This window comes from Bradyrhizobium sp. SSBR45G (assembly GCF_030159255.1).
Lineage (GTDB): Bacteria > Pseudomonadota > Alphaproteobacteria > Rhizobiales > Xanthobacteraceae > Bradyrhizobium.
In genome coordinates, this window is the sequence record NZ_BSCT01000011.1 from 1 (window position 1) to 56746 (window position 56746).

At 66.2% G+C, this 56746-nt stretch carries 52 protein-coding genes and 1 riboswitch; of the genes, 30 read left to right on the top strand and 22 right to left on the bottom strand.

The window, feature by feature from the left end; all coding sequences use genetic code 11:
* Positions 1 to 327: 327 nt before the first annotated feature.
* The 3 genes from QQL87_RS15340 to lpxD all read left to right on the top strand — a co-directional run bounded on the left by QQL87_RS15340 (position 328) and on the right by lpxD (position 3807).
* On the top strand, positions 328 to 918 hold the full coding sequence (locus tag QQL87_RS15340) for an SMI1/KNR4 family protein (RefSeq protein WP_284419884.1): 591 nt from the start codon (positions 328 to 330) through the stop codon (positions 916 to 918).
* 161 nt (positions 919 to 1079) lie between these two features.
* The gene (locus QQL87_RS15345; protein WP_284419883.1) at positions 1080 to 2471 is read left to right on the top strand and encodes a serine hydrolase domain-containing protein; all 1392 of its coding nucleotides are present in this window, start codon (positions 1080 to 1082) and stop codon (positions 2469 to 2471) included.
* A gap of 268 nt (positions 2472 to 2739) precedes the next feature.
* Positions 2740 to 3807 carry a UDP-3-O-(3-hydroxymyristoyl)glucosamine N-acyltransferase gene (gene lpxD / locus QQL87_RS15350; protein WP_502871177.1) on the top strand — a complete coding sequence of 356 codons (1068 nt, stop codon included), beginning with the start codon at positions 2740 to 2742 and terminating at the stop codon, positions 3805 to 3807.
* A gap of 182 nt (positions 3808 to 3989) precedes the next feature.
* Here lpxD and nikR read toward each other — a convergent pair whose 3' ends face one another.
* Complete coding sequence (nikR, locus tag QQL87_RS15355) at positions 3990 to 4487, bottom strand: nickel-responsive transcriptional regulator NikR (RefSeq protein ID WP_284419881.1); 498 nt, start codon at positions 4485 to 4487, stop codon at positions 3990 to 3992.
* 190 nt (positions 4488 to 4677) lie between these two features.
* On the opposite strand from nikR, the gene QQL87_RS15360 reads away from it, so the two are divergent.
* Positions 4678 to 7011 (top strand): TonB-dependent receptor, encoded by a 2334-nt coding sequence (locus QQL87_RS15360; protein WP_284419878.1) that lies wholly within the window; start codon positions 4678 to 4680, stop codon positions 7009 to 7011.
* A gap of 334 nt (positions 7012 to 7345) precedes the next feature.
* Here the strand turns inward: QQL87_RS15360 and QQL87_RS15365 are convergent, their stop codons facing one another.
* Together QQL87_RS15365 and QQL87_RS15370 are read right to left on the bottom strand one after the other, a co-directional pair.
* The gene (locus QQL87_RS15365; RefSeq protein ID WP_284419877.1) at positions 7346 to 7603 is read right to left on the bottom strand and encodes a hypothetical protein; all 258 of its coding nucleotides are present in this window, start codon (positions 7601 to 7603) and stop codon (positions 7346 to 7348) included.
* A gap of 326 nt (positions 7604 to 7929) precedes the next feature.
* Positions 7930 to 9099, bottom strand: coding sequence for an extensin-like domain-containing protein (locus tag QQL87_RS15370; protein ID WP_284419876.1), 1170 nt, complete (start codon positions 9097 to 9099; stop codon positions 7930 to 7932).
* A 93-nt stretch (positions 9100 to 9192) separates the two neighbouring features.
* Here QQL87_RS15370 and QQL87_RS15375 point away from each other — a divergent pair, with 93 nt between their 5' ends.
* Positions 9193 to 9372, top strand: a complete 180-nt coding sequence (locus QQL87_RS15375; RefSeq protein ID WP_284419875.1) for a hypothetical protein — start codon at positions 9193 to 9195, stop codon at positions 9370 to 9372.
* Between the two features lie 169 nt (positions 9373 to 9541).
* Positions 9542 to 10321, top strand: a complete 780-nt coding sequence (locus QQL87_RS15380; protein ID WP_284419873.1) for a DUF2147 domain-containing protein — start codon at positions 9542 to 9544, stop codon at positions 10319 to 10321.
* 81 nt (positions 10322 to 10402) lie between these two features.
* Here the strand turns inward: QQL87_RS15380 and QQL87_RS15385 are convergent, their stop codons facing one another.
* Positions 10403 to 11773 carry an ATP-binding protein gene (locus QQL87_RS15385; protein WP_284419872.1) on the bottom strand — a complete coding sequence of 457 codons (1371 nt, stop codon included), beginning with the start codon at positions 11771 to 11773 and terminating at the stop codon, positions 10403 to 10405.
* Complete coding sequence (locus QQL87_RS15390) at positions 11763 to 12530, bottom strand: response regulator (protein ID WP_284419871.1); 768 nt, start codon at positions 12528 to 12530, stop codon at positions 11763 to 11765. Before QQL87_RS15390 ends, QQL87_RS15385 begins: the two co-directional genes overlap by 11 nt.
* A 230-nt stretch (positions 12531 to 12760) precedes the next feature.
* Between QQL87_RS15390 and QQL87_RS15395 the strand changes: the two genes are divergently transcribed.
* Genes QQL87_RS15395 through QQL87_RS15405 form a run of 3 tightly spaced genes read left to right on the top strand, consistent with a single transcriptional unit; the run spans position 12761 to position 17513 of the window.
* A complete protein-coding gene (locus QQL87_RS15395; protein WP_284419870.1) occupies positions 12761 to 14236 on the top strand; it encodes an efflux transporter outer membrane subunit in 1476 nt (491 codons plus the stop codon).
* Between the two features lie 26 nt (positions 14237 to 14262).
* The gene (locus QQL87_RS15400; protein ID WP_284419869.1) at positions 14263 to 15552 is read left to right on the top strand and encodes an efflux RND transporter periplasmic adaptor subunit; all 1290 of its coding nucleotides are present in this window, start codon (positions 14263 to 14265) and stop codon (positions 15550 to 15552) included.
* Positions 15552 to 17513: a MacB family efflux pump subunit gene (locus QQL87_RS15405; RefSeq protein ID WP_284419868.1), complete on the top strand. Its 1962-nt coding sequence runs from the start codon at positions 15552 to 15554 to the stop codon at positions 17511 to 17513. Before QQL87_RS15400 ends, QQL87_RS15405 begins: the two co-directional genes overlap by 1 nt.
* Before the next feature lie 329 nt (positions 17514 to 17842).
* On the opposite strand, the gene QQL87_RS15410 is transcribed toward QQL87_RS15405, so the two are convergent.
* The 7 genes from QQL87_RS15410 to asd all read right to left on the bottom strand — a co-directional run bounded on the left by QQL87_RS15410 (position 17843) and on the right by asd (position 25722).
* Positions 17843 to 18673, bottom strand: coding sequence for a DUF3313 domain-containing protein (locus QQL87_RS15410; RefSeq protein WP_284419892.1), 831 nt, complete (start codon positions 18671 to 18673; stop codon positions 17843 to 17845).
* A gap of 240 nt (positions 18674 to 18913) precedes the next feature.
* On the bottom strand, positions 18914 to 19792 hold the full coding sequence (locus tag QQL87_RS15415; RefSeq protein WP_284419867.1) for a DMT family transporter: 879 nt from the start codon (positions 19790 to 19792) through the stop codon (positions 18914 to 18916).
* Between the two features lie 80 nt (positions 19793 to 19872).
* Positions 19873 to 22077 (bottom strand): xanthine dehydrogenase family protein molybdopterin-binding subunit, encoded by a 2205-nt coding sequence (locus QQL87_RS15420; RefSeq protein ID WP_284419866.1) that lies wholly within the window; start codon positions 22075 to 22077, stop codon positions 19873 to 19875.
* A gap of 4 nt (positions 22078 to 22081) precedes the next feature.
* Positions 22082 to 23098 (bottom strand): FAD binding domain-containing protein, encoded by a 1017-nt coding sequence (locus QQL87_RS15425; RefSeq protein ID WP_284419865.1) that lies wholly within the window; start codon positions 23096 to 23098, stop codon positions 22082 to 22084.
* Positions 23095 to 23607: a (2Fe-2S)-binding protein gene (locus tag QQL87_RS15430; RefSeq protein ID WP_284419864.1), complete on the bottom strand. Its 513-nt coding sequence runs from the start codon at positions 23605 to 23607 to the stop codon at positions 23095 to 23097. The genes QQL87_RS15425 and QQL87_RS15430 overlap by 4 nt, the downstream gene beginning before the upstream one ends.
* A 151-nt stretch (positions 23608 to 23758) precedes the next feature.
* Positions 23759 to 24739, bottom strand: coding sequence for an NUDIX hydrolase (locus QQL87_RS15435; protein ID WP_284419863.1), 981 nt, complete (start codon positions 24737 to 24739; stop codon positions 23759 to 23761).
* Positions 24740 to 24840: 101 nt separating this feature from the next.
* Complete coding sequence (gene asd / locus QQL87_RS15440; protein WP_284419861.1) at positions 24841 to 25722, bottom strand: archaetidylserine decarboxylase; 882 nt, start codon at positions 25720 to 25722, stop codon at positions 24841 to 24843.
* A 35-nt stretch (positions 25723 to 25757) separates the two neighbouring features.
* On the opposite strand from asd, the gene QQL87_RS15445 reads away from it, so the two are divergent.
* Positions 25758 to 27422: an aminotransferase class III-fold pyridoxal phosphate-dependent enzyme gene (locus QQL87_RS15445; RefSeq protein ID WP_502871178.1), complete on the top strand. Its 1665-nt coding sequence runs from the start codon at positions 25758 to 25760 to the stop codon at positions 27420 to 27422.
* A 352-nt stretch (positions 27423 to 27774) separates the two neighbouring features.
* Here QQL87_RS15445 and QQL87_RS15450 read toward each other — a convergent pair whose 3' ends face one another.
* The 3 genes from QQL87_RS15450 to QQL87_RS15460 form a co-directional block, all read right to left on the bottom strand.
* Positions 27775 to 28407, bottom strand: coding sequence for a hypothetical protein (locus QQL87_RS15450; protein WP_284419860.1), 633 nt, complete (start codon positions 28405 to 28407; stop codon positions 27775 to 27777).
* A gap of 128 nt (positions 28408 to 28535) precedes the next feature.
* Positions 28536 to 29225, bottom strand: coding sequence for a class I SAM-dependent methyltransferase (locus QQL87_RS15455; protein ID WP_284419859.1), 690 nt, complete (start codon positions 29223 to 29225; stop codon positions 28536 to 28538).
* A 51-nt stretch (positions 29226 to 29276) separates the two neighbouring features.
* Positions 29277 to 30332 carry a glycosyltransferase family 4 protein gene (locus QQL87_RS15460; protein WP_284419858.1) on the bottom strand — a complete coding sequence of 352 codons (1056 nt, stop codon included), beginning with the start codon at positions 30330 to 30332 and terminating at the stop codon, positions 29277 to 29279.
* Between the two features lie 346 nt (positions 30333 to 30678).
* On the opposite strand from QQL87_RS15460, the gene QQL87_RS15465 reads away from it, so the two are divergent.
* From QQL87_RS15465 to QQL87_RS15485, 5 genes are all read left to right on the top strand, one after another.
* Positions 30679 to 31377, top strand: a complete 699-nt coding sequence (locus tag QQL87_RS15465) for a L,D-transpeptidase (RefSeq protein WP_284419857.1) — start codon at positions 30679 to 30681, stop codon at positions 31375 to 31377.
* A 256-nt stretch (positions 31378 to 31633) separates the two neighbouring features.
* Positions 31634 to 33268: a DUF4403 family protein gene (locus QQL87_RS15470; protein ID WP_284419856.1), complete on the top strand. Its 1635-nt coding sequence runs from the start codon at positions 31634 to 31636 to the stop codon at positions 33266 to 33268.
* Between the two features lie 102 nt (positions 33269 to 33370).
* Positions 33371 to 34582, top strand: a complete 1212-nt coding sequence (locus tag QQL87_RS15475; RefSeq protein ID WP_284419855.1) for an ABC transporter substrate-binding protein — start codon at positions 33371 to 33373, stop codon at positions 34580 to 34582.
* A 338-nt stretch (positions 34583 to 34920) separates the two neighbouring features.
* Entirely contained in the window at positions 34921 to 35661 is a 741-nt protein-coding gene (locus tag QQL87_RS15480; RefSeq protein ID WP_009025786.1) for a response regulator, read from the top strand.
* A 24-nt stretch (positions 35662 to 35685) separates the two neighbouring features.
* The gene (locus QQL87_RS15485) at positions 35686 to 37101 is read left to right on the top strand and encodes an ATP-binding protein (protein ID WP_284419854.1); all 1416 of its coding nucleotides are present in this window, start codon (positions 35686 to 35688) and stop codon (positions 37099 to 37101) included.
* Between the two features lie 68 nt (positions 37102 to 37169).
* Here the strand turns inward: QQL87_RS15485 and QQL87_RS15490 are convergent, their stop codons facing one another.
* The 3 genes from QQL87_RS15490 to QQL87_RS15500 form a co-directional block, all read right to left on the bottom strand.
* Complete coding sequence (locus tag QQL87_RS15490; RefSeq protein WP_284419853.1) at positions 37170 to 37712, bottom strand: PRC-barrel domain-containing protein; 543 nt, start codon at positions 37710 to 37712, stop codon at positions 37170 to 37172.
* A gap of 528 nt (positions 37713 to 38240) precedes the next feature.
* Entirely contained in the window at positions 38241 to 38489 is a 249-nt protein-coding gene (locus tag QQL87_RS15495; RefSeq protein WP_284419852.1) for a hypothetical protein, read from the bottom strand.
* Positions 38490 to 38650: 161 nt separating this feature from the next.
* Complete coding sequence (locus tag QQL87_RS15500) at positions 38651 to 40132, bottom strand: hypothetical protein (protein ID WP_284419851.1); 1482 nt, start codon at positions 40130 to 40132, stop codon at positions 38651 to 38653.
* Positions 40133 to 40342: 210 nt separating this feature from the next.
* On the opposite strand from QQL87_RS15500, the gene QQL87_RS15505 reads away from it, so the two are divergent.
* The 6 genes from QQL87_RS15505 to thiC all read left to right on the top strand — a co-directional run bounded on the left by QQL87_RS15505 (position 40343) and on the right by thiC (position 46454).
* Positions 40343 to 41140 (top strand): transglycosylase SLT domain-containing protein, encoded by a 798-nt coding sequence (locus QQL87_RS15505; protein ID WP_284419850.1) that lies wholly within the window; start codon positions 40343 to 40345, stop codon positions 41138 to 41140.
* Positions 41141 to 41218: 78 nt separating this feature from the next.
* A riboswitch (TPP riboswitch) is annotated at positions 41219 to 41329 on the top strand.
* Positions 41317 to 42330 carry an FAD-dependent oxidoreductase gene (locus QQL87_RS15510; protein WP_284419848.1) on the top strand — a complete coding sequence of 338 codons (1014 nt, stop codon included), beginning with the start codon at positions 41317 to 41319 and terminating at the stop codon, positions 42328 to 42330. It overlaps the preceding riboswitch by 13 nt.
* The gene (gene thiS, locus QQL87_RS15515) at positions 42321 to 42518 is read left to right on the top strand and encodes a sulfur carrier protein ThiS (protein ID WP_284419846.1); all 198 of its coding nucleotides are present in this window, start codon (positions 42321 to 42323) and stop codon (positions 42516 to 42518) included. Before QQL87_RS15510 ends, thiS begins: the two co-directional genes overlap by 10 nt.
* Positions 42519 to 42849: 331 nt before the next feature.
* Positions 42850 to 43632 carry a thiazole synthase gene (locus QQL87_RS15520; RefSeq protein ID WP_284419845.1) on the top strand — a complete coding sequence of 261 codons (783 nt, stop codon included), beginning with the start codon at positions 42850 to 42852 and terminating at the stop codon, positions 43630 to 43632.
* Positions 43619 to 44227: a thiamine phosphate synthase gene (locus tag QQL87_RS15525; protein WP_284419844.1), complete on the top strand. Its 609-nt coding sequence runs from the start codon at positions 43619 to 43621 to the stop codon at positions 44225 to 44227. Before QQL87_RS15520 ends, QQL87_RS15525 begins: the two co-directional genes overlap by 14 nt.
* A 325-nt stretch (positions 44228 to 44552) precedes the next feature.
* A complete protein-coding gene (thiC, locus tag QQL87_RS15530) occupies positions 44553 to 46454 on the top strand; it encodes a phosphomethylpyrimidine synthase ThiC (protein WP_284419842.1) in 1902 nt (633 codons plus the stop codon).
* A gap of 178 nt (positions 46455 to 46632) precedes the next feature.
* Here the strand turns inward: thiC and QQL87_RS15535 are convergent, their stop codons facing one another.
* Positions 46633 to 47895, bottom strand: coding sequence for a GTP pyrophosphokinase (locus QQL87_RS15535; RefSeq protein ID WP_284419841.1), 1263 nt, complete (start codon positions 47893 to 47895; stop codon positions 46633 to 46635).
* 212 nt (positions 47896 to 48107) lie between these two features.
* On the opposite strand from QQL87_RS15535, the gene QQL87_RS15540 reads away from it, so the two are divergent.
* The 5 genes from QQL87_RS15540 to QQL87_RS15560 all read left to right on the top strand — a co-directional run bounded on the left by QQL87_RS15540 (position 48108) and on the right by QQL87_RS15560 (position 50755).
* Positions 48108 to 48494: a RidA family protein gene (locus QQL87_RS15540; RefSeq protein ID WP_284419890.1), complete on the top strand. Its 387-nt coding sequence runs from the start codon at positions 48108 to 48110 to the stop codon at positions 48492 to 48494.
* Between the two features lie 185 nt (positions 48495 to 48679).
* A complete protein-coding gene (locus QQL87_RS15545) occupies positions 48680 to 49255 on the top strand; it encodes a hypothetical protein (protein ID WP_284419840.1) in 576 nt (191 codons plus the stop codon).
* A 27-nt stretch (positions 49256 to 49282) separates the two neighbouring features.
* Positions 49283 to 49981, top strand: coding sequence for a hypothetical protein (locus QQL87_RS15550; RefSeq protein WP_284419839.1), 699 nt, complete (start codon positions 49283 to 49285; stop codon positions 49979 to 49981).
* 64 nt (positions 49982 to 50045) lie between these two features.
* On the top strand, positions 50046 to 50297 hold the full coding sequence (locus QQL87_RS15555) for a hypothetical protein (protein WP_284419838.1): 252 nt from the start codon (positions 50046 to 50048) through the stop codon (positions 50295 to 50297).
* Positions 50298 to 50485: 188 nt separating this feature from the next.
* Complete coding sequence (locus QQL87_RS15560; RefSeq protein WP_284419837.1) at positions 50486 to 50755, top strand: hypothetical protein; 270 nt, start codon at positions 50486 to 50488, stop codon at positions 50753 to 50755.
* 236 nt (positions 50756 to 50991) lie between these two features.
* On the opposite strand, the gene QQL87_RS15565 is transcribed toward QQL87_RS15560, so the two are convergent.
* Positions 50992 to 51615 carry a glutathione S-transferase family protein gene (locus QQL87_RS15565; RefSeq protein ID WP_284419836.1) on the bottom strand — a complete coding sequence of 208 codons (624 nt, stop codon included), beginning with the start codon at positions 51613 to 51615 and terminating at the stop codon, positions 50992 to 50994.
* A 111-nt stretch (positions 51616 to 51726) separates the two neighbouring features.
* On the opposite strand from QQL87_RS15565, the gene QQL87_RS15570 reads away from it, so the two are divergent.
* On the top strand, positions 51727 to 52227 hold the full coding sequence (locus QQL87_RS15570) for a mismatch-specific DNA-glycosylase (RefSeq protein ID WP_284419835.1): 501 nt from the start codon (positions 51727 to 51729) through the stop codon (positions 52225 to 52227).
* 1212 nt (positions 52228 to 53439) lie between these two features.
* Here the strand turns inward: QQL87_RS15570 and QQL87_RS15575 are convergent.
* A complete protein-coding gene (locus QQL87_RS15575) occupies positions 53440 to 53880 on the bottom strand; it encodes a hypothetical protein (protein WP_284419834.1) in 441 nt (146 codons plus the stop codon).
* A gap of 450 nt (positions 53881 to 54330) precedes the next feature.
* Between QQL87_RS15575 and QQL87_RS15580 the strand changes: the two genes are divergently transcribed.
* Positions 54331 to 54600, top strand: a complete 270-nt coding sequence (locus QQL87_RS15580) for a helix-turn-helix domain-containing protein (protein ID WP_284419833.1) — start codon at positions 54331 to 54333, stop codon at positions 54598 to 54600.
* Between the two features lie 161 nt (positions 54601 to 54761).
* Complete coding sequence (locus tag QQL87_RS15585; protein ID WP_284419832.1) at positions 54762 to 55268, top strand: collagen-like protein; 507 nt, start codon at positions 54762 to 54764, stop codon at positions 55266 to 55268.
* Positions 55269 to 55307: 39 nt separating this feature from the next.
* Here QQL87_RS15585 and QQL87_RS15590 read toward each other — a convergent pair whose 3' ends face one another.
* Entirely contained in the window at positions 55308 to 55580 is a 273-nt protein-coding gene (locus QQL87_RS15590) for a DUF2277 domain-containing protein (protein WP_284419831.1), read from the bottom strand.
* A gap of 92 nt (positions 55581 to 55672) precedes the next feature.
* Here QQL87_RS15590 and QQL87_RS15595 point away from each other — a divergent pair, with 92 nt between their 5' ends.
* Positions 55673 to 56734, top strand: coding sequence for an alpha/beta fold hydrolase (locus QQL87_RS15595; RefSeq protein WP_284419830.1), 1062 nt, complete (start codon positions 55673 to 55675; stop codon positions 56732 to 56734).
* Positions 56735 to 56746: the final 12 nt, after the last annotated feature.

A 56746-nucleotide genomic window follows, 5' to 3' on the forward strand; every position in this document is an offset into this window, starting at 1 on the left:
GAGCCCGGGCATGACGATGTGGAAACGGTTTCGCGAAAAACTCAGATTGGCCATATGCGATAGCCCCGCCTTTCCCAGCGATGCACCGCAGTAGGCACCGCGTGCGATGGACAACGTCCTATCAACGGCATCGCGGGCGCGCCTTGGCCCACTCGACCGCCTCGTCATCGCGAGCGAAGCGACGCGATCCGGGGCCTGCTGCGGCCGAATGCCGATGCCGCGGCGTGGTGCGCGCGTCGGCAGCGTCTGGAGTTCGGGAAGGCAATTGCGGACTTCCGTTTTCGGAGGTCACCATCGATAATCCCTGCCGCAAATCGCGAGGCAACCATGGCTGCTGATATTGATCCGAAGAGACTCGAGAGGGCTTGGGCGCGCTACACGGCCAAGGCCACCGAGGCGCATAACCCATTCATGAGCTATCTCAACGATGGTGCCACGACGGACCAGATCGATGCAGCGGAGCGAGCCGTGAACTGCCCGTTTCCCGCGGACCTCCGCCAATTGTTGAGCCTCCACAACGGAAGCCTGGATCATCACGTCCTGCCCGGATGGGAGCTGTTCTCTGCCGAGCGCATCGTCGACGAGTGGAGCATCTGGGAGGACCTGTATCGCACGCAGTTCAAGCCGGACAACTACACCTGCGAGCCTTGCGGTCCCATCAGGGGTGACGAATGGTGGCGCCTGCGCTGGATTCCCTTCTGCGGGGATGGTGGAGGCAATCATCTATGCGTCGACATGGAGCCGGCTGAAGGCGGCATCAGTGGCCAGATCATCACGATGTGGCACGACGACGCGCGCCGTGACGTCATCGCAAGCTCGCTGACCGAATTCATCGAACTGATCGCCAGCGACTTTGAAAACGGAGCGCTGACTTGGAATGAAGAATGGGGCGGAGTGTACGAGCCGGGGGAGGCGTGAACACAAACGGTCACCCGACCGGACCAAATCCGGATTGGGTCAAGAGACGTCACGATGAGAGCGCATCGGCGGGACGCCAAACAAAAATACTTCAATAGGCGTTCTGCCCAGCTCCGTTAGTGAGTATGGTGCCGCGATCAGGTCGCAGCGCGTGGGATCCAATGTCTATTCGCCAGATCGTTTTCGCCGTCATGCTGCTCGGCGCTTTGGATCGGTTCGGGGCTGCCACCGCTGAAGATGGCGTCCCGGCAGCGGAGTGGGAGCGCGTCACTCCTGCAGAATTGGGCTGGTCAGAGACCGAATTGGCCCAGGCACGATCCTTTTCGGATCAGATTCGCTCGAGCGCGGTCGTGATCGTTCAGCACGGAAAGGTCGTGGCCGAGTGGGGCAATACGACGAAGCCCATGGAGCTCGCTTCGATCCGCAAGAGCCTGCTCAGCGCCCTGACCGGCATCGCCGTGTCGGATCACCTGATCAACCTCGACAGCACGCTTGGCGAACTCGGCATCGACGATCATCCGCCTGGCTTGACCGAGATCGAAAAGGGCGCGACGGTGCGCGAACTCCTCGAAGCGCGTTCCGGGGTCTACCATTCGGCGCTCTATGAGACGCCGGACATGGCCAGGATGAGACCGCCGCGCGGCAGCCACCCGCCTGGCACCTTCTGGTATTACAACAATTGGGACTTCAACGCGCTCGGCACGATCTACGAGCACGCAACCGGCAGCGGCATCTTCGAGGCGCTCGACCAGAAGATCGCAAAGCCGATCGGCATGCAGGACTACCGGTCACAGGACGGCAGCTACGTCCGCGGCGAGGCGTCCATCCACCCCGCCTATGAGATCCGCATGAGCGCACGGGACCTGGCGCGTTTTGCACTTCTCTATCTGCACAAAGGCAATTGGGCCGGGCACGAGATCGTGCCGCGAGAGTGGGTGGAAGAGAGCACGCGCAGCTATTCGAGAGCGACGTTCGGGTTTGGCTATGGCTATCTCTGGTGGATCGGCTTCATGGGCGGTGCCGTTGCGCCGACGGTGACTTTACCTGAGGGCAGCTTTTTGGCCCAAGGTGCCGGCGGCCAATTCGCCTTAGTCGTGCCCGCACTCGACCTCGTCGTGGTGCATCGTGTCGACCGCGACACGCCCGTCACCGAACCTTCCATGCGTAGCATTGGCAGGCTCTTCTGGCTGATCCTGAAGGCCGCGGGCCATGATCCCGGGCCCGATGCCTCGCTCACCGCAGCGAGCGGCGACCGGCCGACAGGTGAGACCCTGGCCGCCAAATTCCGGGGTAGGACGATCAGCTTCGGTGCCAAGCTCAAGGATGGTCCGTTCACGATGCGATTCGAGCCCGACGGCCGGATGACCTATCCGCACTGGGACGAGGCCCTTGGTCCTGCAGCCGGGACATGGACGGTCGCGGAGGACAAGCTCTGTCTCTCGACCTCGGGTGGCAGACGTCGCTGCTACATTCCAGTGCTGAACGGTGAGCGGATCGAGTTGTTCGACCAGCTTGGCGTCATGCAGATCGCCGGGGTGACACTGCCTCAGTGATCTGCATGCAGCAATCGGCTCGTCACGTCCGTTCAGGGTCATGAACGAGACGCCGACGACCTATCCTGAGATACCATAGCTCCATTTCGCAACGTTGCCACGTCCCACTCCCGTCATACTCTCGTCGTGCTGCTGGCTTCACGTCATGCAGCCCGGCAGGTTTAAATTCGCCGCTCCCCCGAAACATGTGGCATCGTGCTCGCGATGCCGTACCCCGAACGCGATGCCCGGCCTCGCTCCCGAGACAGTTTTCAACCGAGGCTGGGACATGGACAACCGAAGATTCTTCGATCGCCCCGCGGGTTTGACCGTGGCCCAGATCATGTCGCTGACGGGCGCCGAATGCCGTGATGCTGCGCGACTTTCGCACGTGATCACGGATGTTGCGCCGCTCGAGCTTGCCGGGCCGAATGATCTGACCTTCATCGAAAGCAACAAATACGTCGACGCCCTGGCGACGACGCGCGCTGCAGCCTGCCTCATGCTTCAGCGCTTCGAAAGTCACGCGCCAAGCACGCTCATCCTGCTGCCCACGGAGCGGCCCTATCGCGCCTTCGTCAACGTCCATAGTGAGCTCTACCCTCAATCCTTGCGTCCGATCTCCCCGTTCGAAACCAACGCCATCGCGCAGGGCTCAACCATCCATCCGACGGCGCGCCTCGGGAGCGGAATAACGGTCGATCCCGGAGCCGTGATCGGGCCTCGGGCCGAGATTGGAGCGGGAAGCATCATCGCCGCGACCGCCGTGATCGGTGCGGACGTCGTGATCGGCCGCGATTGCTCGATCGGCGCGGGATGTTCAATCACGCATGCGCTGATCGGCGAGCGCGTGGTGATCCATCCCGGATGCCGCATCGGGCAGGACGGCTTTGGTTACATCGGTGCCACGCAGCAGAAGGTTCCGCAAACCGGACGCGTGATCATCCAGGACGACGTCGAGATCGGCGCCGGGACGACGATCGATCGTGGCGGCATCAGGGACACGATCATCGGAGAGGCGACCAAAATCGACAATCTCTGTCAGATCGGCCACAACGTCGTCATTGGCCGCCATTGCGTCATCGTCGCGCAGACCGGTCTCAGTGGCAGCGTGACGCTCGAGGATTTCGTCGTCCTTGGTGGCAAGGTCGCCATTGCGTCCCACGTCACGATCGGCAGGGGTGGGCGGGTCGCCGGGGGCTCGGGCGTCATGAATGACGTTCCGCCGGGAACGACCTGGGGTGGCTATCCGGCCCGGCCGAGAATGCAATGGCTGCGGCAACTGGTGACATTGGCGCGACTGACCAAAGCCGGCGAGACGAACGAGGCGCCTTCAACTCTTTCCGATCGGAATTGAAATCCGACCGATGATCTTTCCACCATAGCCCTCCGCCCTCAAGAACTAGCGCGTAGGGCGGATCAGCGCGTAGGGCGGATCAGCGAAGCGTGATCCGCCACTGCTCCTTCGTTGCTCTTAAGATGGCGGATTACGCTAACGCTAATCCGCCCTACGAACTCGAACCATCGTGTCGGCCTGCGCTACTTCTTCCCGCTCTTCGTGGTGTGGGAATGCGAATGGCTGTGGCTGCTGCTGTGGCTATGCGAATGGCTGTGCGCATGCCCATGGTCATGCGCCGCATCGATCGGCATCAGCGCCACATGGCCGTGGCGGACGCCGCGTTCGGCGATGACGTGGTCGGCGAAGGCCTTGACCTCGGCCCGCTCGCCCTTGAGCACGGTGACCTCGAGGCAGCTCTCCTGGTCGATGTGGACGTGGAGCGTCGCCTGGGCGAGGCCGGAATGATCATGCGCCTCCTGGGTCAGGCGCTTCGGCAGCTCACGCGCGGCGTGGTCGTAGACATAGCTCAGCGTCGCGATGCAGTGGCGGCTGTCGGTGCCGGCATGGTCGGCGCTCTCGAGGCCGCTGCGCAGCAGGTCGCGGAACGCCTCCGAGCGGTTGTCGTAGCCGCGCCGGGCCATGAAGGCATCGACCTCGGCGAGCAAATCGTCGTCGATCGTAATCGTCAGGCGCTGCATGTGTCGTCTCCCGGCGGCAACAGTGTCCGCTGCCAGTATGATGTTTACGCGTTGACATCATACCGGTGTCATCTTAGCGTTCTTTAACACTCGACAGTGGGGCGATCCAGGCGAGCAGTCGCAGGCCAATGAAGGCTTGCGGCCAATGACGACGCATGCCCGCTGATGAGATCGAGGGGCGTGACGTCGGATGTGGTGGCGTGGGACGAGCGTGATCGTGGTGATGGCGGCGCTGGCGCAGCAGGCCGGCGCACATCCCGAACGGCCCCCGGCGGAGCTGCCCTCCGTCGACGTCGATGCGCCCAAGCGCAATTTCAAGCCGAAGCCACAGGTCCGGCGCGAGGCGCAGCGGCGGAAGCCCGGCATGGCGCGGCCGGCGGCGAACGTTGCCGCGGCAGCCGCAGCCGCACCATCGGGGGCTCCGAACGCCGGCTCCGGCGCGGCGCGGGCGCAGGGCATGGCGAGCGAGGTCGTGATCTCAGGCGAGGAGATCAATGCGCGCCCGGCGACGCGGCCCGGCGAGGTGCTGGAGGCCGTCCCCGGCCTGATCGTCACGCAGCACTCGGGTGAGGGCAAGGCCAACCAGTATTTCCTGCGCGGCTACAATCTCGACCACGGCACTGATCTCGCGCTCCACGTCGACGACGTGCCGGCCAACATGCGCACCCATGCGCATGGCCAGGGCTATGCCGATCTCAACTGGCTGATGCCGGAGACGATCGGACGCGTCGATGTGCGCAAGGGCCCCTATTTTGCAGACGAAGGCGACTTTGCCTCCGCCGGCAGCGTGCATATCGGCCTGATCGACAGCGTGCCCAAGGCGATCGCGCAGGTCACGGCGGGAAGCTTCGGCTATCGCCGCTTCTTCGGCATGGATTCGGTGCATGTCGGCGACGGCCATCTGCTGATCGCGGGCGAGGCCGGACGTTACGACGGGCCCTGGACCACGCCTGACGATGCCAAGAAGCTGAACGGCCTGATGCGCTACTCGCAGGGCACCGCGACCGACGGCTTCTCTATCACCGGCATGGCCTATGCCAACCGCTGGACCTCGACCGACCAGGTGCCGGAGCGCGCCATCACCTCAGGCCTGCTCGGACGCTACGATTCGGTCGATCCGACCGACGGCGGCAAGACCAACCGCTTCGCACTGTCCGGCCGAATCGCCGGCACCGACGAGGCCGGCGCCTGGAAGGCCAACGCCTATGTGGTGAAGAGCCAGCTCGATCTCTACAACAACTTCACCTATGCGCTCAGCAACCCGACCTATGGCGACCAGTTCCACCAGCACGACGACCGGCTGATGCTCGGCGCCAATGCGTCGCGCACGTTGAGCGGCAGCTTTGCGGGGCTGCCGATGGAGACGACCTTCGGCGTCCAGACGCGCTACGACGCCATCGCGCTGGCGTTGAGCAACACGCGTCAGCGGGTGTTGCTCACCGACATTGATTCCAGTCCCGGCATCATCGGCGTCGTTCGCGCCGACAAGGTCGGCGAAGGCAGCGTCGGGCTCTATGTCGAGAACACCGTGCGCTGGACCGACTGGCTGCGCACCACCGTCGGCTATCGCGGCGACTATTATCAGACCCACGTCTACTCGCTGACCAACGGCAACAACACCGGAGACGCATCAGCAAGCCTCGGCAGCCCGAAGTTTCGCATGGTGATCGGGCCGTTCGAGAAGACCGAGTTCTTCCTCGGCGCAGGCTATGGCATGCACAGCAACGATGCCCGCGGCGCGACCACGACGGACGACCCGAACGCGCCGGGCAACCGGATCGATTCCTCGCCGCTGCTGGTGCGGACCAAGGGCGCCGAAGTGGGCGTGCGCACGCGCATCATTCCGGGGCTCGACTCATCGTTGAGCGTCTTCATGCTCAACCAGGATTCGGAGATCCTGTTCTCCGGCGATGCCGGCGACACCGAGGCGAGCCGGCCGAGCCGGCGCTACGGCTTCGAGCTGACCAATCACTACCGGCCGGCATCGTGGATCGATATCGATGCCGATCTCGCCATGACGCATGCGCGCTTCGTCGGATATGACAGCGCTCAGGCCGCGGTCTACGATTCGCTGGCGGGCTATCCGCAGGCGCAGCTCGGCAATGCGCCGGGTAACTCCATCCCCAATGCGCCGGCGATGATCGCCTCGGCCGGCATCACGCTGGGCGACAAGACCGGCTGGTTCGGCGGCGTGCGCTGGCGCTATCTCGGTTCGACGCCCCTGACCGAGGACAATTATTTCCGCTCCACCGCCACCAGCGTATTCAACGGCCGCATCGGCTTCCGCGACGCCAATGGCTGGCGCATCCAGCTCGACGTGCTCAACCTGCTCAACACCAAGGCCAACCAGATCTCCTACGGCTACGGCTCGCTGCTATCGACGGATCAGCTCTACAGGGCTTGCTACCCCGGCGTGGGGACGTCGACCGTGCCGGCCCAGGTCTGCCAGACCGGCGTGATGGACCGCGTGCTGCACCCGATCGAGCCGCTGACGTTCCGGGTCACGGTGGCGGGGACGTTCTGAGGCGCGCTGATGATGTAGGCCCGAGCTTTGCCGCGGGCGCCGTGGGCTCCCCTCCCCCTCTTGCGGGGAGGGGTCGGGGGTGGGGGTCCGCCGAGTCCCGCTGACAGTGACGAGCGCGCGGGCGCTGCCGACAATTCCAGCGTCGCTGGTGCTTCGCGCCACCACCGCGCGCGCAAGCGGCGGCACGAGACGGGTGCCACTCACGATGATTGGTGCTCGGGGTCCCCCACCCCCGCCCCCTCCCCGCAAGAGGGGGAGGGGGGCGCACCGATGTCGTGGCTAAGATCACGGCTCGCACGAGACGAGCATCGCCCGCGGTTACGACGCCGCTCCATCATCCGCACAATGGCGGACCGTCATCGACGATCGTGATCTCGTACTCGGCGTCGTCGCTCGAAAGCGCCTCGTCGTCGCAAGGCTGCACCACGGGCGGCACGCGCCACGGAATCGGCTTCGGCGGCATCCGCGCCAGGCGCTGCGCGTCAGCGACGGCGCGGCGGGCGATCCTCAGCGAACGACACACCAGCACGGGCTGCTCGTCGGTGCCGACCTCGAAGCCCGAGCCGATCGCCTTGATGCGATACGATATCATCTCCGCCACTCCATCCCGCCGGCAACCAGAACCCCGCGCGCCTTGTTCCTCGCGACTGTGGCAGGTCTAGTGTCGGCCAATGGCGGACGGCAAAACTGGTCAACGGATTCCTAATGCGCACATCGCACTGGTCGCAGTTTCGTTCCGGAGCGGGACAGGACGCGCTGTCGGGGGCATCCTGGGGAGAGAAATCCACAGACGCGCACAGGTGCGCGCGAGTGGCGAATGGCGAGTAGCGAGTAGCGAGTAGCGAGTAGCGAGTAGCGAGTAGCGAGAGCAGTCGATCGTCACGATCCCGATTCGCTACTCGCCATTCGCCCTCTTCCTCAATAATCCCGGAACTCGTCTTCCTCGTTGATCAGCTGGCCGATCGACTTGGCCTGCTTGCGCGACGGGATCGCGCTGGTGACATCCGGCTCGCGCTGGCCATAGCCGCGCCGCTGCTGGACGCGGGCCGCCACTGCCTCGCCGGACTGCGCGGCCGGCTGGCAGATCAGGCGGCGGCTGGCGCGGCGCATCAGGTCCACATGGATGTGGTCGTAGTGATAGACGTTGGAGCCCGGCGCCAGCACCGTGGTGAACTGCTGACACGCCCCGCCCTGGATGTCGCGCAGAAAGCCCTGCTCCTCCGGCAGCCCAATCCAGCCATCCTTGACGCTGATGCGGCGGCCGTCGGCGAGCGTGAAGGCGGCGATGTCGAGCGCGTTGCCGAAGGCGTGCTCGGAAATATGCGCGCTCGGATTGCCGTTCATGCCGCGGCAGGAATAGGCCGAGATCTGCTTGATCTCGACGACCTTGGCGCCGAACCAGCGCTGCGCGGCCGGCTGCACCGACTCCGCGAGCCAGCGGTCCAGCGCCGAGACGATCGGACAGGCGAGCGTGGCGACAGGCTTCACCGCGACCGGGCCGATGGTGCCGACGGGATCGCGCGACGGCCCAAGCCGCGGCGGCGAATCCGGCTGCTGCTGCGGATAGGCCGAGCGCGGCGCGGGCGCGGCGGGATAGGACGCGTCCGGCGGCAGGTTGACGTCGTCCTCGCCGGCGGGCGGCTCGAGCTGCAGCGGCGCGCCGGGAGCCGCGCCATAGGCGGGCGATCGCGACACAGTGCTCGGATAGGGCGCGCTCGATGAGGGATAGGCCGGCTGCGGCTGATAGGTGGATGACGGATAGGTCTGCGGCGGCCTGCTGACCGGCCAGCGCGGCTGGCCGCCGATCGCGGCCGGCGGACGCAGGCTCTCGTCGGCGAAGCCGTAGCTCGCGGTCGCCTCGCCGAGCGCCGCCACCTTGAGCGGATAGTCGGCGCCGCACATGCCGGGGCCGGAGATCGGATCGATGCGGACGATGTCCGCGCTCTCCTTCACGGCGCCGGATTTCAGGCAGGCGATCTCGGCCTCGGCCCGCCACGGCTCGCGCTCCTGGAAAAATCCACGGCCGCAACCCGCAAGCGAGACAAGGACGATGGAGCCGACGAGATACAAACGAACTCCGCGCGTCATCTAGAGAGGTTTGCGGCAATTTGCTTAAGGACCTGTCAATGCCGTCCGTTGATGAAGCGGAAACCATCCGCACGACGAAGGCCGTCGACAGGCGTGGAAGCGGCAGCCGCGCTGCCTTTTCTGCCGGTCGCAAGCGGCTATGTTCGCCGCGCTGGAGAAGCGCAGCGAGCTGAAAACGGGAGCCGTGTCATGACCCTTGCCGGTCGGCTGAGCATGGTGGTTGCGTATGCCGCGTTCGCATTCGTCGGCGCGATCGTCATCGGATTGTTCTGAGACGGCGCATCGTCACACACGAACTTGATCGACGGCGATCGGCTTGCGCGCAGTGCTGGCGCGCGCAGCTCCACGATCCCGGCGACAGTGATCCGTATCACAGAGCGCCTGCCGGCAGGCGCCTAGGGTTCCCTCAGGTTCACGACGCCGCCCCAAGGGAGCTCACCCGATGAAGACCGTCTTTCTGGCCGCAGCAGCAGTCCTGATCGCGAGCAGCGCCGCCCAGGCCGGCAGCTCGATCGCCTTCGATTTCGACGGACACAAGATCCGCGTCACCGTGCCCCGCAACTGCCAGTCGCTGTCCTGCCTGCAGGTTTCCGGCGTCGATCTCAGCGGATTGAAATCCAAGCTCGACGATGACGATGCGCCGGCGAGCAGCGCGCCTGCAGCGAGCGCTCCGGCGGCCGCGGCGCCGGCTGCCGTCGCGCCTCCGCCCGTCGTCAATGCGCCGGCCCCTGTCGCCGCAGCACCCGCCGTCCCCTCGCCGGCGCCTGCTGCTGCTCCTGCCGCGCCATCCACCACGGTGCAGATGCCGGTGCCGCCGGCCCCGGTCACCTCGAACGCGCCGCCGCTTCCGGCCGCTGCAGCCCCCCCTGCTCCGGCGCCCGCGCCGACCACCGTCGCCGCTGCGCCTGCCGCCCAGCCGGCTCCGGCGGCCGCAGACCCGACCTCGCCGCTCGGCCTGTGGGCCACCGAGGGCGGCAAGGGCAATGTCGTGATCGAGCCGTGCGGCGCCAACATCTGCGGCTTTGCCGAGAAGACGCGCGAGAAGATCCTGATCAACATGAAGCCGAAGGACAGCAAATGGGTCGGCCGCATCCATGATCCCGATGGCGGCGGCAACTACGACTCCACGATCGTGCTGAAGAACCCGACCACCCTGCGGGTCCAGGGCTGCGCCTTCGGCGGCCTGTTCTGCGGCGGCCAGACCTGGAAGCGCGTCAGCTGACTCTCGTCCTTCGTCATCAGCAGCTGTGAGGACCCCGCCGGACCAGTCTCCGGCGGGGTCTTTCGTCTGGAGGCGCGCGGCTCAGGCCACCTTGGCCGGGATGGCGGCCGGCGGCAGTGCCGCGCGCAGCGGCAGCGACAGCCGCACCCGCAGGCCGCGCGGCGTGTTCGGCATCAGCGCGATGCCGCCATCATGCTTCTTCATGATCTCCTGCGCGATCGACAGCCCGAGGCCGAAGCCGCCGGCCGAGCGCGCCTGGTCGAGCTTGACGAACGGCTCCAGCGCCCGCGCCTGCAGCGCCTGCGGAATGCCCGGGCCGTCATCGGCGACCTCGATGGCGATCACGCCGTCGGTCGCCGCCGACAGGCTCACCACCACCACGCTGCCATGCTTGACCGCGTTCTCGACCACGTTGGTGACCGCACGCGACAGCGCCCGCGGCCGGCCCTCGCACACCAGGCGCTGCGGCCCCTGATAGCTGACGGCGTGGCCGACATCGGCGAAGTCGCAGCAGATCGTCTCGAGCAGGCTCGACAGCTCGATGCGCGCCGGCTGCTCGGCCTTGGTGTCGTCGCGCAGATAATCCAGCGTCTCGTCCAGCATGCGGCTGACCTGGTCGATGTCGCGCAGCATGGCTGCACGCATGTCGCCCTGGCCGATGCGCTCCGAGCGCAACCTGAGCCGCGTCAGCGGCGTGCGCAGGTCATGGCTGATCGCGGCCAGCATGCGCGTGCGGTCGTCGAGCAGGGCGCGGATGCGCGCCCGCATCTCGTTGAGCGCCTCGGCGACCTGGGCGATCTCTCTCGGGCCGCGGCCGCTCAGAGGCTCATGCGCATCGGGCGAGCGGCCGAATGCGGCGGCGGCGCGCGCCATTTCTGACAACGGCCTGATGATCGCCCGTGCCGCGTAGATCGACAGCAGCACGCCGAGGATCAGGATGAGAAACAGGAACACGCCCGTCGGCTTGAGCACCATCGGCCAGAATTGCAGGCGCGGCACGTCGTCGAACACCAGCGCGTGCTCGCCGTCGACCTGGACGATGATCTGGGTCGGCGGCGCCGCGCCATAGGTGACGCCGTTCAGCAACGTGATGTCGCGCACCACGCCGAGCTGGCGCCGCGCCAGCACCGACGTCCACGGCGCGTTCCTGGTCGGCTTCGCGGCAAGCGTGAGCGCGGTCAGCGGCACCAGCTCGACCTGGATGCCGGATCCGCGCAGGCTGGCCAGAACGCTGTCCACCGCGGCGGGATCGTTCGCGGCCCGCACGAAATGCACCGCCTCGGCGACCCGCGCAATGCCATAGGCCGGCGATTCCTGCTCGTCCGGGGGATCAAGCAGCAGCAGCGCCGCCGCGATCATCAGGGCGACGCCGAACAACACCGAGAGCGACGCCAAGGTCACGATCTGCGTGGTGATGCCGAGCCGCGGGCAGGTCTTGTTGTCATGCTTCATCGATGGTCTCGACTCTTGGCGTGAAGACGTAGCCGCCGAGGCGCACGGTCTTGATCATGGTCCAGCTCCTGGCGCCGGGCTCGATCTTCTGCCGGATGCGGCTGATGTGAACGTCGATGCTGCGCTCGACCGGTCCGGCCTGGCCGCCATGCGCCAGCTCGATCAGCTGCTCGCGCGACAGCACCCGGCCGGCGTTGCGGCAGAACGCCAGCAGGATGTCGAACTCGGCGCTGGTCAGCGTGATCTTGACGCGGTCGGGATCGAACAGCGTGCGCGTCGCCGGCTCGATGCGCCAACCGTCGAAGCTCATCGGCGCCTGGCGCGCGGCGATGACCGCGGGATGCAATTGCGCGCGGCGCAGCAGCGCGCGGATGCGCGCCACCAGCTCGCGCGGATTGAACGGCTTGACGACATAGTCGTCGGCGCCCAGCTCGAGGCCGAGAATGCGGTCGATGTCCTCCCCTTTCGCCGTCACCATGATGATCGGCACCGTCGAGATCTGGCGCAGCCTGCGGCAGATGCTCATGCCGTCCTCATCCGGCAGCATCACGTCGAGCATGATGAGATCGACCTGCTCGCGCTGCAGGACGTCGTTCATCGCCGCGGCGGAGGCGACGAAGCGCGGTGCGAAGCCGTGCTCCTGCAAAAGCTCGGTCAGCAGCGCCGCGATCTCGCGGTCATCCTCGACGCAGAGAATGCGCGCGGTTGCCGGTATGTTTGCGTCTGCGGCCACGACGGTATTGTGTGACGACATCATGCGCGGAACATGGTCGATTTGAGCCGAAAAGAACAGCCCGAAGCGGCCTCCGATCGTGGCGAAATCAAGCTGTATTGTTAAGGCGGAAACATTTCTTCACGCGACTTAATCCTGCGAAATCGGTATGACGCCTAGGCTTTAAGCATCAAACAAGCATCAACAGGGAAGTCCTGCGGCGAGGCTCTTCGGCCGGCGCGGCCCTCTTTCCGAACCGCGATCGTTCAACCGCCGTGAAGCCCATCCTGCTCGCACTCTGTTTCGCCACCCCGCTGCTCGCCGGCTGCGCCGTCGGGCCCGACTACGTGAAGCCGGATTTCGGCATGCCCCAAAGCTGGAGCAGCGACCGCAGCGAGCCTCCGCGCGCGCTGAAGCTCGCTTATTGGTGGCGCAACCTCGGCGACCGCCAGCTCGATGAGCTGATCAGCGAGGCGGTCGCCGGCAATCTCGACGTTGCCGCCGCGAAAGCGCGCATCCGCGAGGCGCGCGCCACCCAGCGTCAGGCCGTCGGCGCGCTGTTTCCCTCCGTCAGCGGCACCGGCTCGGCGACTGAGACCCGCAGCGCCGGCTCGTCGACGAGCGGCATCGCGATCGCGCCGACCACCTACAGCCAGTATCAGGCCGGCTTCGATTCAAGCTGGGAGCTCGATCTGTTCGGCGCCAACCGCCGCGCGGTCGAGGCCGCGACCTACGGCGTCGACGCCGCCGAGGACGATCTGCGCGCCACGCTGCTGACGCTGATCGGCGACGTCGCCTCCAACTACATCGATGCGCGCGCCTATCAGGCACGGGCCGCGCTGGCCCGGCGCACCGCGGCCTCGCAGCGGGAGACCGCGGCGCTGACGCAACGCAAGCAGGACGCCGGCTCCGCCTCCGCCGTCGACAGCGCCAAGGCCAGCGCGCTCGCCGCCAGCACGGAAGCCACCATTCCGACCTATGAGAGCAGCTATCAGCAGGCCGTGCACCGGCTTGGCGTCCTGCTCGGCCGCGATCCGACCGCACTCAGCCAGCGCCTGTCCCGCACCATGCCGATCCCCTCGCCCCGCCTGCCGCTGCCGAAGGGCATCCCGGCCGACGTGCTGACCATGCGCCCCGACGTCCGCAAGGCCGAGCGGCAGCTCGCGCAGTTCACCGCGAAGATCGGCCAGGCGACCGCTGCGCTGTACCCCGATGTCAGCCTGACCGGCACGGTCTCGACGACGGCGCTCAAGCTCGGCGATCTCGGCAAGAGCTCGACCATCGGCTGGTCGATCGGCCCAAGCCTCTCGGTGCCGATCTTCAACGGCGGCAAGCTGCAGGCCGCGGTCGAGGTCGCGGAGGCGCAGCGCGACGAGTATCACGTGGCCTGGCGCAGCGCCGTGCTGAGCGCGCTCGAAGATGTCGAGAACGCCATCGTCAGCCTCGGCCAGGAGCGCCTGCGCATCCGCAGCCTGACGGAATCGGCGCGACGCTATGGCGAGGCCGCGCGGCTGTCGCGCTCGCTGTACCAGACCGGCTCCAGCACCTTCCTCGACGTGCTCGACGCCGAGCGCTCGCAATTCACCGCCGAAGACAGCCTGCTCGCCAGCCGCGCCACCCTGGCGAAGAACTACGTAGCCCTGGCCAAGGCGCTCGGCGGCGGCTGGACCGGCCCGATCGACAGCTCGGTGCCGGAGGTCGTCGACAGCGGCACCGGCCCGCATCTGGCCCAGGCCGTCGACGGCAAGTGATCCCCGAACGATCCCTGAGTGATCCGATGAACGCCCCCCTGCCTCCCATCCGCCCGGTCGCGATCGACGAGAGTCTTTCTCCGCCGCCGCAACCCAAACGAACGCGTCGCCGGCCCTGGCTGATCATCGGCCTGATCGGCGTGCTGGCAGCGGCGGGCCTGCTCGCCAGGCACTATTCGAGCAACCCGAACGCCGGCCTCGCAACGTCCCCCGTCACGATCGGCGACGTCGAGCAGACCGTGCTCGCGACCGGCACGCTGAAGCCGGTCAAGCTGGTCGCGGTCGGTGCCCAGGCCTCGGGCCGGCTCGTCACGCTGAACGTCAGTCTGGGCCAGAAGGTCAAGGCCGGCGACCTGATCGCCGAGATCGACTCGCTGACGCAGCAGAACACGCTGCGGACCAACGAGGCCAGCCTGCGCAATGTCCGCGCCCAGCGCGACGAGAAGCAGGCCGCGCTGGCGCTGGCCGAGGCCAATCTGGCGCGGCAGCAGGTCACGCTGGCGCAGAAGGCTTCGTCGCGCGCGGACTATGACAACGCGGAAGCCACCGTGAAGCAGACCCAGGCGCAGATCGCGCAGCTCGATGCGCAGATCGTCGAGGCCGAGGTCGCGATCGAGACCGCGCGCGTGAACCTTGGCTACACCAAGATCACGGCGCCCATCGACGGCACCGTGCTGTCGATCGTCACCCAGCAGGGCCAGACCGTCAATGCGGTGCAATCGGCGCCGACCATCGTCGTGCTCGGACAGGTCGAGACGATGACCGTGCGCGTGGAGATCTCCGAGGCCGATGTCGTCCGGGTGAGGCCGGGGCAGAACGTCTATTTCACCATCCTCGGCGATCCGGACCGCCGCTACGAGGCGACGCTCGGGTTCATCGAGCCGGCGCCGGAGTCGATCAAGAGCGATTCGAGCTTCTCCTCGAGCTCGACCACGACATCGAGCAGCAGCACGTCCTCGTCGTCGACCTCGTCGGCGATCTACTACAACGGCGTCTTCAACATCGCCAATCCGGAAGGACGGCTGATGACCTACATGACGGCCGAGGTGCACATCCTGCTCGGGGAAGCCCGCAAGGTTCCGACCATTCCGTCGTCCGCGCTCGGCAATGCCAATCCCGATGGCAGCTATACGGTGCGCGTGCTCGACGGCGCGGGCAAGCTGGAGAGGCGCACGGTGCGGATCGGCCTCAACAACAAGATCCGGGCCGAGGTGCAGTCGGGCCTGCGCGAAGGTGAACGGGTCGTGATCTCCACGCCGGACGACGGACCCAAGCGAACCATCATGCCGCCGCCATCCTCCTCCGGAGGTCCGTGATGGCGGAGCTGCTGATCGACCTGCAGAACGTCGGCCGGCGCTATGCCTCCGGTGAGGGCACCGTGCACGCGCTGCGCGGGGTCGACATCCAGATCGCGCGCGGCGAGATGGTCGCCATCATCGGCCAGTCGGGCTCCGGCAAGTCGACGCTGATGAACATCCTCGGCTGCCTCGACCGCCCGACCTCCGGCACCTACCGGATCGCCGGACGCGAGATGGGCTCGCTCGATCCGGATGAGCTGGCCGCGCTGCGGCGCGAGCATTTCGGCTTCATCTTCCAGCGCTATCATCTGCTCGGCGAGCTCACCGCCGCCGAGAATGCCGAGGTGCCGGCCGTCTATGCCGGGCTCGCGCCGGCGGCCCGTCGCGGCAAGGCCGCGGCGCTGCTGCAGCGGCTCGGCATGGGCGGCCGCGCCGGCCATACGCCGGGACAGCTGTCGGGCGGCCAGCAGCAGCGGGTCTCGATCGCGCGTGCGCTGGTCAACGATCCCGACGTGATCCTCGCCGACGAGCCGACCGGCGCGCTCGACCGCGCCAGCGGCGACGAAGTGCTGCGCATCCTCGACGAGATCAGTGCCTCCGGACGCACCGTCATCATCGTCACGCACGACGCCGGCGTCGCGCAGCGCGCCCGGCGCATCATCGAGATCCAGGACGGCCGCGTCATCTCCGACCGGCTCAATCCACGCAGCCCGGCGCACGCTCCGGCCACCGCGGCCGAGGTCCCCACGGCCTCGGCGTCGTCATGGTGGCGCAGCTACCTCGATCGCTTCCGGGAAGCGGCGCGGATGGCGCTGCTCGCGATGAATGCGCACCGGATGCGCGCATTCCTCACCATGCTCGGCATCATCATCGGCGTCGCCTCCGTCGTCCTGGTGCTGGCGCTCGGCAGCGGCTCGCAGGCGAAGGTGCTGAAGGACATCAACCGGCTCGGCACCAACACGCTGGAATTCTTTCCGGGCAAGGATTTCGGCGACACCAAATCCAGCAAGATCAGGACGCTGGTGCTCGGCGATGCCAAGGTCATGGCCCAGCAGCCTTATGTTGACGCGATCTCGCCGACGGTCTCGACCACCAGCACGCTGCGCTACGGCGCGACCGAGGTCAGCGCCCAGATCTCGGGCGTCGGCGAGCAGTATTTCCGCGTCAAGAACACCGAGCTCGCCGAAGGCAGCTATCTCGATGCCGACACCGTCAGGTCCTACGCCCAGGACGCCGTCATCGACGACAATGCGCGCAAGGCGCTGTTCCCCGATCCCGACTTAAGTCCGCTCGGCAGCGTGATCCTGATCGGCAAGGTGCCCTGCCGTATCGTCGGCGTCACCAAGCAGCAGCAGGCCGGCTTCGGCTCCAGCTCGACGCCCATCGTCTATCTGCCCTACACCACGGTGCAGGCGCGCTTCATCGGCAACCAGGTGCTGCGCAGCATCAGCGTCCGCGTCGACGAGGCGACGCCGATGGCCGACGCCGAACGCGCCGCGACGGCGCTGCTGACCGCGCGGCACAACACAAAGGACTTCTTCGTCCTCAACACCGACGACATCCGCAAGACCGTCGAGAGCACGACACAGGTGCTGACCCTGCTGGTTGCGGCGATCGCCGTCATCTCGCTGCTGGTCGGCGGCATCGGCGTCATGAACATCATGCTGGTGTCGGTGTCCGAGCGCGTCGGCGAGATCGGCGTCCGCATGGCGGTCGGTGCCCGCCGCAGCGACATTCTGATGCAGTTCCTGATCGAGGCCGTGCTGGTCTGCCTGCTCGGTGGCGCGCTCGGCCTGGCACTCGCGGTCGGCTTCGGCGTCGTGTTCAACGCCCTCGATGTCGGCTTCCAGCTGATCTACTCGCCGCTCGCCATGGTCGGCTCCGCCGTGATCTCGATGGCGATCGGCATCGGCTTCGGCTACATGCCCGCCCGCAACGCCTCGCGGCTCGACCCGGCCACCGCGCTGGCGCGGGAGTAGTCACCATCTCGCGCGTTCTCGGAGAGCAATCCGAGCCCTTGCCGCGAATGCAGTGCGCCCCCTCTCCCCGTTCTTACGGGGAGAGGGTCGGGGTGAGGGGCAGCTACACGGGAAGTGTAGATTAGTTGGACCCGTTCCCTCACCCGGATGGCGTCACCAGATGCAAGTCGGCGAGCTACAGGTCTCTCCACGGAGACTTCCCGTGCGGCTGCCCCTCACCCCAGCCCTCTCCCCGTAAGAACGGGGAGAGGGATCGCACTGCCGCTTTGGCGAGTGCTCGACTCTCTCTTCCAACTGCGCGGGAGAGCAACGCCCTCCGCGCACCACGCCTACCGCTTCGCCATCTGCGTGCTCGCCTGCGCGTTGTCAGCCGCAGCGCCCTTGTCGACCCATTCGGGCGGTGCGCCGAGCCGGTTGGCGACCATGCCGATCAGGCCGGGATCACGGCCGAAGGCCTCGCACGCTGCGTTCTTCGGCTTGCCGCCGAGAGCGGCGCCGATCCGGTCGATCGACGGAATCTTCGGCGGCTTGCCGAACGGCGTCTCGCCGGTGACCAGCAACTGGCCGAAATCGGCGCTGAACGCGCCGGCGAGATCATAGGCATCGCCGGCCTGCGAGATCACCGGCGAGTTGGTGAACGAGTTGGCGCCGCGCGCCCACACCATCGCCGCCTGCTGCCGGCCCCTGCGGTCGACCGCCTCGGCTTCGATGGTGAGACTGCCGAGCCCGATCGGCAGCCGCGGCACCGGCACGGGCACGCCGAGCGCGCCGGGCACGACCGAGACGACCTTCGAGGCGCCCGCGGCGACCGCATCCGTCGCCGCCACCTGGGTGATGAAGCTGCGCGTGGTCAGATCCGCCCGCTCGTTGGGCGCCACCACGATGAAGCGCTCACTCAGGCTGAGACACAGCGCACGATCCACGGCGTTCGTCACGAGCCGGCGCTGCGGCTCGGCGAGCACGCTCCCGACCTCGCCCGCAAACGTCGTCGGCATGATGCGCACCGTCGACGCCGCGAGCACATTGTCCTTGTTGACGTTGAGCACCGACTTGGCGAGCAGGCCGTCGGACTCCGCCAGCGACCGGTAGGAGGCGAGCGCGCCGCTCTGCGTGATCGGTGCGGTCGCGCAGCCGGACAACCCGATGGCCGCGCACACCATCGCAAGACGCCGAGTGATCACCACCGGTGTGCGCGCTTCCGTGCAAGCTCTGACCGCGATTTTGACCATGCCCGGACCGCCTCACGTTCATCATCGGTCGCCCTCATCCGGGCGGCGCATCCTTCTGCTCCGACAATCCGGACGCCGTGGGGAGGAAGCGTGGAGAGATGTTGCGAAACGGGGCGAAGTGAGGAGACATGGCGGCGATCGTGTCCGCGGTTGGACGCCCGTGCGGCAGACTCACAATCCGCTGGTGATGGCGACAACGCCGGCCACGGCCAGACCAGCGCCCAGCCACGCGGTCGGAGCAGGCCTGAGCCCGGTTTGCCACCACAGCAGCGGAAGGATCATGACGGGAGTCGTCGATGACAGACTGGACACGATTCCAGCGGGCCGGTTGCCGAGGGCAAACAGGACGAGGGTCATGCCGACACCCATCCCGAGCACGCCGCTCAGCGCTGATCGCATCACCACCCATCGGTCCAACGGGAAAGAGCGACGGGCTCCCGGCATGAAGGATGCGGCAATCAGCGCAGCCAGTCCGAAGACAGCGCGAATCGACGTGGCCAACGCCGGGTCTAGACCGGCAGCCATCACTGGCCGCGCCATCAGGACCGCTGCCGCCGCGAACAACGCGGCCGCAAGACCGAACACGAGGCCGGTCCGTAGGGAGCCGTGCGTTTCCTGAGCCATCGCACCAGGCTGTCTGAAGAGGATCGCGACCCAGACCCCGCCCACGATACAGCCCACCCCCAACATCTTGACTGCTGACAGCGTTTCACCGAGCAGCAGATAGCCGAGGACAGCGGCGAACGCTGACCAGCTGGCGTAGACGATGGCGGTGAAGCGGGGTCCCAGCCGGGCGAGCGCAGCATAGAAACAGGAATCGGCGATCACGACGCCGAGCAGGCTCGACGCCGCCAGCATCAGGATCTGATGATCGGACGGCCAGGCCCAGCCTCCTCTCAGCGTCACTACAACCAGCACCGTCAGCAACGCGGCTCCGAGGCGGATCGCGTTGAAGACAACCGGACCGAGCTGACGGACCGCCGAGGGAGCGATGATGTTGCTGACGGCGATGCTGAATGCGGCTGCCAGAGCAGCCAGATCGGAGAACATTAAGCGGCTGCACGTCAGGCACTGGACGATCGGACCGTCCTCTCATCATGGTCCGCGCATCGCAAGGGGTCAAGACTGGCTCACCCCATCAGCTTGTCCAGCGTGATCGGCAGGTCGCGGATGCGCTTGCCGGTGGCGTGATAGACCGCGTTGGCGATCGCGGCGGCGACACCGACGATGCCGATCTCGCCGAGGCCCTTGATCCCCATCTTGTTGATGATGCGGTCCTCCTCCTCGACGAAGATCACCTCGATGTCATGGACGTCGGCGTTCACCGGCATGTGATATTCGGCGATGTTGGCATTCATGATCCGGCCGAACCGGTGGTCGATCATTGCCTCTTCATGCAGCGCCATGCCGATGCCCATGACGACGCCGCCCATGATCTGGCTCGTCGCGGTCTTGGTGTTGAGGATGCGCCCCGCCGCGACGGCATTGACGATGCGCGTGACCCTGACGATGCCGAGCTCCTCGTCGACCTTCACTTCCGCGAACAGAGCCGAATGGGTGTTGTGGGCGTGCTTGTCGTCGTCCTCGAACTCCGAGCCGCGCTCCCTCGTGATCCGGTCCATGCCGCCACGGCGCATGATGTCGGCCATCGCGACGGAGCGGCTGCGGTCCGCAATGGCGACGACGGCCCCCTCCGCCAGCGTCACCTCGTCAGGCGTGAGCCCTTGCAGCGGCGACCCCGGCATCACTTGTGCGATCTTCAGTAGCTCGGCACGGATGTCGTCCGCCGCATTGACGATGGCGTGCGAGATCGAGGCTGCGGTCCACGAGCCGCCCTCGACCGGCGCCTTCGGCAAGGTGGAATCACCGAGCTTGACGGTAATGCTGTCGAGCGGCACGCCGAGCATGTCGGCCGCGACCTGCGCCATGATCGTGTAGGTGCCGGTGCCGATGTCGGAGGTCGCGCTGGCGACCTCGACATGACCGTTGGCCGTCATTACGATGCGGGTCGCGAACGGCATCTGCAGCGCCTCCCAGACGCCGCTGGCCATCCCCCAGCCGACCAGCTCGCGGCCGTCGCGCATCGCGCGCGGCTCCGGATTGCGCTTCGACCAGCCGAAGCGATCGGCACCCTGCTGATAGGCCTCTCTCAGCCGCTTGCTGGAGAACGGCAGGTCCTTGTCCTGGTCGCGCTCGGAATAGCAGCGCAGCCGCAGCTGCAGCGGATCCATCTGCAGCGCGACGGCAAGCTCGTCCATCGCGCATTCGAGGCCGTAAACGCCTGTGGCGGCGCCCGGGCCGCGCATGTCACCGGGGGTCGGCAGGTCGAGCTTCGCCAGCCGATGCGTGGCGCGCGAATTGTCGGACGTGTAGAGGACCTCGCCCCAGCCGATGTCGTTGCGCGAGAACGCTTCGTGCTGCGAGGTCATCGCGATGGCCTCATGGCTGAGCGCGGCCAGGGCGCCATCCTGGCTGGCGCCGAGCGCCAGCCGTTCGATCGTCGCCGGGCGATAGCACAGGCCATACATCTGGGCCCGGCTGAGCACGACGCGCACTGCGCGCTTCAGCTTCAGCGCCGCCATGGCGGCCAGCACGACCTGATATTGCGGGCGCAGGCCGGAGCCGAACGCACCGCCGACAAACGGCGACATCACCTGGACGTCGTCCTCCTTCAGCTCGAACACGCTGCAGACATAGCGCTGCACGTTCTGCACGCCCTGGGTCTTGTCGTGGACCACGAGCCTGCCACCCTCGCGCCAGAGCACGGTGGAGGCGTAGAGCTCCATGGGATTGTGATACTCCATCGGAATGCCGTAGTCGGCCTCATGTCGCACGGCGGCGCCGGCGAGCGCGCGGGCTGCATCGCCGCGCGGCTTGATCGGCTTGTCGACCTTGCAAGCCTGCTCACGCTGCGCCTGCAGATCGGTGGCGAAGCTCTCGGCCCGATAGTCGATATCCACCAGCGTCGCCGCAAAGCGCGCGGTGTCCTCGTCCTCGGCGACGACGAGCGCGACCGGCTGGAAGTTGAAATGCACCCTGTCATCATGCAGCGGACGGAACGGCGCGCCGTCCTCCGGCGCGACCTCGTCGCGATAGGCCTCGTCCGTGTCGGCCATGCGGACCCGATTGGCATGAGTCAGGACGTCGATGACGCCATCGACCGCGCGGGCGCGGCTGGCATCGATCCTGACGATCCGGCCCTTCGGAATCGTGGAGCTGACCACGACGCCGAAGGCGAGATCCGGCGCGGTGAACTCGGCGGCGTATTTGGCTGATCCAGTGACCTTGGCGGGGCCGTCGACGCGGGAGGTGGCTGTGCCGATATGAGCGGTCATGTCGTCACCGGATCGTCTTGATGGATTGAATCTGCGGCGTTGCGTTCGCCGCCTGTGTCAGCGTGCGGATGATGGCGCGGCGGGCGAGCGGGATCTTGAAGGCGTTGTGCGCATGGGCATGGGCGTCCTCGAGCAGGACGTCCGCCGCGCGGCCGAACGCCTCGGCATCGGGCGCCTGCGCCCGCAGGACGGCTTCCGCAGCGTCGCTGCGCCAGGGCTTGTGGGCGACACCGCCGAGCGCGAGCCGGGCGTGGCGGATGCGGCCGCCGTCAAGCTCGAGCGCTGCGGCGACCGAGACCAGTGCGAACGCGTAGGACAGCCGGTCACGGATCTTGAGATAGCTGTGGTTGGCAGCAAAACCCTGCACCGGCAGCGCGATGGCCGTGATGATCTCGTCCGCGCGCAACGTGTTGTCGAGATCAGGCCGGTCACCAGGCAGGCGGTGGAAGTCGGCGAAGGCGATCGCGCGCTCGCCCTGCGCGCCGGTGACATGCACCGTGGCGTCCAGCGCGGCCAGCGCCACGCACATGTCCGAGGGGTGGGTGGCGATGCAGTCGGCGCTGGCGCCGAGAATCGCATGGTTGCGGTTGAGGCCTCCGACCGCCGCGCAGCCAGCGCCGGGCGTGCGCTTGTTGCAGGGTGTCGCGACATCATAGAAATAGGCGCAGCGGGTCCGCTGCAGCAGATTGCCGCCGGTCGAGGCCATGTTGCGCAGCTGTGCCGAGGCGCCGGCGAGAATCGCGCTCGCCAGCAGCGGATAGCGGCGCTCGATCACGGGGTGATAGGCCAGCGTGCTGTTCGGAACGAGGGCGCCGATCCTGACGCCGCCGGTCGAGGTCTCCTCCACCGTCGTCAGCGGCAGGCGGCTGATGTCGATCAGCCGGCGCGGCTGCTCGACGTGATACTTCATCAGGTCGATGAGATTGGTGCCGCCGGCGATGAATTTGGCATCCGGCATCGCCGCCTTCAGCTTGACGGCCTCGGCGATGTCGCCGGCGCGGGCATAGTCGAAACTGTTCATCGGCCGCCTCCCATCGCCTGCTCGATCGCGCCGACGATGTTCGGATAGGCGCCGCAGCGGCAGATGTTTCCGCTCATCAGCTCGCGGATCTCCTCCCGCGTCGTCGCCCTGCCCTCGGCGATCAGGCCGGCAGCCGAGCAGATCTGGCCCGGCGTGCAATAGCCGCATTGGAAGGCGTCATGATCGATGAAGGCCTGCTGCAAGGGATGCAGTTCGCCGCCCCTCGCGAGGCCCTCGATGGTGGTGATCTCGGCGCCGTCCCTCATGACTGCGAGCGTCAGGCAGGACAGTACGCGGCGGCCGTCGATCAGCACGGTGCAGGCGCCGCACTGGCCGTGGTCGCAGCCCTTCTTGGTGCCGGTGAGATCGAGATGATCGCGCAGCAGATCGAGCAGCGTGGTCCAGGGGGCCACCGACAGCGTCCGGGAGTCGCCATTGATCCGAAGCGTCAGGGATAGCGGTGCGGGTTTGACGGGCGCGGCGGCCTCACGGGATGAAGGCGGGCTCATGCGGGGCTCTCCAGGTGGCGGACCCGCGTCAACCGGCAATGGCGGAATTGGTTCAAAGCGAATGCCCGCCGAGGCGACGCAGGGCATGGCGACGCCCGCGCAAGGGCGTTCCGACTAACCGTCGTTGCTCGATCGGTGTTGGCTGAAGGGCTCAGGCGGCGCGGCCGAGCCAGGCCCGCATTTTCTGCGCCAAGCTGCGGCGACGGCCCTCCGCGCCATCTCCGGCCGCGGCCGCCTCGTCCGAGCGCTGTGCCATCCCAGCACCGGCGTTCGGCGATTCCGATGGCGCGATCCCGGACCGCGCCTTCTCATCCGTGTCGGCCGCGGCGGACGCCGGAACGAGCGACTTGATCGCAGCCGCCACCGCCTCGACCCGCTCGACATGCGCCGAGAGCTCGACGGTCGCGGCGGGGAACGGAGCCGGTGACGTCTCCGACGCGGCGGCCTCGGCGGCGGGCGACACAGCGCCGGCGTCCGCATCGGACGGCTGCGTTGCGACCACTGGCTGCTCGGCCGCGGACACGGCCTCCGCGGGTGCGACCACCTCGGGGACGGCCGTCTCCATCGCCGGCTCAGGCGTCGGCTTCGCGGTGACGCGGGTGCGGCGCTTCTTGACCGCTGCGGGCTTGTCGGCGGCGCTGATGTCGCCCACGGCGGCGTCCGCATCGGCAGCCGGTCTTGCAGCGAACTCCTCGGCCGCCGGCTTGGCCTTGGTCTTGCGGATCAGGCCCGCCAGCGCGTAGGGCCCGACGGTCTCCAGGAACGTTCGCTCGTGATCGCGCGACAGCCGTTCCACGGCGGCGTCGAGCGGCAGCCAGTCGACGGCGCGGACGTCGTCCATCAGCGGATGCGACGGCTCGCTGGCCGCCTCCATGCGCCAATAGTGCACCACCTTGGAACGCGTGCCGGTGTCATGGACCAGCGTGCCGAGGAATTCGTGCACCGTCACCTTGTGGCCGGTCTCCTCCAGCACTTCGCGCTTGGCCGCGTCGCGCGGCGTCTCGCCGTCGTCGAGCTTGCCCTTCGGCAGCACCCATTCGTCGCGCTTGCGCAGGCGCACGACCGCGATGCGCGGCGGTTGCTCCCGCCGCAGCACGATGCCGCCTGCTGCCATGATCGGCGTTCTCGCCATCGCCTCTCCCATGCCGCGGGTTGCAACCCGCCGATTCGCCAGTTCAACGCCAGGATATGGTGACGCGCAACGGCGAAATCGAGATTCCCGTCGTGCCCGCGTCACATTGGGCCGGCGGCGACGCGCCTGCGCCACAGTGGCTGGCCGGCGCGGATACGCGCGCCCTCGGCGACGTTCGGGCAGAACGTGAACTCGCCGGGCGCGAGCAGGATGATGGTCGAGCCATGCTCGAACCATCCGAGCTCATCGCCCTTGCGCACATTGTCGTGACACGGATAGGCGAGCGGCCGCTCGGTCTGCGCGTTCAATACGCGATCGAGCGCGTGCAGCCGGATGCTCGCGACCAGGATCGCGGCGACCGGCACGATCGTGAACGGCTCGCCGGTGGCGAGATGGGTGCGGATCACCGCGCGCTCGTTCTTGCAGAACAGCCGCTCGACGCGCTTCAGCGCGATCGGATTGACGTTCCAGACGTCGCCATGGATCAGGCTGACATGTTCGAGCGTCATGTCGGCCGGCGCATGGAAGCGGTGATACATGCTCGAGGTCAGCCGCAGCGTGACGAAGCAGCCGTTGCGATGGGTGTCGACGACGGCGGGATCGGCGACGAGGTCACGCAACGCATAGGGCGCGCCCTTGATCTGATACAGCTCGCCGTCCCTGATCAGGCCGTGCGCGCCGATGATGCCGTCGGACGGGCTGGTCACGATCGCAGGATCGGGATCGAACGGCCGCAGGCCAGGCTTCAGCTCGCGCGTGAAGCAGGCGTGCAGGCTCTTGAAATGCGCCTCCTTGGCCTCGGAGAGGTCGAGGTCGGAGAACAGCTTCCATAGCGCGATCGAGGCGTCGCGGACGAGCGGGTTCTCGATCTTGGAGAACCAGCCCATGAAGCGGGTCAGCGCGGCGCGCGGCACGCGGTTGGTGAGCAGGAAGTTGAGGTCTTCCTGTTGGGTGACGGCGGCGATCAGGCTTTTGACTGTCATGAATCTGTCAGCAGGAGGGGTTAGCGCTGGTGGACATGATGGAAAACTCGATTCCTTATGTATCGCTGGCCGTCGGCGCCGCTGTGACAGCCGCCGTCGCCCCGAAAGTCACCGCGCGGATCGCGCTGTCGCGCGCCAAGCACCGTTCGCTGGCGGGGCATTCCAAGATGTCGCGCCGGATCTCCAAGCTGATCCCGCGCTACGAGTTCGGAAACGACAAGTTCTTCTGCTCCGACGGCGCGCCGCCGGACATCGCGACCAGACGCCAGGACGGCTTCTTTCGGCTCGGCGCGCTGTTCCAGGACAAGTTCGCCAAGAGCCGCGCGCTGACCACCGAAGCCGCGAGCCGCATCTCCGACCTGCAGTTCACCCAGAGCTACAGGGTGCCGTTCCAGTACAGCCGGCTGGTCAAGGAGCAGCTCGGCGCCGGCTCGTTCATGCAGGCGTCGTCGGGCGTCACCATCACCGATCTCGACGGCAACCAGTTCTACGACCTCGCCGGCTCCTACGGCGTCAACATCTTCGGCTACGACTTCTACAAGGAGTGCATCGCAGCCGCGGAGCGGCGCGCGCAGGCGCTCGGCCCGGTGCTCGGGCTGTATCATCCGGTCGTCGCCGACAATGTGAAGCGCCTGACCGAATTGTCCGGGATGGACGAGGTCTCGTTCCACATGTCCGGCACCGAGGCCGTCATGCAGGCGGTGCGGCTCGCCCGCTACCACACCGGCCGCAGCCATCTGGTGCGCTTTGCCGGCGCCTATCACGGCTGGTGGGGCGACGTGCAGCCCGGCGTCGGCAATCCGATCGCGCCGCACGAGACCTACACGCTGGCCGAGATGTCCGAGCGCACGCTGCATGTTCTGCGCACGCGGCGCGACATCGCCTGCGTGCTGGTCAACCCGCTGCAGGCGCTGCATCCGAACGGCAATGCGCCCGGCGATTCGGCGCTGGTCGATTCCTCGCGCAAGGGCAACTACGACCGCGACGCCTACACCGCCTGGCTGAAGCAGCTGCGCGAGGTCTGTACAGAACGCGGCATCGTGCTGCTGTTCGACGAGGTGTTCCTGGGCTTCCGGCTCGCGCCCGGTGGCGCCCAGGAGTATTTCGGCGTCAAGGCGGACATGGTGACCTACGGCAAGAGCCTCGGCGGCGGCCTGCCGATCGGCGTGGTCTGCGGCAAGAAGGAGTACATGCGCCGCTTCCGCGACGACCGGCCGGCCGACATCTGCTTCGCCCGCGGCACCTTCAACTCGCATCCCTACGTGATGGCGGCGATGGACGAGTTCCTGAGCCGGCTCGACAGCCCGAACTTCCGCACCATCTATGACGGCCTCGATGCGACCTGGAACGGCCGTGCCAGCGAGCTCAACGCCATGCTGACCGAGCGCGACCTGCCGGTGCGCGTGTCCAATCTGCAGTCGATCTGGCTGGTCGAGTACACCGTGCCGTCGCGCTACAACTGGATGCTGCAATACTATCTGCGCGCCGAGGGCCTGGCGCTGAGCTGGGTCGGCACCGGCCGCTTCATCTTCAGCCTCAACTACACCGATGCGGATTTCGCCGAGGTCACGAGGCGATTCGTCGCCGCGGCGGAGACGATGAAGCAGGACGGCTGGTGGTGGAACGACGGCACGCTCACCAACAAGGCCATCAAGCGCCAGATCCTGAAGGAGATGCTCGGCGCCGTGGTCGGGCGCTGAGGCCGCTGCCCCCCTTGTTTGAAGGGGCAGCGCTATCGCATATGACGATCGCAGTTTTGCGCTCGTCTGTCCCCACGTCGTCATGGCCGGGCTTGTCCCGGCCATCCACGTCGGTCGGCACGCTGGGAACCACGTGGATGCCCGGGACAAGCCCGGGCATGACGGCGTAACCAACTTGCAGGACCGTTGGTCGCGACGGCACTTTATCTCCATATGCGATAACCCTGCTCCTGCAAGGGAGGATGACGCCGCCGCTTCGGCTACGTCGGCGATTGAACTCACTTGGGGTCCCCACAAACACCGATGCCCGGGACCGGCCCGGGCATCGCGCATGTCTGACGCAGCGGCCGGTTCAGGCGTGCTGCTCCTCGAGGCCCTCGCCGATCAGATCCAGGCCCGGATCGATCAGCTCGCCGCGCAGCAGCGCGATCGGGGCCTTGCGGTAGAGCATGAAGTCGTTGAACGGATCGGTGAGGATCTTGGTCATCCAGACGAGGCCGGTCTCGACGTCGCGGATGAAGAAGAGATGCACGGTGCGGAACACGAGGCCGCCGACGCCGATCACGAGCCAGAGCTTGGCGGTCTCGCGGGCGAAATCCGTCGCCGAGGTCCACGGCGTGAGGAAGCCGAAGAAGGACGGCTGCAGATAGAGCACGACCGGCGCCGCGGCCCAGATCGACATCAGCACCACCTTGCGCTGCAGATTGTAGCCGACCTTGATCTCTTCCTTGTGCTCGTGGGTCGCCTGGTTGACGTGGTCGTAGCCCTTCGGCTCGAAGAAGAAATGTCCGGCCTGGCGCGAGGTCATCGAGACCAGCCAGCCGATCAGCGCCGAGACCAGCGGATCGAACACCATCATGACATAGGCGATCATGAAGCTGACCGCGCTCACGAAGTGCAGGCTCTGATTGATGCGGCTGTGATGATAGTAGCGATGGTCGTCCCAGCGCTGGATCCGCAGCTGCTCCAGGAAATGCTTGATCATGGTTGCTCCGAAGACTGAGTTGCAAGGCGTGTACGGGAATTCGATGTAGGTGATGTGACGATATCGAGATGTCACATGTCAGGACGCACGAACGCGGAACATGGCACGCGCCGGAGACGTGCCGCGGCTCAGGCCGCGGCGGCGCGCTCCAGCTTGCGGAAGCGGACCAGCGAGAAGTGGCCGAGCGGCGGAATCAGCCGGCGCTCCACCAGCTCCATGCTGTCAGCACCGGCAAGCCAGCGCATGTAGCGCGACCAGCCAAACTCGGCGGTGCGGAAGCCGAGCTTGCGCACCACCGGCTGCAGCGCCTGCTCGATGACCCGGCGCAGGCCGTCATCGGCGCTCACGCGGGTGAGGATGATCAGCTCGCCGCCGGGACGCAGCACGCGGGCGAACTCGTCGAGCGCGACTTCCGGATTCGGCACCGCGGTGACGACATATTGCGCCATCACGACGTCGAAGGAATCATCGGCAAAGTCGAGGTTCTCGGCGTCCATCACCGCGAGGCCCTCGACGTTCTTCAGCCGCTGCTCGGCGACGCGCCGCATCGCCTTGCCGAGCATCGCCTCGGAGATGTCGGTGCCGAACACGCGGACGTGCGGCGCGTAGAGCGGCAGCGAGATGCCGGTGCCGACGCCGACCTCGAGCACGCGCCCGCCGAGCTTGTTGGTGGCCGATATCGCGGCCTTGCGGCCCTTCTCGAACACGCCGCCGAACACGAGGTCATAGATCGGCGCCCAGCGGTCATAGGCCTGCTCGACCTGCTCGCGGTCGAAATCGAGCTCCCGCGCGCCGTCGAGCTTCATGGTTTCTGCCATCGTTACATCTCACTACGGTTTGGAATGATTGGAGTGATGCAAAATTCGCCGTCAGCCGCGCACCGCGCTCTGGCCGGCCAGGATCGGCGCAGGACGCACGACACGCGCCGGCTGCAGCACCGCGAGATTGCCGATGAACTGCCGCGCGCTGTTCTCCCAGGAGCGGTCGAGCGCGAACGCCCGGCAGTCCGCGCGCGACATCGTCAGCGCCTTCAGGCAGGCCGCGCGCAGGTCCCAGTCGATCGCGCCGATCGGATGATCGGCGATGACGTCGAGCGGGCCCGTGACGGGAAATGCCGCGACGGGCGTGCCGCAGGCGAGTGATTCCAGCTGCACGACGCCGAATGTGTCGGTCAGGCTCGGGAATACGAACACGTCGGCCGCCGCCATATGCGCCGTCAGATCCGCGCCGGTCTTCTCGCCGAGGAAATGCGCCGCCGGAAATTTGCGCGCGAGCTCCGCCTTCTGGGGACCGTCGCCGACCACGACCTTCGAGCCGGGCAGATCGAGCGACAGGAAAGCCTCGAGATTCTTCTCGACCGCCACGCGGCCGACGCTCATGAACACCGGGCGCGGCAGGTCGAGCGCCGCAGGCGCGTCCGGATTGAACAGCCTGGTATCAACGCCGCGGGTCCAGAAGCCGAGCCGCTTGAAGCCGCGCGTCGCGAGCTCCTGCTTCAGCGAATTCGTTGCCACCATGGTCATCGCGGCCGCGTCGTGGAAGCGGCGCATCACCCAGTAGCCGACGGCGTCGGGAATTCCGGTACGCACCGAGACGTATTCCGGGAAGCGCGTCGTGTAGGATGTCGTGAACGGCAGGCCGTGGCGCAGGCAGTAGCGGCGCACCGCCCAGCCGATCGTGCCTTCGGTCGCGATGTGAATCGCGTCCGGCGCAGCCGCCTCGATGCGGCGGGCGATCTCACCAGCCCCGGTGATCGCCAGCCGCAGGCCCGGATAGGTCGGCACCGCGAAGGACGGGAAGCCCTCCGGCGTGAGGAAGGTGATGTCGGCGCCGAGGCCCGCGGCTGCGCGCGCCAGCGATGTCAGCGTGCGCACCACGCCATTGACCTGCGGGTGCCAGGCGTCGGTTGCGATTAAGATCCTCATAAGGCGATCCGGAAAGTTGCAGCGATTCTGAACGGCCGCAAATTCCGACATTGTTATTTCAGGCGTGTGACGTCATCGAACTGTCGAAGGTTGTTTTTGCGGCCATCCACGGCGGAAGCCGCGATCGGCGCGCGGGCCTGTCGTGAAACCGTCATGAAACAAACGGTTAAGCCGACGAAACCGTTTTGCCTGCAGCGCGCAAACGCAACGAAACTTTTCTCCCTTATGAGTTGCAGCATCAGGCGCAGGTCGAACGCGCCACAAACAATGATGACAGGCAGCTGATTTCAACGGCGCCGACCGCGACCATGCGGCGCGCGCCAGGCGATCAAACAAGGGGACGTCGATGTTCACGTCAGCCACTATTTTTTCACCGTCTCGCATTGTCCTCGGCGCGCTGGTCGCCGGCGCCGTTTTGGCCGCGACGCCGACGCAGGCCGCTTCGCCGGCGCCGCTGCCCTTCCCTTTCCTGCTGCCGCCGCCGGTCGCCACCTATGAGCCGCCCGCAGCGGCGCCGCAGATTCTCAATCCGCGCGAGGACGAAGCGACCGCCTATGAGCTGCCCGCGCGCCTTCGCCGCCAGGTCGTGAGCTACACGACTCGCGAGGCGCCGGGCACCGTTGTGATCGATACGCCCAACAAGTACTTGTACTACGTGCTCGGCAGCGGCCAGGCGATGCGCTACGGCATCGGCGTCGGCCGCGACGGCTTCACCTGGTCGGGCGTGCAGGCGGTGACGAAGAAGGCCGAATGGCCGGACTGGACGCCGCCGCCGGAGATGATCGCGCGCCAGCCCTATCTGCCGCGGCACATGGCCGGCGGTCCCGGCAATCCGCTTGGCGCCCGCGCGATGTATCTCGGCGGCACCGTCTATCGCATCCACGGCACCAACGCGCCCGAGACGATCGGCACGCATGTGTCATCGGGCTGCATCCGCCTGACGAATCAGGACGTGATCGACCTCTATTCCCGCGTCAATGTCGGCGCCAAGGTGATCGTGCTGCCGATGGAACGCCGCGCCGATCTCGGCCGCGTCACGCGCTGACCGGCGCCCCCCGCCTCTCACCCATTCTCCGATCCTCCCTGACTGGACCGCCGTGGCCTCGTGCCCCGGCGGTCATTTCTTTTCTTTGCGCGCCCCACCGCATTCACCATCACGGCCGATTGATGGCTCGCTGCGTCACAGGCTGCCCTGGCGCGCCCCCGTCCGGCCCTGTAAGCTCGGCAATCTTGTATTAACCGCGATCTCGCCGCGTCCGGACTCACCCGGCATCGTGGCTCCTGGAGTCCGTGGATCCGACATGAACCTTCCGACGCCGCGACCGGATTGGCAGAGCAGGCCTCACCCGCTCGCTCCGAAATCGCAACGGCCGCCGCGGCGCTCGCCGCCGCTGCGGCTGATCCTGATCGGCGCCGTGGCCGTAGCCGCCGTCGTCCTCGTCGGTATCATCGTTGCGGAAGTGTTCCTGTTTTCGGGCAGCACCCCGGCGCCGCAGCTGGCTGAGCTGCCCCCGCTGCCCCCAGCGACCCGCAATTCGATCATCATGGCACCGGTGTCGATCTCGCTCGGCGCTATCCGTGACGCCGCCGAAAAGGCGACGCCGCGCAATTTCACCGGGAAGGCCGACAATCCCGTCAACCAGATCCTGCAGAATGCCGACATCGGCTGGACGGTCACGCGCGGCGCCATTGCCGCGACCGGCACCCAGGACACGCTGTCGCTGGCGACGCCGCTGTCGGGCCGCCTGAACGTCACCGGCTCGCTGTCCTCGAAGGCCACCGGCGCGATCGGTGACGCGCTCGGCGGCCTGCTCGGATCGGATGCCGCCAAGCAGATCGGCGGCATCAACATCAAGAACCTGAACGCCACCGCCGACATCAAGGGCAATGTGCTGATCGCGATGCGGCCGCGGCTGGCCGCATCCTGGTACGTCGAACCGAATTTCTCCGCCCAGGTCAATCTCGGCGACACCGCACTCACCGTCGCCGGCGCCCGGGTCAACGTGCCGGCGCAGATGAAGCCGGTCATCGACAAGACCGTCAACGACCAGCTCAACGCGCTCAGCGACAGGCTCCGCAAGGACCCGACGATGCGGCGTAGCGCACAGGCGCAGTGGGCGCGCGCCTGCCGCTCGGTGCCGCTCCAGGGCACCGCGCCGGGGCTGCCGGCCGTCTGGCTCGAGATCAAGCCGACGCGGGCGCTGGCTGCGCAGCCGGCGATCGACTCCACCACCGCCAGCATCACCATGGGGATCGAGGCGGAAACCAAGGTGACGGCGGCAGAGACCAAGCCGGTCTGTCCGTTCCCCGAGAAGATCACGATCATTCCGCCGACACCCGGCGGCATCAACGTCGCGGTTCCGATCGACGTCCCGTTCACCGAGCTCAACAAGCTGGTCGATTCGCAGCTGTCGGGGCGGACATTCCCCGAGGACGGCTCCGGCCCGGTCGCGGTCACCGTCAAGCATGCGACCGTGGTGCCTTCGGGCAACCGGCTGCTGATCTCCCTGCAGGTCAAGGGCAAGGAGAAAGAGAGCTTCTTCGGCCTCGGCGCCGACGCCACCGTGCACATCTGGGGCCGGCCGATGGTCGATCAGGCGCAGCAGATCCTGCGCCTGTCCGACCTGCAGCTCGCGGTGGAATCGGAAGCCGCCTTCGGCCTGCTCGGCGCCGCCGCCCGCGCCGCCGTTCCCCATCTGCAGCGCGCCGTGCTGGAGCGATCGGTGATCGATCTCAAGCCGTTCGCCGACAATGTCCGCGAGAAGATCGCGACCACGGTGGCTGAGCTGCAGAAGAACGAGAACGGCATTCGCGTCGATACCGACGTCAACAATCTGGCGCTTACCGACATCGCCTTCGACGCCACCACGCTGCGCGTGATCGCCACCGCCGAGGGCACGATCAGCGTGCGTGTCAATTCGCTGCCCGGATTGTAACGCGAGACGTTTCGCAACCGTCCCATGCGCCGCATCGCTTTGCAGGGCGGCGCAGGGACGGCTAGAACTTGCGTCCGACAACAATAATCTCGGGAGAGAAACATGAGACCTTCAGGGCAGGCCATCGTCGCCGCCATCGCGCTCGCGGCGCTCTGCGGAACCGCTCGGGCCCAGACGATTTCCGACGACATCGTCAAGATCGGGGTGCTGACCGACATGTCGAGCCTGTACGCCGACGCCACCGGCAAGGGCTCGCTGGTGGCCGTGCAGATGGCGGTCGAGGATTACGGCGGCAAGGTCAAGGGCAAGAACGTCGAGGTGGTCTCGGCCGATCACCAGAACAAGCCCGATGTCGGCGTCAATATCGCCCGCAACTGGTACGACAATGAAAAGGTCGATGCGATCTTTGACGTGCCGACCTCCTCGGTGGCGCTGCCGGTCTCGGCGCTGACGCGCGAGAAGAACAAGATCCACATCAACTCCGGCGGCGGCTCCTCCGACATCACCGGCACGCAGTGCTCGCCGAACACGGTGCACTGGACCTACGACACCTATGCGCTATCGAACGTCGCCGGCAAGGCGATGGTCAAGCGCGGCGAGGATACCTGGTTCTTCATCACGGCGGACTACGCCTTCGGCCAGGCGCTGCAGCGCGATGCCGCCAATGTCGTGAAGGAGAGCGGCGGCAAGGTGCTCGGCGAAGTGCGCCACCCGCTGAACTCGTCGGATTTCTCATCCTTCGTGCTGCAGGCCCAGGCCTCCAAGGCGAAGGTGGTCGGGCTTGCGAACGCCGGCGGCGACACCCAGAACGCGCTGAAGCAGGCCGCCGAGTTCGGCCTGGCGCAGAGCGGCCAGAAGATGATCGCGCTGCTGATGGAGATCACCGACGTGCATTCGCTCGGGATCAAATCGACGTCAGGCCTGATCGTCACCGACGCGTTCTACTGGGACATGAACGACGAGACCCGCGCCTTCTCCAAGCGCTTCAACGACAAGGTCGGGCACATGCCGACCATGATCCAGGCCGGGCTCTACTCCGCCACCATGCACTATCTGAAGGCGATCGAGGCCATCGGCACCGACGAGGCGCCCAAGGTGATGGAGCAGATGCGCGCCACGCCGGTGAACGACTTTTTCGCCAAGAACGGCAAGATCCGCATCGACGGCCGCATGGTGCACGACATGTATCTGTTCGAGGTCAAGAAGCCCGAGGAGTCGAAGGGCGACTGGGACCTCTACAAGCTGATCGCCACCGTGCCCGGCGACGAGGCCTTCCGTCCGCTCGACAAGGGCGGCTGCCCGCTGGTGAAGTAGGACTGATCGGGCGACGACTCGTTTCAAGACATTGCACAGCGCGCCAGGTCCTGCCCGGCGCGCTGTTTCATTGGTCTGCCCTGACGGCACGAAAGGCCCGACGGATCGCCGGTGTTCGCGGTAGCCCGATGCAGCAGCTCCGAGCCTCGCGCACGCAGGCCCCCGGCCACGCGCACCCGCCGATACCGGCCTGCCTTTTCCACACCGACTTGACGCGCCCACACGAAAGCCGCAACACGGGTTTAGATGGTTTCCGGGCCTTGCCGGACGTTGCCGCAAGGAAACATTCCGTAACAAAATTCTTCGCAAAACGCCGCGATTCTAGGTCAATTGACGGTATGGCCCAGACACAACCACACATCCTGGTCGTCGAGGACGACCGCGAGACGCGAACGCTGATCGCCAAATATCTGCGCAACAACGCCTGCAACGTGACCACCGCGACCGACGGCCGCGAGATGACCCGGATCATGGGCGATCACCGCATCGATCTCCTGATCCTGGACGTGATGCTGCCCGGCGAAGACGGCCTCACTCTGTGCCGCAAGCTGCGCGCGGAATCGCAGGTGCCGATCATCATGCTGACGGCGCGCGGCGAGGACGTCGACCGCATCCTCGGCCTCGAGATGGGCGCCGACGACTATCTGCCCAAGCCGTTCAATCCGCGCGAGCTGCTCGCCCGCATCAACGCGGTGCTGCGCCGTCAGGCGGCGGCGATGACCGCGAGCGCAACCGAGGGCGCCACCGCGCTGAGCTTCCTCGGCTGGAAGATCGACTTCCGCCTGCGCGAGCTGCGTAATCCGGAAGGCGCCCGCGTCGCCATGACCAGCGCCGAGTTCGATCTCCTGCGCACCTTCTGCGAGCGGCCGGGCCGCGTGCTGTCGCGCGACAGCCTGCTCGATCTCACGCAGGGCCGCAGCGCCGGCTCGTTCGAGCGCTCCATCGACGTGCTGGTCAGCCGCATCCGCCGCAAGATCGAGCCGGACCCGCAGGAGGCGACGATGATCAAGACCGTGCGTTCCGGCGGCTACATGTTCACGCCCGTCGTCGAGGTGGTAACGGCCCCTCAGAGCCACTGACGGGTCGAATCTGATGGCGCTGTCATGAAGTCGTTCGGCTTTCTCAACCTCAAGGGAATCCGCGGCCAGATCACGGCGCTGGTGGCCATCTCGATCGTGGCGCTGCACGCCATCATCACGGCGACCTTCCTGATCTATCGGGCCGATCAGCCGCCCGGTGAGAACGAGGCAGGCCCGTTCCAGCTCGCCGCGGTCGTCCATGTCATCGGGCACGCGCCTGGAGCCGATCGGCCCCGCCTGCTGGTCGACATCGCCCGCGCCTACCCGGAGTTCGACATCAAGCCCCATTCCGGGCCGCTGCCGACCGAGACAGGACGGCCGCCCGAACCGGGCGCGCGCGCGGCCGGCGACGACGCAGCCGGCGCAGGCGAGCAAGGCCCCGGGCCTCACGGCCCCCACGAGGCCGGATCTCCCGGGCCTGGTGGCTATCGCGGCCTGGGCCCCGGTTTTCGCGTCTTCATGCCGCCGCCGGGATCAGCCGCCCGCCGGGTCATCTTCGAGCTGCCGGACGGCGAGATGATCTCGGCCAAGGCGCCCGATCGCCCGCGGCGACCGCCGTTCTGGGGCGCCCCCTGGCTCACGACCATCCTGTTCGCGCTGATCAGCACGACGCTGCTGGGCCTGTGGGCCGCGCGCGCCCTGACATCGCCATTGTCGAGCTTCGCCAAGGCCGCCGAGAATTTCAGCCTCGATGGCGAAGGGCCCGCTCTGCCCGAGCGCGGACCCGAGGAAATCCGCTCGCTGGCGCGAGCGCTGAACCGGATGCGCCAGCGCATCACCGCGCTGATCAACGACCGCACCAAGATGCTGGCGGCGATCAGCCACGATTTGCGGACGCCGCTGACCCGCATGCGGCTGCGCTGTGAGTTCGTCGAGGACGAGCTGCAGCGCAGCCGCATGCTGGCCGATCTTGACCAGATGCATGCCATGCTGGGCTCGGTGCTGTCGTTCCTGCGCAACGGCCGCAAGCTCGAGCCGATGACGCTGGTCGACATCGCGAGCATCCTGCAACTCGTCGCCGACCAATTTGCGGATGTCGGGCATAATGTCGTCTATGTCGGCCCGACGCACGCGATGGCCACAGTACGGCCGGACGACCTGATGCGCTCGGTCACCAATTTGGTCGAGAACGCCGCAAAATATGGCCAGGAAATCGTCGTCCGGCTGACGGTCTCCGGCAGCCGGCTGACGATCGATGTCGAGGATGACGGCCCGGGAATCGCGGATGCCCGGAAGTCCGACATGCTGGAGCCGTTCGTGCGCGGCGACGACGCCCGCAACATGGATGAGGCCACCGGATTCGGGCTTGGCCTATCGATCGCGAAGGCGATCGTCCAGGCGCATGGCGGCGAGCTGTCGCTGCACGATCGCAAGCCGCACGGCCTCATCGCGCGCATCGAGCTGCCGCTCAGCCGGACCCGGCTGCGGCCCGCCGCGTAACGCGCAAACGCGCCCGGATCCCTCCGGGCGCGCTGCTCGAAACAATCAAATGATTGTTCGTGACGTCGTTACTCCGCGTACTTGAACTCGGGCATCGACTTCAGCTGATCCTTGGTCGCGTTGATCATCGCGTGGTCCGGATACCAGCGGCTCTTCGACGAGCTCATCGAGGAGGACGACGAGGTGCCGGTCGCGGCGCCGGTCGTGGTGGTCGAGGCCGGCGGCATGGTCGACGAGGTCGTGCCGGAGGCCGGAGCGTTTGCGGCGGTGGTCGACTGCACCGGCTGATCCGAGAACTTGATCTGATCGAACGAGACGGCAACGAGATGCTCGCCCATGCCGAGGAAGCCGCCGACGCCAACCACGACGCCCTTCACCGCGCCGCTCTTGTCGACGAGCAGGTCGTCGATCGAGCCGACATTCTCGTTGTTGTTGTTGTAGACCTTGACACCGACCAGCTTCGAGCTGCGCCAGTCGCCCTGATAGGACGCCGCCGTCGTGTCGGCGCGGGTCGTGGTGCTGGTGGTCGTGGTCGTGCTCTCGGCCGCAAAGGCTGCGGTGGCGAGCAGCAGGGAACCGGCCAGGCCGGCCGCAACAGTCTTCATCATCATGTCGTGCTCCTCTCAGTGAATGGTGACGAGAGAACCACGGTGATCACTCCGCGTTCCCCGGGAACCACGATTTCGTCACGATGCGCGACAAGCGGTCTCGGTGCAGCGCGAGTGTTCCGGGATGACGGTTGGGGAAGAGCGGCCGACGATTAAAGACGGGAGCGGCAGTGCAGGGATGACACGAGCGTTCGATGAGTCCGAGCTGCGCACCGCGACGACGCTGCACTCCCTCTCCCCGTTCTTCACGGGGAGAGGGCTGGGGTGAGGGGCAGCGGCACGGGCGGTGCCGATCCGTACCTGAGAAATTTGCTAACAGGACCGTCAAGATTTGCGCGCGCAGGCATGCGCGCCGCCTCGAGCAGATTTCGATCGGACTAACTTAGTCTTCCCGTGCGGCTGCCCCTCACCCCAGCCCTCTCCCCGTGAAGAACGGGGAGAGGGAGCGGACCGTCAGCGCGGCTGCAGATCGCGTCCGCCGACAACATCGACGGGCTTTTTTACTTCACTGCCGCTGCGCAACTCACCGAACTACGCCGCCAGCGCGCCCGCCTCGTCAACGGCTTCGGCATAAAAAGCGATGGTCTCGTAGCGATAGTCGCAGAGCCGGCAGTGCCAGAGATAGGCGGTGCGGCGGCCGTCCTTCTCGACCCAGGACGGCAGCGCGATCGGCTCGGCGCATTGGGCGCAGGGATTGTTGCGGGGCAGATCCAGGACACGCACGTTGGATTGCGTAGCGTCAACGTCACCTGGTTGAATGTCGGTCGCCTTGACGGCCATGACGCGCTCCCTCTCTGTTTCAGGCTTTTTGCAGGCTGTTGAATCAGTCAGGCTTGCTGTCGAACTGACAGCTTGCATCATAGCTGTGGAGGCCCGCGTTTGCACGCGCCGGGATGCCGCGCGACATCCGACCTCACGGAGATGCGATCGCTGCATTCGATTCAATTGCGATCGGGGGCAACCGCAGGTTCCACACTGTGGCGGGCGCCGGCCCTGCGCAGATGGATGGTGGCGATGTCGTCGGCATAGACCTTCTGCCAGCCGTCGACATGATCCAAGAGCTTGGTCGCCGCGCTCTGCGTGCGCAGCAAAGTGGCTTCGATGTCGTGGTCCTTGAGCAGACGGAACAGATTGTCGGGCTCCATCAGGCCGGACGCCGCGTTGTGATCGACGAAGAATTTTTCGCCGTACAGCTCGGTGCGGCCATCGATGAACGGCGCGACGCCGGTGGAGATCAGGTAGCCGCCGAAATCGTAGTCGTTGAGAACACGCGTGAGGTTGAGCGTCTTCAGCTCGGTCACCGCCGCGACCGGCGTGCCGCGCATGTTCGGCGCAAAATCGAGCATCGACGCCGATGCGAGCGTGCCGGCACTCAGCGTGAGCACGACGGCTGACGCCAGCAACGCCCGGGCACCCGCAGGCGGCGCGAGCGCCAGGCCCAGCTGTTGCGCCAGCGGCGCGGCGATCACCAGGGGACCGACCAGCGCGAGCAGCTCGGCGGCGCGCGCCTGCGCCAGCGCCATGTGCAGCAGGCCGAGCAGCATCAGGATGCGCACCGGCGGCAGCCTGAGGCCATGGAACAGCGCAAAGCCGACCGCCAGCAGCAGGCAGATCTCGAACGGGCCAAGGCTCTGAAAGTCGGTCGCCTTCCATTCCACGATCAGCGGCAGCGCCTGCCCGAGCGACAGGATCTTCTGCGCGGCGAGCAGCGCGTTCCAGCCATAGGGCGTGCAGCAGCTCGCCGCCAGCGCCAGCGCGGCGAACAGGCCCCAGCGCAAGGCGAGGCCACGGCGCGCCGTGGCCTCCGCATTGACCACCGCATCGAGCGCGGCGGGCGCGATGAAGAACAGCCCGAACACGAAGCCGCCATGCAGATTGGCCCACAGCGCGATCAAGATCGCCAGCGCCGGCGGCGGCGCCTGCTTGCGATCGGCAGCCTCGATCAGCCCTGCCATCCAGGCCACCAGCAGCGGAAACGCCAGCACATGCGGCCGCGCCAGCAGATGCGGCAGGCAGAGCAGGAACGCCGCGACCACGAACAGCAATGTCGTGCTGTCGCGCAGATGCCGGCTCAGCATGCGCGCGAACAGCGCAAAGGACAACGCGATCGCGGAGGCTGCCAGCACCACCGGCCCGGTCCAGCCGGCCAGCCTGTAGGCGGCGGCATAGGCGACCTGGGCCAGCCATTGCGTCGAAATCCACGGCGCGCCGCGCATGGTGAAGGAATAGACGTCGACCGTGGGCACCGCGCGGTGATCGATGATCCACTGTCCGATCGTGACCTGCCACAGCGTGTCGGGATCGTTGAGCAGGCGGTTGCCGGAGATCAGCAGCAGCGCATAGACGCCGGCGCCGACCCACAGCGCGAGCTGCGCCCGCGCCGGTGGGGCGATCGCTTCGGTGTGGGCGACGGAGAGCGTCATCACGCGTGATCCTGGCTGGGAGACCGCGGCAGCCAAGCACGGCCGCTCTAATTCGGGGTAAACCGGTATCCGCCCGGGTCAGCCAAGAGCCTTCCGCCCCATTTCTGCCATATTATCGCCCGGCGTTTGCACCAATTACGGTGTGCAAGGTGTAAATGCATGCCGGGGGGCTGCTTTGGCATGCGCATGGTTCCCGGGGGATCCTGACTCATGAGACGTCTTGTGCTGACGGCCTGCATCGCAGGCCTTGCGATGGCCGGCCAGGTGCCGTTCGCCATGGCTGCGGAGGATGCGAGCGCCGGCTCCGAGGCTGCCGCGAAATCCCGGTCCGACAAGATCAAGCTGGCGCATGTCCGCGCCGATGGGATCAAGGAGCTTGCCGCGCACAGCGCCGTCACCAAGGCCGCCCGCGAGGTCGAGGCGATCGAGGCCGTCAGCAGCGCCGACACCACCCAGCCCTCGGACGCTAACGCCGCAGTCCCGGCCGACGCCGATATCGCCCCGGCCGATGCGCCCGCCGCCGAGCCGCGCGACGCCGACCGCAAGGCCGCCGATGCCAAGCCCAGGCACATGAACACCGGCCACCCGCACATCGATGCGCTGGTCGCGGTGCATGCCGCCGCCAACAACATTCCCGAGGCGCTGATTCATCGCGTCATCGTGCGCGAGAGCAAATATCAGAAGGATCTGGTCGGCCGCTGCGGCTGCATCGGCCTGATGCAGATCAAGCTCGGCACCGCGCGCGGGCTCGGCTACACCGGCGACGCCGCCGGCCTGCACGATCCCAACACCAACCTCACCTATGGCGTGCGCTATCTCGCCGGCGCCTATCGCGCCGCCCGCGGCGACCACGACCGCGCCGTGAGCTATTTCGCCAAGGGCTATTACGAGGAGGCCAAGCGGCAGCGCCTCGCTGATGCGCGCCCCGCCGGCCGGGCCGAGCGCGTCAGCGCCCCGCTCGACATTACGCCGAAAATTGCAACCGTCCGCCACGCCCGGGCGCACTGATACCGATTGGTTCCTCGCTTGTCCGCAGTGTCTTTCCATGACACTCCGTTGACACCGGGGCATATCGGTCTATTTTAAGGGCGTTCCGAGGGGAGCTCCGAGGGGAGCTGAGATACCGCAGCGATGTGCGGTGACCCTTTGAACCTGATCCGGGTCATGCCGGCGAAGGGACAGGGATGCAGCAGTCAACCACGCGCGGGGACGTCCCCGTATCCATCATCGGCGCCGGTATTGCCGGGGCCTGGCAGGCGCTGCTGTTCGCGCGCGCCGGCCACGACGTCACCTTGCACGAGCGCAGCGACGCCGACCTGATGCTCTCCACCAGCCATTGGGCCGGCGGCATGCTCGCCCCCTATTGCGAGAGCGAGATCTCCGAGCCCGTCATCAGCCGGCTGGGCCTGGCCTCGCTCGACCTGTGGCGGCGCGAGCTGCCGGAGACGCCGTTCAACGGCTCGCTGGTGATCGCCCATGCCCGCGACCGCGCCGATTACGACCGCTTCGCCCGGCGCACCTCAGGCTATCAGCGCCTCGATGCCGCAGCGCTCGCAGAGCTCGAGCCGTCGCTGGAGGGCCGCTTCCGCGAGGGCCTGTTCTATCCGACCGAGGGCCATGTCGAGCCGCGCCGCGTGCTGCCCAAGCTGCACCAGCGCATCGTCGAGGCCGGCGGCCGGGTGCTGTTCAACAGCGACGTGACGGCCGATGATCTCGACGGCCTCGTCATCGACTGCCGCGGCCTTGCCGCGCGCGAGGCGGAGCAGGAGCTGCGCGGCGTCAAGGGCGAGATGATCCTGATCGAGACGTCGGAGGTCAGCCTCGCGCGGCCGGTGCGGCTGATGCATCCGCGCTTTCCGCTCTATCTGATCCCGCGCGAGGCCAATCTGTTCATGCTCGGCGCGACCTCGCTCGAGGCCGAGGACACCGGCGTCAGCTTGCGCTCGGCGCTGGAATTGTTGGGCGCCGCCTACTCCGTGCATCCGGCGTTCGGCGAGGCCCGCATCCTCGAATTCGGCTCAGGTCTCAGGCCCGCTTATCCCGACAATCTGCCGCGCATCACGGTCACCGGCGAGCACGAGATCCGCGTCAACGGCCTCTACCGCCACGGCTTCCTGATCGCGCCGGCGCTGGCGCAGGCGACGCTGAACTATGTCGACCGCGGCCAGATCGACAATGAGGTGATGCGATGCGCGTGACCGTCAACGGCGAGGCGCGGGACATCAGCTCAACCAGCGTCACCGCGCTGTTGTCCGAGCTCGACTACGAAGGCACCCATTTCGCGATCGCGCTGAACTACGACGTCGTGCCGAAAAGCCGCTGGGCTGAGACGCAGCTCAAGGCCGGCGACGAGATTGAGATCATCACCCCGCGGCAGGGAGGGTGATGTCGATGGAGCGCGCGCTCGCGCGACACATACAACTGTCGTCCCCGCGAACGCGGGGACCCATAACCACGGGCCGGTGTGTTGAAGCCCGATCTCTCCCACCGATTTCCCACGCAACATCACGCGGTATGGGTCCCGGCGTTCGCCGGGACGACACGTGTGGTGAGACTGCGCCCCACCCACAACTGTCATCGCCCGGCTTGACCGGGCGATCCAGTACGCCGCGGCCTCTCCGCTCAACCGCACTGCCTCTGGAATACTGGATCCCCGCTTTCGCGGGGATGACAGGCTCCATCGTGGCGACCACCGTCCGCAACGACGGAGACAACTAATGCCCAGCTTCTACGACAAGACCTTCACCTCCCGCCTGCTGATTGGCACCGCGCTGTATCCCTCACCCGCCATCATGCAGGACGCGATCCGCGCCTCCGGCGCCGAGATCGTCACCGTGTCGCTGCGGCGCGAATCGGCCGGCGGCAAATCCGGCGATGCGTTCTGGAAGCTGATCAACGAGCTTGGTGTCACCGTGCTGCCGAACACCGCCGGCTGCCGCAGCGTGCGCGAGGCGGTGACCACCGCGAAGCTCGCGCGCGAATTGTTCGGCACCAGCTGGATCAAGCTCGAAGTCATCGGCGACAACGACACCTTGCAGCCGGACGTCATCGGCCTGGTCGAGGCCGCCGGCATCCTGATCAAGGACGGCTTCGAGGTCTTCCCCTATTGCACCGAGGATCTCTCGGTCGCCATGCGCCTGGTCGATGCCGGCTGCAAGGTGGTGATGCCCTGGGCCGCGCCGATCGGGAGCGCGAAAGGCATCATCAACCGCGACGCCTTGAAGCTGCTGCGCGACCGCCTGCCCGACATCACCCTGGTCGTCGACGCCGGCCTCGGCGCGCCCTCGCACGCCGCCGAAGCGCTCGAGCTCGGCTACGACGCGGTGCTGCTCAACACCGCCGTCGCCAAGGCCGCCGACCCGGTCGCGATGGCGCGCGCCTTCCGGCTCGGCTGTGAGGCCGGCCGCATCGCTTACGAGGCCGGGCTGATGGACGCCCGCGATTTCGCCTCGCCCTCCACACCTGTCGTTGGGACACCGTTCTGGCATGCCGTATCCTGATCGCTTCTATCCCGTCGTCGACAGCCTCGCCTGGGTCGAGCGCCTGGCGAAACTCGGCGTCGGCACCGTGCAATTGCGCGCCAAGAATCTCGACGACGGCCAGGCCCTGCAGATCGTCACCGACGCGCTCGCCATCACCAGGGGCACGGCGACCAGGCTGATCGTCAACGATTACTGGCGCGCCGCTGTTGTCGCCGGTGCGTCACACGTCCATCTCGGCCAGGAAGACCTCGCCGAGGCCGACGTGAAGGCGATCAAGGAGGCCGGGCTCACGCTCGGCCTCTCCACGCATGACGATGCCGAGCTGGAGACCGCGCTCGCCGCCGAGCCCGACTATGTCGCGCTCGGCCCGATCTTCCCGACCACCCTGAAGGCAATGCGCTTCGCCCCGCAGGGCATCGCGAAGATCGGCGTGTGGAAGCAGCGCATCGGCAACATCCCGCTGGTCGCAATCGGCGGCATCAAGCTGGAGCAGGCCGCGGAGATCTTTGCCGCCGGCGCCGACTCCATCGCCGTCGTCAGCGATGTCACCCAGAACCCCGATCCCGACGCCCGCGTCCGCGCCTGGCTCGATGCAGCGAAGGAGCCGGCGTAGTGCGCGCAGCTTTTGCAAATGCGTCTGAGAGTCGTTGCGCGAACTCGCAGCCAGGAGCGCGGTGCGCCCCCCTCCCCCTTGCGGGGAGGGGTCGGGGGTGGGGGTCCACGCGCACAGCTCTTCGTGTGAGGTCCACATCCACCCTACGGGTTCAAACACGCGCTCAATCATCAGCATCGAACTCCGGGCACCCCCACCCCCAACCCCTCCCCGCAGGGGGGAGGGGGGCGCACTACCTTCGCCGCGACATTTCGCTTCGACACATCGCCTCTGAACTCCGGGCGCCCTTTCGGCCGGAACAACAACAATTGACCAGGAGGATCCCATGAACATCCGCTCCAATCCCGACACGACGCTGCCCGCCGTCACCACCGGACCGCTGCCGTCCTCGCGCAAGATCTACGCGACGCCCGACACCGCGCCCGACCTGCGCGTGCCGCTGCGCGAGATCATCCTCTCCGAAGGCGCCGGCGAGCCGAACCTGCCGGTGTACGACACCTCCGGCCCCTACACCGATCCGACCGTGACGATCGACGTCAATGCCGGCCTGTCGCGCGCCCGCTCCGCCTGGGTGCGCGAGCGCGGCGGCGTCGAGGAGTATGAGGGCCGCGACATCAAGCCGGAGGACAACGGCAATGTCGGCGCCGACAAGGCCGCCAAGGCCTTCACCGCGCATCACAAGCCGTTGCGCGGCCTCGACGGCCACAAGATCACCCAGCTCGAATTCGCCCGCGCCGGCATCATCACCAAGGAGATGATCTACGTCGCCGAGCGCGAGAATCTCGGCCGCAAGACCCAGCTCGAGCGTGCCGAAGCCGCGCTCGCCGACGGCGAGAGCTTTGGCGCCGAGGTCCCCGCCTTCATCACCCCGGAATTCGTGCGCTCCGAGATCGCGCGCGGCCGCGCCATCATCCCCTGCAACATCAACCACGCCGAACTCGAGCCGATGATCATCGGCCGCAACTTCCTGACCAAGATCAACGCCAATATCGGCAACTCGGCGGTGACCTCCTCGGTTGAAGAGGAAGTGGACAAGATGGTGTGGGCGATCCGCTGGGGCGCCGACACCGTGATGGACCTGTCGACCGGCCGCAACATCCACACCACCCGCGAATGGATTTTGCGCAACGCGCCGGTGCCGATCGGCACCGTGCCGATCTACCAGGCGCTGGAGAAGTGCAATGGCGATCCGGTGCAGCTGACCTGGGAGCTCTACAAGGACACCCTGATCGAGCAGTGCGAGCAGGGCGTCGACTACTTCACCATCCACGCCGGCGTGCGCCTCGCCTACATCCACCTCACCGCGAGCCGCGTCACCGGCATCGTCAGCCGCGGCGGCTCGATCATGGCCAAGTGGTGCCTCGCGCATCACAAGGAGAGCTTCCTCTACACGCATTTCGAGGAGATCTGCGACATCATGCGCAAGTATGACGTCTCGTTCTCGCTCGGCGACGGCCTGCGCCCCGGCTCGATCGCGGATGCCAACGACCGCGCGCAGTTTGCCGAACTGGAGACGCTCGGCGAGCTCACCAAGATCGCATGGGACAAGGGCTGCCAGGTCATGATCGAGGGCCCCGGCCACGTGCCGATGCACAAGATCAAGATCAACATGGACAAGCAGCTCAAGGAGTGCGGCGAGGCCCCGTTCTACACGCTCGGGCCGCTGACCACCGACATCGCGCCGGGCTACGACCACATCACGTCAGGCATCGGTGCCGCCATGATCGGCTGGTTCGGCTGCGCCATGCTGTGCTACGTGACGCCGAAGGAGCATCTCGGCCTGCCGGATCGCAATGACGTCAAGGTCGGCGTCATCACCTACAAGATCGCGGCCCACGCCTCCGATCTCGCCAAGGGCCACCCGGCCGCCCAGCTCCGCGACGACGCGCTGTCCCGCGCCCGCTTCGACTTCCGCTGGACCGACCAGTTCAACCTCGGCCTCGACCCGGACACGGCCAAGAGCTTCCACGACGAGACCCTGCCGAAGGAAGCCCACAAGGTCGCGCATTTCTGCTCGATGTGCGGCCCCAAATTCTGCTCGATGAAGATCACCCAGGACGTCCGCGACTACGCCGCCACGCTGAACGACCCCGCCACCGTCGGCATGACCATCAGCGGCACCATCGAAGACGGCATGGCCCAGATGAGCGCCAAGTTCAAGGAAATGGGCGGGAGTGTGTATCTCGATGCGGAGAAGGTAAAGGAGAGCAACAAGGCGTTGTCCTGAGGCGCTGAAATCCCTCCATTGTAGTGGCCGGGCTTGCCCGGCCATACTCAAAGAGAAATCGAACTAGCCTCGCACATTCCGCCGCAAACCAAACGCTGAGGCGAAATCAAAAATGCGCGTCCGTGATTGAGCTAACGACATGTCAGAAATGCGAGGACCGCCATATGCGTTATGCTGGCTATTTTTTTCGTGAGCCCCCCGATTTACGCGGACTTGCCGGTCTCTTCTTCGAAAGAGCCCGCGCGCTAGGCACCAAATCTTCCATAAGCCGACCTTGAAAACGAGCAAGCCGGGCAGCTTCGATGCTCAAAGAATCGAATGAGAGAGCCAATTCGGACGCATCTTGCTTTTCTTCCGGATGCAATAGTCGCCAGAGAGCGCCTTGCAACTTCCCGTAGAAAGGCAGAACGCGCAGAATTTGAATACTGATTTCCTTTTTGACTATACAGACCAGCGCAAGACGAATGATCCCGGCTGTGGTAAAGCTAGACCCTTTCTCAAGCTTACCAAGCTGCAAAAACGTTTCCTTTGCTTCTTTATTGAACTCCACAACAACATCATTAAGCTGTTGAACAGTTTTAATTCCTGCCACATAAACTGACATCACCAAGTTACTAACACTTTTCAGGACAGCCGGATCTGAATAGCTCTTCTGATCTACCCCCGTAATCTCGTAGTATTTCCTCGCCTCTTGCACCAAGACTCGAACCGATTCAGCTTCCCTCATGAAAACTTCTAACGAATCAAGGTTAATTTCCTGATCAAAATTACCGGTCTTAATGTCACTCGCATACTTTGCTCTCAACTCACCAACAATTCGGTCGATCTCCGAGAAATTCTCATCAGCAACCTCAAGCAGAGCGCTTATGCGAAATAATTTCCTTCGCACCGGACGCGGAATGTCCTCCTCATTATTGTAACGCAGCTTACGATCCAACGCCGCCCACGCGTGCTGAAGGACCGTTCTAATCTGTATCTCAGCCTTCAAGCCGCAGAAAGCCGCATTCTCAGCTAGACTTTCCCGATCCTTGCTGTGCGAAACGATGTAGTGAATCGAAACATAGCCAAACTTGTCAGGGGCAAGAGCATCGTTTTTATCAATGGAATTTTCCCGATCAACAGTGAAGTTTCGTTCAATTAACTTACATATAGCATCGACGTCTTTTTGATAGTAAGCTATTATACGAATTCCAGTCAGATCGGTAACAGACTCCACCGATTCATACTTACCTTGCTTGTTTGAACGAACAATCTTTGCCTTAAAACTTTCCACCGTCTTTGTTCTGGGCTCAATAGCCAGAAACTCGATGCCCTTCGATGTCAAAAGGGTACCAAGCAAATGAGTCAAGTTATTAGTAAACGCCTCATATGTCGGCCTAATCGCCGCAAAACTCAGGCTGAGTTTATTTATCCCGGATTCATCCTTCTCTTCGCTGCTCATACGTCAGGCTCATCCGACCGAGAGTGTTTGGTAGGTGACCGAGAGCGCCCCGCAACAGAGCAATCCAAAAACGATTAGGCGCTCTTCAGCATCGATTCCCCGAGTTAATATTACAGGTGCTATCGAAAGAATCTACAACTGAAACGATCCGTCAACAATACGAGCACTTCTGTTTGATGAATTCCAGACTCCGCAATTCTCTACGAGCACCTATGCCCATCCACCACATCCCCGCCCCACCTCACATCAAAGCCCCGCCGCTCTCATTTGGCACCCGGATCGGCGATCTCCTCTTCATCTCCGGCATTCCCGGCTTCGACGCCCATGGCAATCTGCCAGATGATTTTGAAACGCAATTCGCCAACGTCGTCACGAACTTCACTCGTGTCCTGACTGAAGGCGGCGCTGATATGCGCGATCTCGTCAAGGTCAACGTGCTGCTGACGCACGCCTCTGACGTTGCGACCATGAACCGGCTCTATGCCCAAGCGTTCGGGCCGGCGCCCTATCCTGCACGCACCACCTGTGTGGTAGCAGCGCTGCCCGATCCGAAGATGCTGATCGAGATCGAGGGCGTCGCGGCGATCGCGAAACCGTAGGGTGGGCAAAGGCGCAGCGCGACTGTCTCCCCGCGCGGTCGCGGAGACGCCGTGCCCACCGTCTCACCGATGAGTTCGCAGCGCGCTGGTGGGCACGCTGCCGCCCTGCGGGCGGCTGCTTTGCCCACCTGCATGGTCTCGGCGACATCAGCTGCCGAGCGCCTCTTGTCATCGCGATGTGCGCCATGATTGAATATCGCCTGGGTGGGGGCCGTGGTTCAATGTTGGCAGCTTGGTTCAAGACGGCGTTGGGGCGGGCTCTCTCCTTGCAACTTGCAGGCCTGGCAATCGCGCTGACGGCCGGCTGCTCATCGGTCCCGGTTCAGACCGAAGCGGCGAGGCCGCCGGAGGGGCCACGGCCCGGCTATGCGGCGCTGCATGTCGGGCGCCCGACTGGGTTCAACGTCAGCGTCTTCCCGATCACGATCGACATCGATGGCAGGACCGTCGCTTCGCTCCCGCCCGGACGATACATCACCGTCGAGCTGGCTCCGGGAAAGCACACCCTGGAGGTGCCAAACAACGCCTGGAGCCGCGCCATCAACGGGCTTCCGCATCCGGTCGAATTCACCACCATGGCTGGAAAGACCTACTACGCGTTGCCGACCGAATGGAATTCCGGCAGCACGCAACGCGTCACGATGGTCGGTTCGGCGGTCGTCGTCGATCGCGTGGCCGATCATCACAGGAGCTTCGCGGTGCAGGAGGCGGCAGCCCCGCCGGCTGAATTTGCCCGCCTGAGCTACACGCCATCGCCCTAGCGCCGAGCGTGCAACGCCGGACAATCGTTGTCCGACGTCAATCCTTCAGACATCCTCCAGCCGATGCCCGTCCGCTTCGACATCCTGCCCGGCCTGCCGGCCTATGGGCCGCCTGCAATCTCCTTCCCAGAGAGCGATCTCCCGACGTTTCGCGAGGGTCTCGTGGTGCGCTTCCATCCCGCGCCATCCGATGCGGGAGGCGATCCCTGGGTCGGCAACTTTCTCGGCGGCCAGACCAGCTATGATCGCGTGCTCGCGCACCCCAACGGCGCTGACGTCATCGTCGTCGCGCGTGGTCATGGCAGCGTCGTGGACGTTGCGCGCACGTCGGTCACAGCGTCACTCTGTGACGTGACGCAACTCATCCCACTCGACGCGCTCGGCCTGGTGCTGGTCGAGCGGCTCACCGACTTCATCGCCATCGGCGCCGACGGCATGCGCTGGCAGAGTCCGCGGATCTCCTGGGACGGCTTTCGCAGCGTCAGCATCTCGGCAGATCAGTTGCGCGGCGAGGCCTATTCCGCCCCCGACGAGGAGTGGGTGCCGTTCACGCTCGACCTCGCGACCGGCGCCTGTCGCGACGGCATCTTCGCACAGGACATCGCGCGCGCCGTGGAGGTCACGCCCAACGCGGCGCCGTCTCGCCGGCGTCGTCATGCCTGCTCTGCATCAGGCGTGATCGCGCGCTTTTGCCGCATGATTCGGGCATGGCTGCCTTCAAAATGATCGAGACCGCTCCGACACACGGCCGGCCGCGGGCTGGGGCCAGTTCGTTGCCGGAGTTTTCTCGATGTCTCGTTTCACCATGGTCTGTTGGTCCGCGGGTCTTGCAGCCGCGCTGCTCGGCACCACCCCGGCGCAGGCCGGCTACTACATCATTCGCTGGGACAATAGCGGCATCTGCCAGGTCTGGAGCGAGGCGTTCTTCAAGCCGATTCCGTGGCCCTCGGGCTATCAGGTCGTCAGCCGGCCGCTGCCCACCTTCAGCGAAGCCGTCACCCGGCAGGTCACGCTGCGCCGGCAGGGCCGCTGCACGTTGTAGCCCCTCCCCGACCGGCCCCTGTGACGACCACATGTCGTCATCCACAACCCGGACATCGCTGTGAACGACGGCACGCGCGGCTTGCTTTGCGCGCGCTTTTGTCGCACCACTTGCGGCGTTATCCGGCCGCAGGGTCGGAGGCTCGCAGCCACGGGCCGATCTCGTTGTTTCGTTTGAGGAGATTGATGATGCGTCGCATGACCGCTCTCGCTGCTGCCGCCGCGCTTGCAGCCACCTCGCTCGCCACGTCCGCCTTCGCCGCGCCTGCGCCCAAGAGCGGCTACTACGTGATCCGCTGGGACAACACCGGCATCTGCCAGATCTGGAACACCGAGCTGCAGTCGAAGCCGGTGGAGTGGCCGTCGACCTACAAGATCGTCTCCAAGCCGGTGCCGACCTTCGTCGAGGCCACCACCATCCAGCTCAAGCTGCGCGACGAGCGCCGCTGCTTCCTGTAAGCAACGCGCTCCTCGCTGTGCAGGGCGATCGCACAGGGCCGCGAGCTTGAGTTCGACAGCGCCCTGCGGCCGTCCTTCGAGACGCCCGCCTCCGGCGGGCTCCTCAGGACGAGGACGGACGGCGCGGCGACATTCAAGACCCTCATGGTGAGGAGCGCCGCTTGCGGCGCGTCTCGAACCATGAGGCCGTGACGCCTCCACATCGCTGCGATGGCCCTGCGCTATCCGGCAACCGATCACGCGGCCCCGGCGACCGGGCTCGCCTGCATCGGGACGAAGCCGGGCAGATCCGCGATGCGTGACAGCCATGCCCTGACATGCGGGTACAGCGTCAGCGACACGCCGCCCTCGGGCGCGTGCGCGGTGTAGCTGTAGAGCGCCACATCCGCGATGGTCGGCGCCTCGCCGATGAGGAAGGGCCGGCGGCCGAGCTCCTGCTCCATCACGGCGAACAGGCCGCTGGCGATCTGATGTGCCCTGGCGATGTCGAGCGGTGCGCCGAACAGCGTCGCCACCCGCGCCGCGGCCGGGCCGAACGCGAGGGGCCCGGCAGCGGCTGACAGCCAGCGCTGGACCTGCGCCTGTCCGAGCGGATCGCGCGGCAGCCAGCGGCCGGTCTCATCGTAGCGGCCGGCGAGATAGACCAGGATCGCATTGGAGTCGGCGATCACGGCGTCGCCGTCGACCAGCACCGGCACCTGGCCGAACGGATTGAGCGCGAGGAAGTCCGGCCGCTTGTGCGCGCCGCCCTTGAGGTCGACAGCGACGATCTCGTGGGGCAGGCCGAGCAGGCTCAGCATCAGCCGCGCGCGATGCGCGTGGCCCGACAAGGCGAAATCATAGAGGCGACGTTGCGACATGCTGTGCTCCCGTTGGTGTGGCGCATCGTGTAGCCCCGCGGCCGCGCGTCAACAACGCCGCGCGGCATCAATGGCCTGTTGCGTTCCGCGCAATAATGCGACAACGCCGCCATGGACCGCCTGCCCGACCAGCTCCGGCCCGGCCTGCGCCTCGTCTTCGTCGGCACCGCCGCGAGCGAGCGCTCGGCCGCGACCGGCCATTACTACGCCCATCCCGGCAACCGCTTCTGGCGCACGCTGTTCGCCGTCGGCCTGACGCCGCGGCTGTATCAGCCCGAGGAATTCCCGGCGCTGCTGTCGCTCGGCATCGGCTTCACCGATCTCTGCAAGCAGGGTGCCGGCATGGACCATGTCGCGCTGAAAGCCGGCGTCGACGTCGCGGGCTTGACCGCAAAGATCCGGCAGCATCGGCCGGCGACGGTCGCCTTCACCAGCAAGAAGGCCGCGAGCCTGTTCTATCGCCGGCCGACCCATGCGATCACGTTGGGGCTGCAGCCCGACCAGGATGATTTTCCGACCGTGTTCGTGCTGGCCTCGCCCTCCGGCGCCGCAACGGGTGCGTGGACGTTGCAGCCGTGGCGCGAGCTGGCGGAGCATGTGGCGGGGAATTGACGGGTCGCGGCTGCCGGCTCACGCAATCATCAACTCATCATCACTGCACGCAACGGGTTGACGATGAGTGCCGATGCCCATGACTGCGCCCTCTCCCCTTGCGGGAGAGGGCATGTAGGACATCGCCGCAAGTGCGCTCGGGTGAGGGGTACGCCTCGACGAGCGCGGTTCGCGGATAGATACCCCTCACCCAAGCGAGCAAGTTGATAGGCCGGCGATGCCCTCTCCCGCAAGGGGAGAGGGCGCTGTATCGCACAGCGCAGCGGGAAACGAACTCACGAGCCAGGCAACCGCCCGGGGGCTCCCTGGAGCCACGCATTCGACAGCATAGTGGTGGGCACGGCGCGCGATGGAGCATCGTATGAGCAACGAACATCACGGGCGCGCCTTTGCCCACCCTATGCGTGCTCTCCGCGGCACCATGGCCGGGCTCGTCCCGGGCCATCCACGTCGCTCCGAGTCCGCAGGATGACGTGGATGCCCGGGTCAAGGCCGGCATGACGAGCAACTAATGAGTATCATCCACCTAGAAGCACTTGCGGAGCAAACCGGTCCGCGTGCGTCGGCATAATCTGCCCCTGCTCGTCGGGCAATCCGCGCATGCGCGCCATGCGCCAACTGCCCGACGTGTTAGTTTGTCGCAGCATCGACGCTTGCCTCGTCGGGCAAATCACGACGATGCTCTCGACCAACCCGCCTCATGCAGAGGGACGTACGCGTCGTCACGATACGTGGAGGTGGGCCGCGGTGGACGTGATGGCTGCGCCGGACGAGCGCCAGGCCGTCACGTACGGCGAAGTCGTGATGTCCTGATACCCCGAAGCTGGTATCACGTGCGTGCTCTTGCGAAAGCGGGGCGCGCGCCATGGTGGCCAACAAGCCGGCGCACCAGGGAGACCACGTATAAGCCGTCAGACCATGCGCGCAGGGAAGGCCGGGATGTCCCAGCCGAGCCTGTGGTTCTGCCGCGTGCTTTTTTGTTGCACGCGGACCATGGGAGCGGCGAGCTCCCGGCCTTCCCTGCCCCTCTCGATCTTCAAGGGGCCGCCTGAAGCATCCCTCGCGCACGACGTGCGGCGAGACCGTGGATTCATGATCAGTCGATCGACGATGTTGGCTCGACGCCCACTCCACCCTGGCTGTCATCGCCCGCGGGCGATGACACCTGTTATGAGGCAGCGATCGTCAAATGCCGATCGGACGATGCCGCAACTACCTGATCGTGATCGCGAGTCCCGACAGATCGACATTGGCCAACAGCCCGATCTGCTCACCCGACAGCTCCAGCACCGCGCCCTTCTGGTTGGTCAGCACGATGCCGCGCACGCCGCGGCCGACGGCGAGGCCGGCGCCGGCCGCGCCATAGACGCCCTCGACGTCCGAAGGCCGGTAGATGTTGCTGACCCGGCCGCGCAGCACCGTGCGCGAGCCGCCGAACACGAGACCCCAGTCGAGCCCGCCGGTCGACAGCGGATAGCCACGGCCGTGGAAGCTCAGCATGCCGCTGCCGCCGGAGCCGCCGATGATCCATCCCGCCTTGTAGATGGTCAGCGTGATGAAGCCGCCATCCGCATGCGCCGTCGCCGGCAGGATGGCGCCGGTTGCGGCCACGAGCGCCACCAACAGACCGCGAAGCAAGGATGCAATTTTCATGGATGAAGTCTCCAGCGCTGTGTACTTGAGTTAATTCGATGGCCGTGCGTGACGATCATGCCCCACCAAACGAATCGATCGGGCCGAATTTAGTCCTTTGCGCGGCAGCACGCATGCGCCGCGGCCAGTGTGGTCGAAATGCCGCCCCGCCAGCCGTTGCGCCGGGCCGCATGATCAGCCGATCGGCGTCGAGGTTTTCGGCCCTGTCTTGGGGGCGCCCGCCGGGGGCCGTGCGCGCCGCAATGAGCTCTCGCCGCGTCGAAATGGGTCGAGACATCAGCGAAACCAAGGCCATTTCGGGGTATTCAAGGCCTGCGGCGCGGCCCGAGGCCGGTGTTAAGGCCCCATTAACCTTGTCCGACCACGTTGATTTACGGGCTGGATGTTTAGTTGGTCTCGATGTTTTCGCGTCGTCTCTCGTTGCGGCGCGGGCGTTGATCGGGAGGAGTCATGTCTCAAGAGTTGTCAGCCGATGCCGCAAGTCCCTCACTCGTTCCCCTTGCCATGCCACCGTCGCGCTCTGCGGCGGAGGTTCTGCCGCTATTGATCGGCACGCCGCTGTCCGAGATCGAGCGCGAGCTCATCGTTCAGACCCTGGCGCGCTGCAACGGCAATCGCACCCACGCTGCACGGCTGCTCGGCATGCCCGTGCGGACCTTGCGGAACAAGATCCGAAGCTACACGGCCGACGGCATCGCGGTGCCGGCCTATTCGGCCTGATACGACGGCGGCCACGCGATATCCCATCGCGTGGAACTCATCAGGATGCGGCGTCGATTGGTGTTGATCAATCGGCCTCGCAGCCCTGCTGCAATTGCTGCCATCGTTGCGGCTCTGTTACGCTTCGCCGCGAATCAGCCGTTTGTAGCGGAGTTGCGGTAGTGGCGAAGAATCCGGCCGGACGCGGCCTGCAGGGCCCCGTGGGCCCACGTGGCCCGCAGGGCCAGCCCGGACGGCGCGGACCGGACGGGCAGCGCGGCAAGCCCGGCCCGGACGGCAAGGCAGGACCGCAGGGCAAGCCCGGTCCGCAGGGGCCGCGCGGCGAGGCCGGCCCGCCCGGCAAGCCGGGCCCTGAGGGCCCGCGTGGCGAGCCGGGACCGACCGGGACGCTGCCGACGATCGATCAGCTGATGCCCTGGCTGGAGCAGATCTTCGCCGCCTATGACGATTACAAGCGCAACCGGGACCGCGAGGCGCATGAGCGCGAGGCGGCGCTGCTCGCGGTGCGCGACATCTTTGCCGCCACCGAGCACGACGAGCTGCTCGAGGAGGCGTTCGAGGACGACGATCCGCACGAGATCGACGTGCCCAAGAAGAAGAAAAAGAAGAAGCACAAGAAAAAGAAGAAGCACGAGGCGCAAGCCCGTGACGAGGACGACGAGGACTGAGTGTCGTCGCCGTCCTTCCCGCCGGAGGGGCCGCCGGCCTCAGGGCCTGCCGAACCTGATCGCCGAGCGCTCGCGCGCCTTGGCTGCCTCGATCTCGCGGTCGCGCGGCGGGGCCTGGGTGTGCAGCGAGGTCAGGAGCCGCCGCGCCGCCTCGGCCACGTCCTCGACCGCACGTGCGAAGGCGGCCTCGTTGGCCTGCGACGGCGCATTGAAGCCCGAAAGCTTGCGCACGAACTGCAGCGCAGAGGCCTGAATCTCCGCCTCGGTCGCAGGCGGCTCGAAATTGAACAGCGTCTTGATGTTGCGGCACATGACGGGGCTAATCCGGTGCTGAACGAAGTCGCCGACCATGCTATCATGCGCACGACGCGACCGTAAGAGTCGCGCATCAGCAGGGGAAACACATGCTTCGACCGTTTGCCGCCGTCCTTGCCGCTTTGGTGGTTTTTTGCGCGCCGGCCAGCGCCGCCGACTACCCCGCTCCGAAGCAGGGCGATGTCGTCATCAAGGATTTCAAGTTTCACACCGGCGAGACGCTGCCGGAGCTGAAGCTGCATTACACGACCGTCGGCGAGCCGACCGGTCAGCCCGTCCTGGTGCTGCACGGCACCGGCGGCTCGGGCGCCAGCATGCTGGTGGCGCCGTTTGCCGGCGAATTGTTCGGCAAGGACCAGCCGCTCGACGCCACCAAGTACTACCTCATCATCCCCGACAGCATCGGCCACGGCCGATCGGCGAAGCCGTCCGACGGGCTGAAGACCAAATTTCCGGCCTATGACTATGCCGACATGGTCGATGCGCAATACCGTCTTTTGACCGAGGGTCTCGGGATCAAGCATGTCCGCCTCGTCATCGGCAATTCGATGGGCGGCATGCACAGCTGGGTGTGGGCCACGCACTATCCGGACTTCATGGATGTGGCGGTGCCGATGGCCTCGCAGCCGACCGAGATGGCGTCGCGCAACTGGATGCTGCGCCGGATCATGCTGGAGACGATCCGCAATGATCCCGACTACAATGGCGGCAACTACACGGCACAGCCGCGCATGATGAAATACGCGGTCACAGCCTATGCGACGGCGACCGCCGGTGGCACCATGGCCTATCAGCTCGCGGCACCGACGGCGGCCAAGGCCGACAAGATGGTCGAGGAGCGGCTGACCACACCGATTGCCGCCGACGCCAACGATTTCATCTATCAGTGGGACTCCTCGCACGACTACAATCCATCGGCCGATCTCGACAAGATCAAGGCGACCGTGCTGCTGATCAACTCGGCTGATGACGAGCGCAATCCGCCGGAGACGGGCGTCACCGCTGACACGATGAAGCGCGTCAAGAACGGCAAGGTCCTGCTGATCCCGGCCTCGGCGGAGACACGCGGCCATCTGACCACCGGCAACGCGAAGTTCTACATCGAGCCGCTGCGCGAGCTGCTGGCCAAGGCGCCGCAGCGCGGCATGTGACGCCGCTGGCCC

Bases quoted from the DNA above. Each gene is read 5' to 3' on its own strand.
- QQL87_RS15340 (WP_284419884.1), top strand. From the start codon at position 328: ATGGCTGCTGATATTGATCCGAAGAGACTCGAGAGGGCTTGGGCGCGC.
- QQL87_RS15345 (WP_284419883.1), top strand. From the start codon at position 1,080: ATGTCTATTCGCCAGATCGTTTTCGCCGTCATGCTGCTCGGCGCTTTG.
- lpxD (WP_502871177.1), top strand. From the start codon at position 2,740: ATGGACAACCGAAGATTCTTCGATCGCCCCGCGGGTTTGACCGTGGCC.
- nikR (WP_284419881.1), bottom strand. From the start codon at position 4,487: ATGCAGCGCCTGACGATTACGATCGACGACGATTTGCTCGCCGAGGTC.
- QQL87_RS15360 (WP_284419878.1), top strand. From the start codon at position 4,678: ATGTGGTGGCGTGGGACGAGCGTGATCGTGGTGATGGCGGCGCTGGCG.
- QQL87_RS15365 (WP_284419877.1), bottom strand. From the start codon at position 7,603: ATGATATCGTATCGCATCAAGGCGATCGGCTCGGGCTTCGAGGTCGGC.
- QQL87_RS15370 (WP_284419876.1), bottom strand. From the start codon at position 9,099: ATGACGCGCGGAGTTCGTTTGTATCTCGTCGGCTCCATCGTCCTTGTC.
- QQL87_RS15380 (WP_284419873.1), top strand. From the start codon at position 9,542: ATGAAGACCGTCTTTCTGGCCGCAGCAGCAGTCCTGATCGCGAGCAGC.
- QQL87_RS15385 (WP_284419872.1), bottom strand. From the start codon at position 11,773: ATGAAGCATGACAACAAGACCTGCCCGCGGCTCGGCATCACCACGCAG.
- QQL87_RS15390 (WP_284419871.1), bottom strand. From the start codon at position 12,530: ATGATGTCGTCACACAATACCGTCGTGGCCGCAGACGCAAACATACCG.
- QQL87_RS15400 (WP_284419869.1), top strand. From the start codon at position 14,263: ATGAACGCCCCCCTGCCTCCCATCCGCCCGGTCGCGATCGACGAGAGT.
- QQL87_RS15405 (WP_284419868.1), top strand. From the start codon at position 15,552: ATGGCGGAGCTGCTGATCGACCTGCAGAACGTCGGCCGGCGCTATGCC.
- QQL87_RS15410 (WP_284419892.1), bottom strand. From the start codon at position 18,673: ATGGTGTGCGCGGCCATCGGGTTGTCCGGCTGCGCGACCGCACCGATC.
- QQL87_RS15415 (WP_284419867.1), bottom strand. From the start codon at position 19,792: ATGTTCTCCGATCTGGCTGCTCTGGCAGCCGCATTCAGCATCGCCGTC.
- QQL87_RS15420 (WP_284419866.1), bottom strand. From the start codon at position 22,077: ATGACCGCTCATATCGGCACAGCCACCTCCCGCGTCGACGGCCCCGCC.
- QQL87_RS15425 (WP_284419865.1), bottom strand. From the start codon at position 23,098: ATGAACAGTTTCGACTATGCCCGCGCCGGCGACATCGCCGAGGCCGTC.
- QQL87_RS15430 (WP_284419864.1), bottom strand. From the start codon at position 23,607: ATGAGCCCGCCTTCATCCCGTGAGGCCGCCGCGCCCGTCAAACCCGCA.
- QQL87_RS15435 (WP_284419863.1), bottom strand. From the start codon at position 24,739: ATGGCGAGAACGCCGATCATGGCAGCAGGCGGCATCGTGCTGCGGCGG.
- asd (WP_284419861.1), bottom strand. From the start codon at position 25,722: ATGACAGTCAAAAGCCTGATCGCCGCCGTCACCCAACAGGAAGACCTC.
- QQL87_RS15445 (WP_502871178.1), top strand. From the start codon at position 25,758: ATGATGGAAAACTCGATTCCTTATGTATCGCTGGCCGTCGGCGCCGCT.
- QQL87_RS15450 (WP_284419860.1), bottom strand. From the start codon at position 28,407: ATGATCAAGCATTTCCTGGAGCAGCTGCGGATCCAGCGCTGGGACGAC.
- QQL87_RS15455 (WP_284419859.1), bottom strand. From the start codon at position 29,225: ATGGCAGAAACCATGAAGCTCGACGGCGCGCGGGAGCTCGATTTCGAC.
- QQL87_RS15460 (WP_284419858.1), bottom strand. From the start codon at position 30,332: ATGAGGATCTTAATCGCAACCGACGCCTGGCACCCGCAGGTCAATGGC.
- QQL87_RS15465 (WP_284419857.1), top strand. From the start codon at position 30,679: ATGTTCACGTCAGCCACTATTTTTTCACCGTCTCGCATTGTCCTCGGC.
- QQL87_RS15470 (WP_284419856.1), top strand. From the start codon at position 31,634: ATGAACCTTCCGACGCCGCGACCGGATTGGCAGAGCAGGCCTCACCCG.
- QQL87_RS15475 (WP_284419855.1), top strand. From the start codon at position 33,371: ATGAGACCTTCAGGGCAGGCCATCGTCGCCGCCATCGCGCTCGCGGCG.
- QQL87_RS15480 (WP_009025786.1), top strand. From the start codon at position 34,921: ATGGCCCAGACACAACCACACATCCTGGTCGTCGAGGACGACCGCGAG.
- QQL87_RS15485 (WP_284419854.1), top strand. From the start codon at position 35,686: ATGAAGTCGTTCGGCTTTCTCAACCTCAAGGGAATCCGCGGCCAGATC.
- QQL87_RS15490 (WP_284419853.1), bottom strand. From the start codon at position 37,712: ATGATGATGAAGACTGTTGCGGCCGGCCTGGCCGGTTCCCTGCTGCTC.
- QQL87_RS15495 (WP_284419852.1), bottom strand. From the start codon at position 38,489: ATGGCCGTCAAGGCGACCGACATTCAACCAGGTGACGTTGACGCTACG.
- QQL87_RS15500 (WP_284419851.1), bottom strand. From the start codon at position 40,132: ATGACGCTCTCCGTCGCCCACACCGAAGCGATCGCCCCACCGGCGCGG.
- QQL87_RS15505 (WP_284419850.1), top strand. From the start codon at position 40,343: ATGAGACGTCTTGTGCTGACGGCCTGCATCGCAGGCCTTGCGATGGCC.
- QQL87_RS15510 (WP_284419848.1), top strand. From the start codon at position 41,317: ATGCAGCAGTCAACCACGCGCGGGGACGTCCCCGTATCCATCATCGGC.
- thiS (WP_284419846.1), top strand. From the start codon at position 42,321: ATGCGCGTGACCGTCAACGGCGAGGCGCGGGACATCAGCTCAACCAGC.
- QQL87_RS15520 (WP_284419845.1), top strand. From the start codon at position 42,850: ATGCCCAGCTTCTACGACAAGACCTTCACCTCCCGCCTGCTGATTGGC.
- QQL87_RS15525 (WP_284419844.1), top strand. From the start codon at position 43,619: ATGCCGTATCCTGATCGCTTCTATCCCGTCGTCGACAGCCTCGCCTGG.
- thiC (WP_284419842.1), top strand. From the start codon at position 44,553: ATGAACATCCGCTCCAATCCCGACACGACGCTGCCCGCCGTCACCACC.
- QQL87_RS15535 (WP_284419841.1), bottom strand. From the start codon at position 47,895: ATGAGCAGCGAAGAGAAGGATGAATCCGGGATAAATAAACTCAGCCTG.
- QQL87_RS15540 (WP_284419890.1), top strand. From the start codon at position 48,108: ATGCCCATCCACCACATCCCCGCCCCACCTCACATCAAAGCCCCGCCG.
- QQL87_RS15545 (WP_284419840.1), top strand. From the start codon at position 48,680: ATGATTGAATATCGCCTGGGTGGGGGCCGTGGTTCAATGTTGGCAGCT.
- QQL87_RS15555 (WP_284419838.1), top strand. From the start codon at position 50,046: ATGTCTCGTTTCACCATGGTCTGTTGGTCCGCGGGTCTTGCAGCCGCG.
- QQL87_RS15560 (WP_284419837.1), top strand. From the start codon at position 50,486: ATGCGTCGCATGACCGCTCTCGCTGCTGCCGCCGCGCTTGCAGCCACC.
- QQL87_RS15565 (WP_284419836.1), bottom strand. From the start codon at position 51,615: ATGTCGCAACGTCGCCTCTATGATTTCGCCTTGTCGGGCCACGCGCAT.
- QQL87_RS15570 (WP_284419835.1), top strand. From the start codon at position 51,727: ATGGACCGCCTGCCCGACCAGCTCCGGCCCGGCCTGCGCCTCGTCTTC.
- QQL87_RS15575 (WP_284419834.1), bottom strand. From the start codon at position 53,880: ATGAAAATTGCATCCTTGCTTCGCGGTCTGTTGGTGGCGCTCGTGGCC.
- QQL87_RS15580 (WP_284419833.1), top strand. From the start codon at position 54,331: ATGTCTCAAGAGTTGTCAGCCGATGCCGCAAGTCCCTCACTCGTTCCC.
- QQL87_RS15590 (WP_284419831.1), bottom strand. From the start codon at position 55,580: ATGTGCCGCAACATCAAGACGCTGTTCAATTTCGAGCCGCCTGCGACC.
- QQL87_RS15595 (WP_284419830.1), top strand. From the start codon at position 55,673: ATGCTTCGACCGTTTGCCGCCGTCCTTGCCGCTTTGGTGGTTTTTTGC.